The organism is Candidatus Njordibacter sp. Uisw_039, assembly GCF_047730075.1.
Taxonomy (GTDB): Bacteria; Pseudomonadota; Gammaproteobacteria; order Pseudomonadales; family Balneatricaceae; genus Njordibacter.
The window spans coordinates 1,015,001-1,072,671 of sequence record NZ_CP159831.1 but is presented as its reverse complement, the minus strand read 5'-3'; the positions used below and the strand labels follow the sequence as shown (position 1 = coordinate 1,072,671).

Genomic DNA, 57,671 nt, shown 5'->3' with positions numbered 1-57,671 from the left:
TTACCGTGCTCACTAGCGCTTAACCTCTACATTAGTTTCCACCACGTCACTCTCCGTAATCGGCTGAGGTTCGCTATAGCCCCGCCAACGACTAGTTCTCAGTTCACCTTCACGATTAAGTACAGGATATGCAATGGCGGTAAAATGTGAGTGAAGGCGTTTAATGTCACGCATCAAATCAGTAAATAAAGAGTGGGCCACAGGGTTAGCCTTATCAGCCTGCATGGTCCGGTGTTGCTGTCCATCTAAATACTTTTGATGATTGGTATTAAACTCATGTTTGGCCTGTATAAGCCCACGAGCGCTGCTCACGTCTTCACTCATCATTACTTGAAAAGACATAGGCATCACCTTGAAGATAGTCTTCATGCTGGCGTCTAGTGCTTCGTTTTCGTATTCAGTAAAATCAATGTGTAAGCTGTTTTTCTTTTTCAGCAACAAGGTCATACTACGTTCTAAGGTATCACCAGCATGTTCTATATTCGTTATAAATAGTAGTAAATCTTGGCAGCGGTGACGTTCGTCTTCAGTTAAATCCTGACCCCCTAACTCCAACAAGTAGGCATTAATTTGTTGGTGGAAATCATCAATAATATCATCACTTTGATGGATTTTTTTCTCCAGCGCATCATAACGTTCAGTCATACCTAAGTGCACCTCACGCAACATGTCTTCTAACAGTTCACCCATGGTGAGAGTGTCTCGCACGACGTTTGCTAGGGCCGCAGAGGGCGCAGTATCTTGCACATCTTTAAGGTATTTAGGGCTTGGCAAAGGCGCTAAAGTTTCTCGCGGCAGGCGCGTATCAATCCAACCTGCCAACTTACTCACAATTAACATACCAAAGGCTGCTACAGTGACATTGAATAAACAATGCATTAATACCACCTGCCAAGCCGGGTCCACGCTCACATAATTAAGCACAGTGTGGACTTCGGTCACCCATGGCGAAAACGCCATGGCGCCTATAGTGCGTAAAATTAAGTTGCCTAAGGGTGCCACCCGTTTGGCGTTACTAGACTTGCGAGACAAGTAAACCGGAATACCAGCACTACCGATATTTACACCTAAAATGAGCAACAGGCCAGATTCAACACCAATCACTCCTGCCCCCACAAGGCCAGCCAATAGCAGCACCATGACTAGGCTCGAATGTAACAAGAAGGTAAGTAAAGCAGCAAATAATATAGCTAGCCAAGGCTCCGCGACAAGGCTCCGCAGCATTTCGCTGAAGAGTTCAGAACCTTCCAAAGGCACGGCCTGTTGCCGCAATAAGCCTAATGCCAGCAGCATTAGTCCTAAACCCATGAGCGCTTCGCCGATGCCGTGTTGGCGTTTATCTTTGGCGCGTAATTCCATAAATACACCAATAGCCACTAACAAAGGGCTAAGGGCGCTAAGATCGAAGGAAAGAATGAGAGCAACTAAGGTGGTACCAACATCGGCACCTAACAACAGAGCCAATCCAGCTTCACCTTGCACTCCTAGGGACGCAGCAAGCAAGGCAGACGCTGTACTACTTTGAAGAATAAGAGTGAGCAATACGCCCAGGCCTAGGGCCGACCATACGCCAGCAAAACGGTCACGAATAAAATAAGTGAGGCGGCCACCAAAGGCTCGTTTCATTCCCTGCTGCACGCGTTTTAAGCCCCAAATAAGCAAGGCTACCCCGCCTGCTAAACCGATGAGCAGTTGGGTAATACTGGTGTCTGATACAGGGTCGATATGCGCCTCTTAATAACTTCAATCTTATCCTTGGCGGGGTTGCATTTTAAGTAGCTAGAATGCCACACTGCAAACCACACTATACAATAACACAAGTATTCAAAAATACTAATGATATGGACCTTAGAGTCATGAAAAATAAAGTTATTTTGCTCATTTTAGACGGCCTAGGATATTCTTATGCTCGTAAGCTCATGGGTAACTTAGAAGGTTGGTTAGATTCAGGTGAAGCTAACCTGTGGAAGGGCCAATCTGTCCTGCCCTCTGTGTCCGGCCCTTGCTATGCCAGTATTCACACAGGGCTCACACCACAAGACCATGGCGTCACTAGTAACTACCACCAAGGCAAATTAGAAGATGCCGACATTTTTAGCGCGGTAAAAGCCGCAGGTGGAACCACCGCAGCAGTGGCCCATTCATTTTTTTCAGACTATTTTCAAGCCAGTCCGTTTGAGCCTCTACGAGACATGGAGGTGGACGATGTTAACCGCCCCATTCAACACGCACGATTTTACACCATGGCTGGGGAGAACAAAGCCCTGACTGCCACGCCTTCAGACATCGATCTATTCTGGCAAATGAGCTTACTCATTCAACGTCACCGGCCAGATTACTTTTTATTCCACTCCAGCACCCTAGATAGTTTAGGCCATCGTTATGGCTTCGATTCAATCGAAATAGACAAAAACTGTTACACTATAGATGCTGCCCTTGGAGACTTTATCCCCCGCTGGCAGGAACAAGGATATGACGTAATAGTAACCGCGGACCACGGCCAAAGTGCACGAGGCCACCACGGCGGCACAGAAGCCATCATGCGTGACATTCCCATTTATTACTTTGCCAACCCTACTAATCCCATTCAAGGGCCAGCACAAGATCATGTTATTGCTCAAACAGCCCTTGCGCCTAGCATTTTGCAACGCATGGGCATTGCTATACCCGAGTCGATGCAAACCACCCCCGTTTGGATATAACAAAAAAAAGGCCCCATCATGGAAGACCACTATTACGACTACATCGTTATCGGCGCAGGTTCTGCTGGTTGTGTATTGGCTAACCGTTTAAGTGCAGACCTGAATTGCGAAGTGCTATTGCTAGAAGCTGGTCCACGTGATTTCAATCCGTTAATTCGCATGCCAGCAGGAATTACATTTTTGCTCAACCATAAAAAACTCAATTGGCGTTATCAATCCGCACCACAAGAAGCCATGAATCAGCGACAAATCCCTATACCAAGGGGAAAAACATTAGGCGGTTCCAGTGCCATTAACGCTATGGTCCATATACGAGGCCAGAGAGAAGATTACGATGAATGGCGTGCTCTTGGTAATGTGGGTTGGGGTTATGACGATATCTTACCCTTTTTCCGCCAGTCCGAGACAAACTCAGGTGCTCACATTGACCCAGGCTACCATGGCAGCCATGGCCCTTTAACCATAAGTGACAGGTCTTATACCCACCCTTTAAGCGACCAATTTGTTGAATCTGCAGTAGCGATGGGCATGGCTCATAACCAAGACTTTAATGGCCAACAGCAAGCCGGCGCTGGACGCTATCAAGTTACTCAAAAAGAGGCAAGACGATGCAGTGCCGCGGCGGCTTATTTACACCCTATTGCCGATCGCCCAAACCTAAAAATCATCACTGGAGCCCATGTTAGGCGCATTATTATTAAAGATGGCAAGGCCCTGGGAGTAAGCTATCAGGTAGATAATAAAGTAAGCCATGCTTTTGCTAGTCAAGAAGTAATTCTGAGCGCGGGTGCAATCGGTTCTCCTCAGTTACTTATGCTTTCTGGCATAGGCCCTGCGGATGAACTATCGAAGCACAAGATCGAAATGCACGTAAACTTGCCAGGCGTGGGCAAGAATTTACAAGACCATCTCAACGTTTCTGTATTGGCGCGCACCAAAGAAGCCAATAGTCTATATGGCCTAGACAAAGGTATTGGGGCGCTAACCAGCAGCATACGTTATTTTTGGAATAAATCGGGACCAGGCGTTACTAACGCCGCCGAAAGTGGTGCCTTTGCAAGCTCCAAATTCAGCCCTAACCGACCCGATGTTCAACTCCATTTTATACCCTTAATGATATTTCCCAAACCCGTGCCCGAGTTAAAAGAGCACGGCATCACTATTCATGCTTGCAACTTACGGCCTACAGACGTAGGGCAGATCACTTTGGCTAGTGCCAGTCCTAAAGATTCACCTATCATTGATCAGCGCTTTCTGCAGACCCAAGGCAATATTGATCGTATGCGTGAAGGTATTGATATATGCCGCGAAATACTTGCCAGTGGGCCCTTTGCAGACCTCATGAGCAATGAATACTCCCCCGGAAGTGAAGTGTTTTCTAATGCCCAAATCTGCGACTTTATAAAAGCTACGGCAGAAACCGAATACCATCCTGTGGGCACCTGCTCTATGGGTCAAGGTGAATTAGCCGTGGTGGACGCGGCCTTGAGAGTATATGGCATTAAAGGTTTGCGTGTAGCCGACGCATCCATTATGCCTAAGATTATTAGTGGTAACACTAATGCAACATGCGTCATGATTGGGGAGAAAGCGGCAGCAATGATCATTGCCGATGCTAGTAGTTAAATATAACTCATATCATAGTAACCCGCCGACCTGACAGCGTTGATATGCTGCCTAACAGGCTGGCTTGATGGTATAAATCTGTGTCAGTCAGTTGGGCTAAATTGTTCTGTAGTAACCGTGCCCTGGGATTTATCACTATATCGTGCACCATGCACTGTGTGCTGGTTGATTAAGTCATTAAGCTTGCTGATAATTTCTGCATCCAACACTAGCTCATTAGCACCAATGTTTTCTTCTAGATGTGCCAAGTCTTTAGTACCTGGGATGGCGATGATATTATCACCCTGAGCCAATACCCAGGCCAAGGCCAGCTGTGCTGGGGTGCAACCTTGGCGCTGTGCCAATCTCACATAAGCAGGTAATAAAGACAGATTAGCAGGGTAGTTATCGGTATTAAAACGCGGCATGGAGTAGCGCAAGTCATGCTCTGCTAGCTCTGAAGTGTCGTGTAACTTGTTGGTTAAAAACCCCCGAGCTAAGGGGCTAAAAGCAACATATGCTGCACCAATTTCTTGGCTTGCTTTGAGCACTTCAATTTCGGCATTGCGCGTCCATAGAGAATATTCCGACTGAATCGCACTTATCGGGTGTTCAGCGTGAGCCCTATGCAAATCGGCTGCACATATTTCCGATACCCCCACCGCACCGATTTTGCCCTCACATTGCAAATCAGCCAGTGCACCAATACTATCCTCAATAGGCACATTAAAGTCACGCCGATGCAAATAATACAGATCGATATGGTCGGTTTGTAAACGTTGTAAGCTGGCTTCACAGGTAGCCCGTATATACTCAGGCCGACCATTGATGTTGGGTTCACTATCAGGCTTTTGACCAAAGCCACACTTACTGGCCAGAAAAAATTCGCTGCGCCGTTGGCTAATAAATTCACCAATCATGGATTCATTATGGCCATGACCGTACACCGCTGCTGTATCAAGCATGGTGTAGCCAAGGTCTAAGGCCTTATTCAAGAATATTTCACTATGCTTGCTACTGCTTTTTTCACCATAACCATGGGAAATGCTCATGCAGCCTAGGCTAACCGCTGATACGGGGCGCTTGGCAAGTAAACGTGTGTGATTTGGCATGTTATTGATTCCCGTATAAAAAAGCACTTCAAACTAACTACGTATGAGAAACCAGTGTCCTGACTTAGTCATCATTTGTAAAGCTGCTGAACTATTTTCTCACTGTTCAATAGACTTGGAACTGGAATGAAGATTAGCGAAAAATAACGAGACTCGCCCGCAACAAAACACCCATAGATTTTCTAGACACCAATCAATGCGCAACACCCATCACATTAGTCTGAGCGATCACCCGGTCATCCCCCAAGGTTTGTAATACAAACAATAAGTCACGCCAACCTTCACAATGGCTAGTGCGAAACTTCAATAAATCTGTAGCATTAGGGTCTAGCAGCAAGAAATCTGCTTCTTTACCTCCTGCAAAGCTACCTATTTTGTCATCCATATCGAGGGCTTTTGCACCGCCTAAAGTAGCGAGGTAGAAGCTTTGTTCTGGGCTAAGGTTATTGCCTTTTAGCTGCTGCATTTTATAGCAATCTGCCAGGGTTTGGAGCATGTTAAAACTGGTGCCACCTCCTATGTCTGTGCCCATGCCTATTTTAATACCATGGTCCTGCAACCTCTGCATGGGAAATAAACCAGAGCCAATAAACATATTAGAGGTTGGGCAGTGGGCAACAGCAGAGTCTGTTTCTGCTAAACGTTCACATTCGCTATCACATAAATGAATGCTGTGGGCAAACACACTTCGTTTGCCTAGTAAGCCAGCTTGGTCGTAAACGTCTAAGTAATTTTTTGCCTTTGGGAACAGTGCTTTTACCCACTCAATTTCATCCACATTTTCAGAAAGATGGGTGTGTAGATATACCCCTTCATGCTCTGCTAACAAACGCCCTGCTGCTGCTAACTGTTCATCGGTAGAGGTTGGTGCAAACCTTGGTGTAACTGCATATTGTAGGCGACCTACACCATGCCAACGGTCTATAAGTTGCTTACTTTGGTGATAACTTGTTTGCGCTGTATCCAATACATTGTCCGGCGCGTTGCGATCCATCATGACCTTGCCAGCAATAAGGCGCATATTATGTTTTTGTGCTTCAGTAAACAATGCGTCTACAGATTCTGGATGCACAGTACAAAACACCAAAGCCGTAGTAGTGCCATTGTTTAACAATTGGTCGATAAATACCTTAGATACTGCAGCAGCTTTTGCTGGGTCCTTAAAGCCAGATTCAACAGGAAATGTGTAGCTATTTAACCACTCCAGTAATTGTGTACCATAGGCGGCGATCATTTCTGTTTGCGGATAATGAATATGGCAATCCACAAAACCTGGCACCATCAGATATTGACTGCAATCTTCTACCTTAGAAAGTTGAGTGGGACTTAATTCTTTAACAATAGACTCATAGTTACCCATTTTGTGTACTAGACCATTCTGAACCCACAGCAAGGCATCAGGCTGATAGTCAACTGCTGCCTCATCCTTATCTGGCTCCCCTAAGCAATGCAACAGCGGGCCACGAATTAGACGTTCAGACATGCTCTAGAATCTCTTTAGTAAGGTTTACAGAATCTTCTTTAGTAAGGCTTTTATGACTAGCTGCCTTAGAATGTTGATATAAGTCCATCACCTGAGCTGCAATAGCAATTGCCACTTCCATGGGTTGTTTGCCACTAATTCCAGTTTTACCCATAGGGCAATTCAAGTGCTCAATGGTCTCTTGAGAATAGTCTTTCGCGGCCAACCTTTGACAGAATTTACGCCCTTTGGTCACCGAACCAATCACTCCCAAATAGCTTGCATCGCCACGGTTGAGCACAGCTTGGGTGAGAGCCAAGTCCACCCCATGGTGATGAGTCATAATTAAGTAACAACTACCCACCAAACAATCTACCACATGATCCTGAGGGTGTTCTTCATGGACACCCACCACACCAAGGGGCAACTCTTTAGGCAACATATCGTAACGGCTATCAACCCATGTCACTTGCACTGGTAATTGCGCTAACAATGGCACCAATGCGCGGCCAACATGACCCGCACCAAAAACAACCACCGGCATTTTAGTAACACTAAATACTTCAAACATCAGGCTCACCTTACCACCACAACATTGGCCTAAGCTCGCACCAAGAGGGTAATCAATTATTTGTGTCTGGCCACCTTGGAGCAACATTTCACGGGCTTGAGCAATCGCTTTGTATTCTAGGTGACCACCGCCTATGGAGTCGAATTGCTTATCTTTGGTGACTAAAATTTTACTACCTACACCACGAGGTGATGAGCCTTGCAAAGCCACAATACTTGCCAGTACATACGCTTGATTCTGTTGTTCGCACTGCCATTGGGCCACAAGCCAAGCGTTCATAATGCAGTGCCCGCTATAGAAATTTTAGCAGCCTGAAGCGCCCACAATACTCGCTCTGGCGTGGCGGGCGTATCCAACTGAGGATTCACCTGTTCGCCACCAGCAGCCCATATAGCATCCCGTAAAGCAGACCACACAGAAATACCATGCATCAAGGGTGGTTCTCCAACAGCCTTGGAGTGATAAATAGTGGCCTCATGATTTTTACTGTCTTTTAACAAAGCCACATTAAACTGTTTAGGTGTATCTCCCACGGCTGGTATTTTGTAACTCGCGCCACCGTCAGTGTGTAGGCGACCATCTTGCCCCCATACTAATTCTTCCGTTGTCAGCCAGCCCATGCCCTGAATAAATCCACCTTCTACTTGACCTAAATCAATGGCAGGATTAATGCTTTCGCCCACATCATGCAAAATATCAACCCTAGTTACCGTATAAGTACCAGTAAAGGTATCCACCTCTACTTCACTCACAGAAGCACCACAGGAGTAGTAAAAGAATGGGCTGCCTTTAGCCTGTTTACGGTCGTAATGAATTTTTGGAGTACGGTAGTAACCTGTGGCAGACATAGAGATACGAGCCATGTAAGCCTGTTGTGTAAGTTCTGAAAACGATATTGAGTGGTTAGGCCATGAGACTTTACCATCTCTAAACTCCACCTTTTGACCTTCAACTTGGTAAGTTTCTACAATATGATCAATTAACCGCCGTTTAATCATAAGGGCCGCATTACGCGCTGCTTGGCCATTAAGGTCGGTGCCGCTTGAAGCCGCTGTAGGAGAGGTGTTGGGCACCTTATCAGTGCGGGTAGAAGTGACCTCAATATATTCTAAAGGCAGCCCTAGTTCAGTTGCAACAATCTGTGCGATCTTAGTATGTAAACCCTGCCCCATTTCCGTACCACCATGGTTCACTTGTACTGTACCATCAGTATAGATATGCATTAGCGCACCCGCTTGGTTAAGAAACATGGCGGTAAAGGAAATACCAAATTTCACAGGTGTTAAGGCTAAGCCTTTAATGTAACGCCCACCACTTTTTAAGGCCTCTTGATTGGAGCTTCGAATTTCTTCTCTACGAGCCCAATAGTCACTAGATTCGACCAGTTCATCAATAATACGCTCTAGGTCTATACCCACTACTGTTTGATGGTAAGGCGTGGTGTTGCGCTCATTTTGGCTGTATAAATTGGTTTGTCTTATTAACAAAGGGTCTTTGCCAAGGCTGCGAGCAATGTCATCCAGCATTTGTTCAGCTAGCATCATGCCTTGTGGCCCACCAAATCCTCGGAATGCTGTGTTTGAAACTGTATTTTGAAACCAACGATGGCCTGTAATCGTTGCCGCTGGCAAGTAATAGGCATTATCTGTGTGGAACATGGCTCGATCAACAATAGCATCAGACAAATCTGGGCTGCAACCACACAAGCCATTGAGTTCTGCATTGACTGCAGTAATACGCCCCTGTTGATCAAACCCCACCTGCGCTTGGTTTACAAAAGGATGACGCTTACCGGTAAGGGTCATATCATCACTTCGTGCAAGGCGAAGCTTTACAGCTTTTTGGTTGCGCACGGCTAACAAGGCTGCAAGGCAAGCCCACTGTGCAGCTTGAGTTTCTTTACCGCCAAAACCACCACCCATACGGCGCATATCTACCACAACCTTGTGCATAGGCAAGGCCAGTACTTCGGCCACCAGCTTTTGTACTTCACTCGGATGCTGGCTAGAACTGTGTACCAATACACCACCATTGTCTTGGGGAATAGCGAGAGACACCTGCCCTTCTAGGTAAAAGTGTTCTTGGCCACCTACATGCTGATTTATGCTGAGGGTATTGACGGATTCGGTTAATGCTGTAGCACTGTCGCCCTTTACTAAGCTGTGACTCGGGCGAACTTTTTTGCCACTTGTCTGGGCTTGCTCCAGGGTTAACAAAGGTGGCGTGGCCTCTATATCGTTCTGGCCTAACAGTGCAGCTCTGCGGGCAGCGTCGCGGCTAGTTGCAGCAACAGCAAATATAGGCTGACCAAAGTAGCTTATGTGCTCTTCTACCAATAAAGGGTCTCCACCAAAGACTGGGCCAATGTCTGCATGGCCTGGGATGTCTTCTGCAGTGATGACATCAACCACGCCATCTGCAGCGGCAACAGCAGTTAAGTCCTGACGCTTTAGTAGGCCACATGCCACATTTGCCATCCCTACATAAGCGTGCAAACACCCTTCTGGCGCTGCAATGTCGTCGATGTATAGTGCTTTACCTGTCAGATGTAGTTGGGCACTTTCATGAGGCGTAGGTTTGCCCATTACACTAGTATTAGGATGAACAGTACTTGTTGATTTTAGGCTGTTGATGTCAGGAAGTTTTCTCATCGCATGGCCTCCTTTAAAAAGCCTTGAACGAGGTTGGCTGTCACCTGCTGACGATAGGCAGCGCTGGCTCTCATATCATCAATGGGCTGGTAGTCTTGGGCAAGCCATAATGGAACTTGAGCAACCAGTTGATGTGTTAGGGCTTGGCCTAACAATTGGCGTTGGGTCTCACTAGCCATTTTAGGAATGGCTGCCATACCACCACAGGCAATATTGATCTGGGTAATTGTACCTTGCTCCATAGTCACACTCATGGCAACACAGGTGGCAGAAATATCATCTTCTGCGCGTTTACTGACTTTTTCCACCCAAACACGTTGACCGCTCGATGGCAATGGCAATATGACACTGTGAATAAATTCACCTGTATTTAAGGCTGTTTGTTTGTATCCTAAGTTAAACTCTTTCAGTGCAATAGTGCGCTGATTTAAACCACGCTGAAGGATCAGTTGGGCATCCATTACTAGTAATAACGGAGGAATGTCGGCAATGGGAGAACTGTTGGCAACGTTACCTACCAAGGTGCCACGATTGCGTACTTGGCGTGAAGCAAAACGACCTAACAAATCACTCATAGCTGGTAAGTTCTTCTGACAAAAAGTTTCTACCTCACTAAGGCTTACACCTGCACCTATATGAATTTGCTTATCTCGTTCTTCCATCAACTGGAGTTCTGCCACGCCAGTTAAATCTATCAGGCGATCAATAGACTTAAGGCCGTGGGTAATGTCTAAAGCTAAGTCCGTAGACCCCGCTACCAAACGCGCTTCTGGAGATGCCTCATAGGCCAAAGCTAATTCAGTAAGGTTAGACGGCACTGCATAAGCCTCAGCAGACACTTGATGGGGTTTGGACGCCATGCTTTGCAACTGAGCTAGGCAGTGGCCATAGCCACCCACCTGATCAAACAAAGGATCCGTTGCTCGATCCATCGGTGCTAATAGATCAGCAGCCAAAAGGATAGGATGATAACCAGTACAGCGACATAAATTACCCGATAGTGCCAGTTCAACACCATGACGGTGCTTTGCAAAAGCCTCAGGCGTAGCTAATGCATCTGCTGGCGTATTGAGCCACCAAACCACAAGAGACATCACAAATCCTGGGGTACAAAAACCACACTGACTCGAGTGGCAGTCCAACATAGCTTTCTGTACCGGATGTAATCTAGGGCCCTGCAAAGTATCTAAGGTGATCACATGGCAGCCATGGAGGCTACCCAATAAAGCAATACAGGCGTTCACACTGGTGTAGGCAATCGCACCTTGCGCTAATTGGCCGACGATAACCGTGCAGGCACCGCAGTCTCCAACGGCACAGCCTTCTTTAGTGGCCGTTAAGTGTTGAGATTCTCTTAACCACTGCAATAAGGTAGTGTCTGCTGCTGGATCTACTATCTCAATAACAGTTTGATTTAATAACAGGTGCATTTACGGTACTCTAGTTCGTTAGAGTAACATCTTCTCAATACTTGTCTATTTAGTCAACTTTTCATTTAACCTAACATTACGTATAATACGCATTATCGCTCTAGTAATTAATGGCACACCCCATGACCACAAATATCTCAAGAGGACCATATAAGCCTGGACGCATTAGGGAACAAAGCCGGGACTTAATTTTGCAAGCCGCCGAAGCGGAATTTGCGTGTCATGGTTTTCGTGGTGCAACCATGCAACGCATCGCTGAGTCTGCCCAAGTACCTAAGGCCAACATCCATTATTACTTTTCTAACAAACTGGGCCTTTATGGTGCAGTTTTGGAAAACACTCTCAACCTTTGGGATACCGTATTTAACGAGCTTTCTAGTCATGATGAACCGGCCGATGTACTAAGCCGATATATCGATGCAAAAATAGATTTTTCCCGCACCCACCCTACGGCGTCGCGCCTGTTTGCTAAAGAAATGATTAGTGGAGCGCCCCACTTGAGCGCATATCTGCAGCAGGATTACCGCCTGTGGTTTAAGCAACGCATGAGTATTTTTGAAAGCTGGATAGCTCAAGGAAAAATGGATGACTTAGATCCTGCCCATGTGATTTTTATGATTTGGGCCAGCACCCAATATTATGCTGACTTTGAACCACAAATTCTCATTGCTACACAGACACAGCATTTAACAGAGCCAGCATTTGTAGCAGCAGCTGACTCTATTAAACACATCATACTCAAAGGCTGCGGCATCTGTTAAAAGCGCAATGACAATTAAGTGCTCCTGGATGGATCAAACATCCTCGCCACTCTCAAGGAATTGTTGGTCAATACCCACTTGTGGCTTTTCATGCAGTACTCGTTCAAACGACTGTAAACGCTTGTATACCGAGAGCAGCTCAACAATAGTTGGCCAAGAATTAATTAAGTACTGGAATGAATTGCTAACCTGTCCGAAAGCGGTGAGAATTTGCTGCAAGATACCAAAGGTAATGGTGCCTGCAACTATGGTTGGAATGAGGATGATATAGGCAAACAAATTATCCGCCTGCAAATAAAAACTTCTCGCTACATTAAAGTACATGTAATGAAAATATAACCGGAAGTAATTTTTACGCACATTACTGAACAACTCATTTAGAGTTAAGGGCTGTGCACGGTCTTCATGGTCTTCACCGTAGACCAACTCTTTGCGATAAGCCGCTTCCACTCTTTGATTACGAAACTCTAAACCAGGTAACTTTATGCCAACAAAGGCCATCAGAAAGGTACCGAAAATAGACCAAAAAATAGCTGCATAAAATAGAGGAGAAGCGATACTGCCAATAATAGGCAATTCAGTAACATATTGAGATAACGACCAAAGGACGGGTAAGAAAGCGATCAGAGTCATAAAGGCGTCAACTAACGATACCCCCAAACCTTCCATAATGCCTGCAAAACGCATGGTATCCTCCTGTACCCTTTGTGCAGCACCCTCAACCTGCCTTAATTGAGTCCATTTAGAGGCGTAAAACTCGTTCATAGCCATACGCCAGCGGAAAATATAGTGGCTAACGAAGAAACGGGTCATTACAAACACAATGACAGCCAAAAAAGCAATTTCACCAAAGATGATAATCAGGTCGTACAACTCTTTGGCTGTTACACTACCTGGCTCTGCAAGAGCTTCTTGAATACTATCAAAAAAGGGCCGCCGCCAAGTGTTAATTGCTACTGACACCTGCACCGAAAAATAGGTACTAAACAGTATGAGGGCTGTGCCAAAAATAGACCATAATTGCCATTCATGGGGTGCAACACGCATCCACACTATACCGAACAGCATTAGGGTAGTGAAAAAGTAAAGGTAAAACCAGATAAAATCAGTGCTAATAAAATGGCCCAAACCAAGCACCGGTTCAGCATCTTCACCAGGCAATTCAAAACCTAACAAGGTTCCTAACTTATCTCCCCAGCCATACCAAACACCAATACATAAACTTGCCCAGACGACGAGTGTTATAAAAAACCATCGAGGATTAGGAAAAAAAGATTGAAACATAGGGACCGCCTATAAAACGTTTTAAATTAAATACATGTGCTCAACGTAAGGTTAGACAATTGTGGACATAATATCTACCTATACTGAAGCTTGACATCTTATTAGCTCAGTGGAAGACTGCATGTCATGTTTTTTGTGTGCCATAATACAAACAGCAGGTTTATTGACTGTGGAAGCATAGGTTAGGAAGTTGTTATTATGAAATTTTCTTTGCTGCTCCACATAGAGCGATAAAGGCCTACGCCATACCCAAAAGAAAAAGTTTCTCCAGTTATTTATAGACAAAGTTATGCCTAACTTTCAGTTATGACTGGCTTTAATTAGGAATAAATCATGCATTTTGAAGTACGTAAAGTCGTTACTAGCATCGAAGAAATTCGCATTGAAGGCGGTAAATCAACCTCTACACCTGTTAAAATGGTGGGCGTGGCGTATATCATTAAAAACCCATGGGCAGGCCAAGGTTTTGTAGAAAACCTCCGCCCAAAAATCACTGCCGGGTGCTCTGAACTAGGTGAAGAAATGGTAGCTGCAATGCTATCTCACTTCCCTAGCGGTGACGCTATTGAGGCCTACGGTAAAGCTGCCGTGATTGGCTTAAACGGCGAAATTGAACATGCCTCTGCCATCATTCACACTTTACGTTTTGGCAACCACTATCGAGATGCCGTTAACGCAAAAAGCTTTTTAAGCTTCACCAACAAACGTGGGCCAGCTGGAACATCCATTCAAATCCCTATGATGCATAAAGACGACGCTGGCTTTCGCTCCCACTACATTACTTTAGAAATGCACATTGAAGATGCTCCATCAGCTGATGAAATCATCGTTGTACTCGGTGGCTCAGATGGCGGCCGCGCGCACCCTCGCATCGGCAACCGCTATATGGATATGGAAGAAATTGCAGCAGAAAAAGCCACAGCAGAAGCCCAAGCCTAGTGGGCGCCCATTACCAAGCATAAGATAAGCCATAACCCAGCAAAAGTCCTATGGTCTTTATCCATGACATAGGTTTAGATTTAAGCCCATGGCTGATTCATTGGTCATGTACTCAATGAAAAAAATCTCACACTTCAGTTAATATACTACTTTAAACGGGGCATTAAAAAAATTTAAATATTCTGAACGTTTTAATATAAAATACAGCACATACGACCCATTGCCACTACTAATAATAGGATCCACATCATGCAACTAACCAATCCCGCACTATTTCGTCAGCAAGCTTATATTAATGGTGTTTGGTTAGATGCCGATTCAAGCGCTACTATTAAGGTAACTAACCCTGCCAATGGAGAAATCGTCGGTAGCATCCCGGATATGACTGCTGTCGAAACCGCTCGAGCAATCGAAGCAGCACGAGTAGCTATGATTAGTTGGCGTAAACAAACAGCCAAACAACGAGCGGTTATCCTGCGCCGCTGGTTCGACCTCATGATGGCCAATCAAGATGATCTTGCTAAAATCATGACCTTAGAGCAAGGTAAACCTTTAACTGAAGCCAAAGGCGAAATTGCTTACGCTGCCAGTTTTATTGACTGGTTTGCCGAAGAAGGCAAACGTACTTATGGCGATGTTATCCCTACTCATAAGGCTGATGCTCGGATCATTGTCACTAAGGAGCCTATTGGTGTAGTTGCAGCCATTACGCCATGGAACTTTCCATCTGCCATGATTACCCGCAAGTGTGGCCCAGCATTGGCTGCAGGATGTGGTTTTGTAGTACGCCCAGCAGCAGAGACTCCTTTTTCTGCCTTGGCTCTAGCCGTATTAGCAGAAGAAGCTGGTATTCCGGCTGGCGTATTTAATGTCATTACTGGTCAATCTCGCCCCATTGGTGCAGAACTAACCAGCAACCCCACTGTCCGCAAACTCACCTTCACTGGCTCCACTCCTGTGGGCAAGTTGTTAATGCAGCAATGTGCACCAACCCTAAAGAAAGTGTCTTTAGAGCTAGGTGGTAATGCTCCGTTTATCGTGTTTGACGATGCTGACCTTGACGCGGCTGTAACGGGCGCCATCGCAGGTAAATATCGTAATGCAGGCCAAACCTGCGTCTGCGTTAACCGCTTTATTGTACAAGAGGGCGTGTACGATGCCTTTATTGCTAAGTTCGCCGAGAAAGTAGCCCAACTTCAAGTAGGTAACGGCATGGACGAAGGTGTGACACAAGGCCCTATGATTAATCAGGGCGCCATTGATAAAGTAAAAGACCACATAGCAGATGCCTTAAGTAAAGGTGGCAACCTTATATGTGGCGGTACAAGCCATTCCTTGGGTGGTAGCTTCTTTACGCCTACTATTATTGGTAATGCCACCACAGACATGAAAGTCGCCACAGAAGAAACATTTGGGCCTTTAGCACCTATCTTTAAGTTTAAGGATGAAGCCCAAGCTATTGCTATGGCCAACGACACCGAATTCGGTTTAGCGGCCTATTTCTATACCCGTGATATAGGCCGTGTATGGCGTGTTGGCGAAGGTTTGGAGTATGGTATTGTAGGAATTAATGAAGGTATCATTTCCACCGAAGTGGCGCCTTTTGGTGGCGTAAAAGAATCAGGCATAGGCCGAGAAGGTTCACATTATGGCATTGAAGACTTCCTAGAAATCAAATATATGTTGATGGGCGGTTTGTAATCACCCCCATGCTATTGACTAAGGATTAACTGATGTCAGACTCAAACATGGATATAGCAAACCATTTTACATGGGCCCTGCAGGAACTTGTCACTGAGTACTGCTGGGATAGTATTTGGAGCCATGATAGTGATGGTGATGCAGCTAGGCCAACCGGCGTTGCCCATGTTCAAGCCCTTGGAACCATTGCCCTGCAGCAGATAAGATAACCTTGATATGAATTATTGTAGCCACTGTGGCTCTAGTGAATTACATAAAAAGCTACCCATAGGGGATACTCATACGCGTTTAGTATGCGTCCAGTGTAACCATGTGCACTACCACAATCCGACTATTATTTGCGGTTGTATTATCGAACAAAATGACAAAATCGCCTTGTGCTTGCGTGCTATTGAGCCTCAAAAGAACACCTGGACTATTGCTGCGGGATATCTAGAAATGGGTGAAAGCACAGAGCTTGCAGCCCAGAGGGAAACCCTGGAAGAAACGGGCATGGAGGTAAAAATACTAGGGCTTTACTCAGTATTTAATGTCCAGCACATGCATCAGGTGCATATTATTTATCGGGCTCAGTTTGTTCAACAAACCCATGAAATGGGACCAGAGTCCCTAGCTGTGGAGTGGTTCACCGAACATACATTGCCTTTAGAACAACTGGCCTATCCGGCTATAAAGACCATGCTCCTGCGCCATGCCAAAGAAAGGAAGGACGGACATTTTAGTTTATATCAAGGAGATGCCAATTCTGGCCGTCTGATTGGATTACGCCAAAACTAAATTAATTACCCTGTTTGCTTGCAAATTTAGCAATGGCCTTCATTATTAACCCTAATAAAAACCAACAGCACCGAGGCTGGGCTCATTGGTGCTATTAAAGCCTGTGGCGATTTGCTCGCCGAGCATGTGCCATCTACCCATGATCAAGACGAACTCCCTAATCACCTTGTCATCTTATAAGCTTATCAGCTAAACAAACTGAACCACACTCGTGTGTGGGTCTCGGCTTTGTTTAGCCTGGTGTAATTGCTCTAAGTAATCGGCCCAGTGCTGTTGCTGATTAATGCTAAGGTCATACAGGTAATTCCACGTGTACAAACCAGTGTCATGGCCATCATCAAATTTGAGTTGAACGGCATAGTGACCCACTCCCTCTATGCCTACAAGCTTAACTTTGCTCTTGCCCACCTGAAGCACCGCTTGATCTGGACTATGGCCCCGCACTTCTGCACTGGGTGATGAAATGCGCAGATATTCTGCAGTTAGGGTGTAGGTAACTTCCCCTGCACTTTCTGCATAGCTAAGTTCTAGAGTGTTGCTACTTTTATGAAGTTTAATCTTAGTCGGGTTCACAGGACGGATCTCGGTTAGCGTTTACGGCGAATTAAGTCGCGAATTATAAAACGGTTGGGATCTAAACCCCAAGCCACACATTGTGCCACAGGCAGGCTTTGTTTTGCCATCTGGCAGGCTAATATCTCGGCACTTAAAGGAGCACTAATGAAGCCCTTGGAGCCATGGCCAGCATTAATATAAAGCCCTGTTAAATAAGGCATGCCGTCAGCAAATTTATAATTAGCATCTTGGCGTAATTTAGCAAACCGATCTAATATCTGAGATTCATCAGCCAACTGCCCCACCATGGGCAAATAATCCGGTGTTACAGCTCTAAACCCCACCCTGCCACCTGTGATAGAGTTTAGCCCAAGCCCCTTATTTTTGGGTAAAACGTCACTTAAACGACCCAAATTATCAGTGTGGTCTTGGACCAACAACTCCGCATCAACAGATTGTAAATTATAGCTAGCTCCTACTGCAAATACGCCTTGCTGGGCTGGTGTCACATAGCCTTCGCCACACACCACCAGCGCTGGGCTTTGTTCTGCTTCTACATAGCTTACTTGGCCACGAATGGACTTTAACGGTATAGCTTGTTTAGATAATAAGTCTTTAGCACCATTGGCGTTGGCAAGCACTACAGCATCAAATTCGTACTGGCCTGTATGGTCACCGTTTAGGTTAAGTTGCCAGCCTTGATTGAGGGTTTGTTGCATAACTTGTACGTTGGTATTAAGCCACAAATTTGCGCCACTTTGTGTGTACAAAGACTCACACCAATCTACCGGTGATACCCACCCGCTGTTGGGAAAATATAACCCCCCTGCACTAAGGGGTTGTAGGGCCAGTTTTTCTGCTTCGGTTTGATCTAACCATTGCAACCAAGACGAAGGGTATTGGCGCTTTATCACTGCCTGCATTTGAGCCACTTGTTTGGTGCTAGTGGCTAACTGTAATAAACCACAAGCTTGCCAATACTTAGAACTTACAATGCGTTTTAGCAACGCCATGCTGTGTTGAAGACCCTGTTGGTGAAACTGCCCCGCTATGGTGGCATTGTCTGGCAGTTTGGCATACAGCATACCCAGTCGATTACCTGAAGCACCACTGGCTAGCAATGGGCCTTGTTCTATGAGGGTCACATCAAAACCGCGCTGAGATAAGCTGTACGCAGTCGCTACACCACTAATACCAGCACCAATAATAGCCACCTTGCTATTTTGACTGATACCCAGATACGGACGCTGCCATGGCGGTATATAAATCGGATCCGGGCCAAGCTCTTCGCCACCAAGGTAAACATCAAACTCACCCTTAATTTGTGCTAAGGCTTGCCCAGACTCAGCTTGTACAATAATTAGCTTTACATTCCCAAAATCAAGCTGATGGAACCCTTTAATAGCTTCTGGGTATTGGCCTTGAAGTTGTAGGCTTAAAACTTTTAATTGAGGCCAATTTTGGTGTAACTGCTTAAGGTCCTCTAGGTTCAGAGGTTGCTCACAAATAGCAAGGTAGCTAAGTTGTGAAATTTGGTTTTGGTATTCCTTAGCTTGCAGCCAAAGTTTCCACGTGATTAGAAAATCTAAGCCAGCGCCAAAATCTTTATCTAATACTTGAACCGTGGCCTTTGCAGCACTCGAATCCGCATCGCTTGGTGTTAGAGTGCTTGGTAATAATGTGTGAGTGGTTGGAAATAAGTGTGAATCTAAAAAAACAGTTTTAAGTTCTTTAAACCGTTGGTCTACTTGAGTGGAAGTTTTGTGAAACTTGGCGCTTAAAGCAGCCGCAACCGTAGGTGTTGCAGCCAAACTTTGAGGATCAGAAAATGCTTTCTTGCGGTGGCTGGTTTGCATACCTCAATATTATTTATTGAGGTGATAAGCTTCATAAAGGTGAATCGACTCAGACGGCCAATCACGATACATACCTTTAGTTTTAGTAGGTAACTGCGCAATAAGGTCAACAATCTCCATACCTTTGATCACCTTCCCAAACACCGCATAGCCCGCACTGGCGGCACTTTTATCTAAGAATGGGTTATCTTGGTGATTAATAAAAAACTGAGCTGTGGCGCTATCAGGGTCGCTAGTGCGGGCCATCGCTACGGTGCCTCGCAGATTAGACAAGCCATTGTCGGCCTCATTAACAATGGGGCTTATTGTACCCGCTTTGGTTTTTTCGTTAGCACCAAAACCACCACCCTGAACCATGAATCCTGGGATAACCCGGTGAAAAATAGTCGCACTGTAATAACCAACATCCACGTAATATAAAAAATTCTTTACACTTATGGGAGCAGCTTGTGAATCCAATTCTATAATAATACTACCGTGGGTCGTTTCTAACTCAATCTTAGGGTTTTCTGCCCATAAGTTAAAACTTAGACTTAGGGCGAATATAGCCGTTAATAGTTGCTTCATAGGTTTATCCTTGTGCCGGAAAGGCTTGTTTAAACGGCTTAACCGTCACTTGAGCGTATACACCTGCAGCAACATAGGGATCCTCTGCGGCCCATGCTTGTGCAGTTGCAAGATCAGCAAATTCGGCCACCACCAAACTGCCTGTAAAACCTTCTTCAGAGGCGTGGGGGTGAGGGCCAGCTAGCGTTAACCGATGCTGTGCATCTAATGCCTTGAGCCGCTCTACATGCGCTGGCCGTGCTTCCAACCGTGCAGCTAAACTATCCTCTACATCTTGAGAAATAATGGCAAATAGCATAATTAATCCTCTGTTTCGCTGTCTTTAGGCATAAAACGAGACATGTAAACGCCTTGGGCTAGAATAAATACAAAAGTAAGGCCAAGCATGCCGAACAGTTTAAAATCGACCCAAGTAGATTCACTGTAATTAAACGCCACATATAAGTTAATGCTGCCCATGGCAGCAAAAAACACCACCCAAGCTAAATTAAGTTGACGCCAAATGTGGGTAGGCAGTTGTACACCTTTTTCCATCAACCGCTGTACCACGGGTTTTTTGCCAATAAATTGACTGCCTAAGAAACCCAAACCAAATAGCCAATTAACGATGGTAGGTTTCCACTTAATGAATTGTCCATCTTGCAGAGCCACTGTAAGGCCACCCAACACTACCACCAATACTAAGGTGATCAACTGCATTTTTTCTATTTTCTTTGTAGCCCACCAGGTGTAAGCCATTTGTAACATGGTTGCAGGAATCAGTACGGCTGTGGCAAGGATCAAATCACCCGTCATTTTATAAACAATAAAAAAGATGACGATCGGTAAAAAGTCGACAAGTAGTTTCATCAATAGGGGTTCTCTTTTTCACTCAGACTTTGTGACTGATTAGCCAAAGTGCATAGAATGTTAGGTTAATTAAGCTTGGACATTGTACCATGCAGTAATACGGACTTCTCATTTTCTATGCCTTATGACCATACATACATTTAACTGTATTGACGCCCACACCTGCGGCAACCCTGTTCGCTTAGTCACCAAAGGAGGACCTCAACTCAATGGCAACAGCATGAGCGAAAAACGGCAAGATTTTTTGCAACACCACGACTGGGTGCGGACCTCATTAATGTTTGAGCCACGCGGCCACGCCATGATGTCTGGTTCTATACTCTACCCACCAAACAATCCAGAGCACGATGGTGCTATTTTATTCATAGAAACCAGTGGCTGTTTGCCCATGTGTGGTCATGGCACTATAGGTACCGTTACTACTGCTTTGCAGGAAGGCCTGTGGACACCAAAAATTGAAGGACAACTGACCTTAGAAGTGCCAGCAGGAGTAATTCGTATTGAATATCAACAAGACGTAGATGGCTTAATAGACTCCGTACGTATCTTCAACGTGGCGAGTTATTTGGTCCACGAAGGCCTTGTGGTAGAGTGCCCAGAATTAGGCGAGCTAAAGATAGATGTGGCTTACGGTGGCAATTACTACGCCATCATCGAACCTCAAACAAACTTTCCAGGGTTAGAGCAGTTTTCCGCTGCCCAAGTGCTGCGCTACAGCCCATTAGTAAGGGAAGCCATAAATAAGGTAGCCACCTGTGTGCACCCAGAAGATCCAAGTGTCAATGGCATTAGTCATGTTATGTGGACTGGAAAACCTCACAAACAAGATTCTAGTGCCGCCAACGCAGTGTTTTATGGCAGTGGTGCCATAGACCGATCACCTTGCGGCACCGGCACCAGCGCGCGCATGGCGCAACTGCATACCAAGGGTTTATTGCAAGATGGACAAGAGTTTGTCCATGAAAGCATTATCGGCAGCCAATTTATTGGCCGTGTGGAATCAACTACACAAGTTGGCCCCTATCCTGCCATTATGCCAAGTGTTCAAGGCTGGGCTCAAGTCACAGGTTATAACACTATCATTGTCGATCCTAGGGACCCATATGCCCACGGATTTGAGGTTAATTAGGAAGTAACGTCATGGATTTAGCAACATTAGAAAAAAAATACCCTATTAGCACAGAGATTAGAGTGAAATGGGGTGAAATGGATGCCTACCAACACCTTAATAACACCGTTTTTATCCGCTACATTGAAGATGGCCGCATTGACCTGTTTGAAAAGTTGGACATGAGCAGTAACATGAAAAACTTAAGTATTGCAGCCATATTGGCCTCTATCCAATGTGACTACCTGGCACCAGTTACCTACCCTGATACCATTATTGTATTCAGCACAGCCACTCAAACAGGTGCTAAGAAGATCGAGCTAGAGCACAAATTATGGAGTACCAAACAAAACTGTTTAGTAGCAAAGAGTACTGGTGTAGGCGTTTATTATAATTTCAAAATGTCTAAAAGCTGTAATATTCCAGACTCTGTTGTCACCAAGTTGGCTGCTCTAAAGGACGTCTAAAAAATGGCGATATCACTGCACAATTACAACATTATAAGGGTTAACGACAAGGGCAATATCGTTAATTGCACCATAATTAAAATGTGTAAGGATTACGCCCTCATTAAGTTAGAAGGCAAAACGTTTAGAGTACCCTACGGCATAATGGATGAGGTGGTTGGGCATGAATTACTCATGCCCGAGTAAGCCCCGTAAATTAACTTCGATGCTAGTAATAAGACATTACAATATCATCTCACTGATTTTCCTGCTCTCCATAAGGGTCCTGTGTTCTCTTAGATAAGTATACAAACCTGATCCTATAATGATCACTGACCCGATAAGAGTGAGCATATCAACGCTCTCGTTGAAAATGAATACGCCAACCAACAAAGAGAATATCAGCCTTGAATACCTAAAAGACGCCACAACAGAAGCATTTCCCACACGCATTGCCGAGACGATAGCGTAATAGCCTGAAATGCTAAAAACGATAGTACAGCCTAAATAAACTAATTCTTTGTCTGCGATGGGAGCAATATCTTGAGGGCTAACGAGTAATATTATTGTCCCAGCGATAACGATAGACGAAAAAGCCTGAAAAGAAATTATTGAAGATTCAACATTAAAGGGAATAACTCGAGTCACCAAATCTCTAACAGCCACGCCCAAAACAGCGACGAGCACCCACAACACTGATGGATTAAACCCACCAAATCCCGGCCTTATTATCAGTAAAACACCAATAAAGCCAACAAAAACAGCCAGCCATCGGCGCCATCCAACACGTTCACCTAAGAATAGAGCAGCTCCCATAGTGATTGTTAAAGGCGTTATTTGAAACACCGCCGCAACTGTTGATATAGGGACAAGCGATAGTGACGTGACAAATGCCACGGCAGCAATAGCTTCTGCAAACATCCTAGTCAGTGTTGCTCGCGTCCATAGGTTAGATGACAATAAGCTGTGCCCACTTGTGAGGGCCACGATTGCAAAAAACACAGAACTGCACAAGCCAATAGTAATTAGAATTTGACCAATAGAGATAGTGCTAGAAAGCTGCTTGATGAACGCATCTTCTATCGTAAACCCCGCCATCGCGGCGAGCATTAACAATATCCCTTTTCGGTTATTTATGCTGCTATTCAAAGTTAGTGACACCAATCATTAATCGACCTGTAATGTAAACTAAAGTAGCTGCGGAAGGAACATATCAATTAAGAATTAACATCACCTTATGCTTGTGCTTGTTTAAACGCAGGTTACAACCATACCGTTATTGCTTTAGTCGATACCCAGTCTTAAAGATCCAAGCGATCAATGCCAAACAAATACCCATAAACAACATCACCATAAGTAAGCTAACACCTACGCTGACATCAGAAATCTCATAGAAACTCCAACGGAAACCACTAATTAAATACACCACGGGGTTAAACATAGTAACGGTTTGCCAGGCGCTCGGCAGCATATCTATGGAGTAAAATGCTCCGCCTAAAAACACCATTGGGGTAACTACCAAGAGAGGAATTAATTGTAACTTTTCAAAGCCATCAGCCCAAATACCTATGAGAAAGCCAAATAGGCTAAAGGTAATGGTAGTGAGAATTAAGAAGGCTAACATCCAAAATGGATGGGCGATTTGAATCGGCACAAAAAAACCTGCTGTAGCAAGAGTAATTAGACCAATTAATAGCGATTTAGTAGCCGCAGCACCCACATAACCCACAGTCGCTTCCCAGAAGGACATAGGTGAAGAAAGCACTTCATAAATGGTGCCTGAGAAACGTGGAAAGTAGATACCAAAAGAGGCGTTAGACAGACTTTGGGTCATGATGGATAGCATGATCAAACCAGGCACAATAAAAGCACCGTAGCTAATGCCGCCAACAGACTCTATGCGTGACCCAATAGCACCGCCAAACACCACAAAATAAAGCACCGTTGAAAGCACCGGTGAGACCACACTTTGAGTAATAGTGCGCTTTGTACGGGACATTTCAAAAGTATAGATGGCCCACATGCCTCTTACATTCATGCTGCGTCCTCCACTAGGTCAACAAATATTTCTTCCAGGCTACTTTTTTGTGTATGTATGTCTTTCACGCCTAAGCCTGCACTGGAGACAGACTGTAAAAGACCTGCAATATCCACTTCTGGTGCATCTTTGTCGTAGTGGTAAACAATACTTAGACTGTCTTCAGCAAGGCAAAAGCCTTGTTCTGCTAGCACAGTCGGCATGGCATCAAGGCATTCCATCAATTCAACTTTAAGTTGTTTTTGGCCCATTCGAGACATCAATAATTGTTTATCTTCAACCAATAACAACTTACCGCCGCTAATCACACCAATACGGTCGGCAATAGCTTCTGCTTCTTCAATGTAATGGGTGGTCAATACAATGGTGACGCCTTGATTGCGTAACTCATCTACCATGCGCCACATGTCTTGTCGCAGGGTTACGTCTACACCCGCAGTGGGTTCATCTAAAAACAACACCTGAGGTTCATGAACAAGCGCCTTAGCGATTAATAAACGACGTTTCATGCCTCCAGACAAAGTCATAATACGGTCGTCTTTTTTATCCCATAGGGACAGGTCTTTCAAAACCTTTTCAACCACCTGTGGATTCCTGGGCAAGCCAAATAAACCACGAGAGAATGTGAGATTATTCCAAGGTGTTTCAAAGGCATCAGTAGTGAGTTCTTGAGGTACTAAACCAATAAGGCTGCGGGTTTGACGATAGTTCTTAATAATATCAAAACCACCCACAGTAACACTGCCTGAGGTTGGGTTAACAATGCCACAAATGGTGGATATGAGAGTCGTTTTACCGGCGCCATTTGGGCCAAGTAAAGCAAGAATTTCACCTTTTTTAACGCTCAGGTTTATGTTATCTAAGGCCACAAAGCCACTGGCATATCGTTTGCCTAAATTAGTGATTTCAATCATTTTTAATATCCTATAAGGATGTGATTTAGTAAGTTTTAATATACTCATTTTTACTGATTTTAGCCAATAAAAAACCGGCTACAAGAGCCGGTTTTTTAGTAAGCATGGTTAGCTTGGGGGATGATTACATCATGCCGCCCATACCACCCATACCACCCATATCTGGCATGCCACCAGGTGCACCAGCATCGTCTGCAGGTGCGTCGGCAATCATACACTCTGTAGTAAGCATCATGCCCGCAACAGAAGCTGCAGCTTGAAGCGCAGTACGAGTTACTTTGGCTGGATCTAGGATCCCCATATCGATCATGTCACCGTAGTCGCCCGTGCTAGCGTTGTAACCATAGTTACCAGAACCCGACTTAACCTTGTCTACAACAACAGAGGCTTCGTCACCTGAGTTGGTAGCGATTTGACGCATAGGAGATTCCATCGCCCTAAGGGCAACTTTAATGCCTACAGTTTGATCAGGATTAGCACCTTCAAGGCCTTCAATGCCTTGTAGAGCACGAATTAGAGCAACACCGCCTCCTGGAACTACGCCCTCTTCAACGGCAGCACGGGTTGAGTGCAATGCGTCTTCTACACGTGCTTTCTTCTCTTTCATTTCTACTTCAGTAGCAGCACCAACCTTGATTACGGCAACGCCGCCTGCAAGCTTAGCCACACGCTCTTGTAGCTTCTCACGATCGTAGTCTGAAGATGTGTCAGCAATTTGCGCACGGATCGCATTAACACGACCTTCGATAGTAGCTGCTTCGCCTACACCATCAATGATGATGGTGTTTTCTTTAGACATAGTCACACGCTTCGCTTGGCCTAACTGCTCTAGAGTAGCAGTTTCTAGAGACAAACCAATTTCTTCAGAAATCACAGTACCACCGGTAAGGATAGCGATGTCTTCTAACATGGCCTTACGACGATCGCCAAAGCCAGGTGCCTTAACAGCACATACTTTAACGATACCGCGCATGTTGTTCACTACCAACGTTGCAAGGGCTTCGCCTTCAACGTCCTCAGCAACGATCAACAATGGACGACTTGACTTAGCAACAGCTTCCAAGATTGGGAGCAAGTCACGGATGTTAGAGATCTTCTTGTCTACCATGAGTAGGAAAGGCATTTCCAACTCGGCAGTCATGTTATCTTGGTTGTTTACAAAGTAAGGAGACAAGTAACCACGGTCAAACTGCATGCCTTCAACAACATCTAGTTCGTCCTGTAGAGAAGTGCCTTCTTCTACAGTGATAACGCCTTCTTTGCCTACTTTTTCCATCGCTTCAGCGATGATCGTACCAACAGTGCTATCAGAGTTAGCAGAAATAGTGCCTACTTGAGCAATAGCATTGGTGTCTGCACATGGCGTAGCCATGGCTTCAATTTGAGCAACTACGGCCGCAGACGCTTTGTCGATGCCGCGCTTAAGGTCCATTGGGTTCATGCCTGCTGCAACAGCCTTAAGCCCTTCGTTTAGGATCGATTGAGCCAAAACAGTGGCAGTTGTTGTGCCGTCACCAGCCACATCGTTCGCTTGGGAAGCAACTTCCTTCACCATTTGTGCGCCCATGTTTTCAAACTTGTCTGCTAGTTCAATTTCTTTAGCTACAGACACACCATCTTTAGTGATAGTCGGTGAGCCAAAGGCTTTGTCTAACACAACGTTACGGCCTTTAGGGCCCAAGGTTACTTTTACAGCGTCGGCTAGAACGTTTACGCCGTTTATCATACGGCTACGAGCCGAATCACCAAATCTTACTTCTTTAGCTGCCATGTCAAAAATTCCTGTATCAAAAATGGTTTAAATTAAGCTTCAAGGACGCCGTAGATTTCGCTTTCGCTAACGATAAGCACTTCTTCACCATCGATCTTAGCGGTGCTGTTACCAGCATAAGGACCAAACAGTACCGTGTCGCCAACCTTAACGCTCATTGCTTGCTGTTCACCATTGGTAGTAATACGGCCAGGGCCTACTGCCAATACTTCACCTTGGTTTGGCTTTTCTGCAGCACTACCAGGCAGCACGATGCCACCAGCACTAGTTGCTTCTTCTTCCTGACGACGAATTACAACGCGATCGTGTAAAGGACGGATGCTCATTACGCTTGCACTCCTAAAGTGTATGTCTCCAGCTAAGCTGGAATTGTTGTTAATATCGAACTCTTAGATATGGGGTGAAGTGCGCTTTTCAATAGCAAACCCAAAATAAAGTCTAGATAACTAAACTTTATTCAATTTTATCCCGTGGCTGAGCATCTTTAGGTGCTTCAAAGTCCCCATCTATTATACTTTCGTCGCTGTTAAAGCCACCCTGGCCAAAACCTTGAGGGCCAAAACTGCCAGCGGCACCATTCGCACTAGAGAAGGCTTTAAACCGACCCATCAAACGCGACGCAAAAAATTGCCGAGTAAAGGGCACTAACAACAAAAAACCAATGGCATCCGTAATAAACCCTGGAGTCAATAGTAGGGCACCACCAACAGCTAGCAGGATACCTTCTAACATTTCTTTAGCAGGAATCTGGCCCGACTGTATACGCCAAGTGGCTCGGCTTAGGGTCGCCAAACCCTGGTGACGTAATAAATTGATGCCAATAAAAGCCGTGAGCAACACCAAGGCAATGGTCCATAAAGCACCAATTTGTTGGCCCACTTGTATAAGCACGACCATTTCTACGATAGGTACGGCGATAAATAGGGCAAAAAGAAAACGCATAATGATGTAATCTTAGTTAAGTTAACTGTGCTTCTTATATGCGGCCATACTAGAAAAATGAAAGACCCCCAAAAACAACATAAAGAACAACAATTATTAGGGCGCCAACAGCTATACCAAACCATTGCTGCCATCCCCCGCGGCAAAGTAGCAAGTTACGGTCAGCTCGCCGCCCTTGCCGGACACACAGGCGCTGCACGCTGGGTGGGTTGGTGTCTGCGACATTTACCTAGGGATTCAAGTTTACCTTGGCACCGAGTCATCACCGCCAGCGGCAAACTGGCCTTCCCACTGGCCACGGCAGGTTATTTGCGACAGTGTGAAAAGCTTGAACAAGAGGGTGTACCGTTAAAAAACCACAAAGTGTCTATGAAACTGTATCAGTGGCAACCATAAGGCTAGAGTCTATGCAAACGCAGCAGTACAAACACAAGCCCTACTTAATTGAAGACGAATCAGGCCAGCAATTACGTGGGTAACACTCCTGTAAAGTCTCGCCCAGCAAACCTATTTGCCTTAGCCTGCCTACTGTTACTGGGCTGCGTATGGGGCAGCACCATCATCATCACCAAACACGTGGTTTCTACCGGTCACCAACCCTTAGGTTTAATCTTTTGGCAACTGATATGGGGGGCGGTGTTGCTCAGCGTCATTGCTCGTTTGCAGGGGACTCCCCTACCCATGAGCTGGACCCACATCCGCTTTTACACAATTGTTGCTGTGGTTGGCACTATTATTCCAAATACCTTCACCTACATTGCAGCTCCGCACATCCCAGCAGGGTTATTAGCCATAAGCCTCACCACAGTGCCTATGTTTACACTTATTGTCGCTTTACTGATTCAAAGTGAACGCTTCAACGGCATACGTATGCTGGGTATTTTGCTAGGTGCCATAGCTATCGCATTAATCATCGGTCCAGAAGCAGATTTTAGCCGCCAAGGTATTGGCCTATTTATGCTATTAGCCCTTGTTGCGCCACTATTTTATGGTGTTGAGGGTAATTACCTTGCCCTTAAAACCCCACCTCACACAGACGCTCTGACCACTGTGCGCGGCGCTTCTATCATTGGCCTAGTCATCTGCACTCCCATTACTTTGGCTACCAACTCATGGGTGGATTTAAGTCAAACTTGGACGTCTGTTGAATGGGCTATTTTGGCAAACAGCGTATTACACGTGATCACCTACGCTGGCTACATTTGGTTGGTGGGCCGAACTGGTGCAGTATTTGCTAGCCAGGTAGCTTATATTGTTACCTTATCAGGCGTTTTTCTGGGCATGATGATACTAGGAGAACGTCATACCCCGCTAATATGGCTAGCCCTCGGTTGCATGCTTATTGGTTTACTACTGGTTCAACCTAAAAACACACATAACAACAGGTAATTCAGCAGTTTAGTATTTGAATCGCACTCCATTTATCAAGTAAAATAGAACTCATTTAAAAATTGGAGGCCTTTGCACAATACAGATGCAAAAGTCTCCGAAGCTCCGGATTTACGTTTCGGCTCGCTAAGGAACCTGTCATGACTCAAGATCAGTCCCCAATAGTTGTTTGTGCCCTTTATAAATTTGTCACCCTAGAAAAATTTCAAGACCTGCGCCAACCCTTACTTAAAGTCATGGAGTACAACAATATTCGTGGCACCTTGTTGCTTGCGTCAGAAGGCATCAACGGCACCGTAGCCGGCAACCGTAAAGGCATTGATAGGCTGATGGCTTGGTTTGAGAAGGATGGGCGCCTTGGCAACATCGTCACTAAAGAGTCCTTTGAAGCCAGCAATCCGTTTTATCGCACTAAAGTGAAATTGAAGAAAGAAATCGTCACCATGGGGATTGAAGGCATCGATCCTAAGCAGGTGGTAGGTACTTATATTAAACCTAAGGACTGGAACGCCCTTATTTCTGATCCAGACGTAGTGTTGGTAGACACACGCAATGACTACGAAGTAAAGGTGGGCACCTTTGAAGGTGCATTAAACCCAAACACCACTAATTTTCGTGAGTTTCCACAGTATGTGAGTGACAACCTAGATCCTAAAGCCAACAAAAAAGTCGCCATGTTCTGCACTGGTGGTATACGTTGTGAAAAGTCTACAGCCTACTTAAAAGAACAAGGCTTTGACGAGGTGTATCACTTGCAAGGCGGTATCTTAAAATACCTTGAAGAGGTGCCAGAAGAAGATACCATGTGGCAAGGTGAGTGTTTTGTATTTGACAACCGCGTCACAGTTAACCACCAGCTGGAAAAAGGCCAATACGATCAATGCCACGCTTGTCGTTTACCTATTACTAAAGAAGAACAAACTAGCGACAAATTCTTAGAAGGTATTAGCTGCCCATACTGTTTTGACAAACACACCCCAGATCAGCGTCAACGTTATCAAGAACGTCAGCGCCAAATGCAACTGGCCCAAGAACGTGGCGAAGCCCACATAGGTGCTGATGCCATCGATACAATCGCGCAACGGCGCCAGGCTAAAGCACAAGAAAAACAAGATCAACGGGATAAATAACTACTCGCTACATGAGCCTCGTTTGCAAAAATTTCGTGCAGCGCTTTAATTTAATAGGTAATGCATTCATCACCTGGACGAAAAGGATCATAAATGGGTAAATCTTTAAGCAGCTAATAGTCTAAGACGGCTTACCGGCCGCTCATCAATAACAATATGAATAGCAGCAGTCACTAACGCAATGGCTGCAGCTGCCCACCAAACATTATTATAACTGCCTGTTGTATCATACAAATAACCACCCAACCAAACCCCTAGAAATGAACCTAGCTGATGGTTTAAAAAGACAATGCCATACAGGGTACCCATGTACTTTAATCCAAACATTTGTGCCACTAGACCAGAAGTAGGAGGCACAGTAGCAAGCCATAAGAATCCAGTCATAATAGAAAACAGGTACACAGAGGTGGTGGTGATGGGTGTTAGCATAAAGGCCGCAATGGCCACGGCACGTAATAAATAGATAATACCTAACAGATTTTTCTTGGAATACTTGCCAGACAAAGAACCGAATAACAAACAACCAAAGATGTTGAAAAAACCGATTAATGACAAACTAATAACGGCAACTTGGGCATCAAAACCATTGTCAGACAAGTAGGCAGGCATGTGCACAGTGATAAATGCTAATTGGAAACCACAGACAAAAAAGCCAGCGATAAGCAACCAATAGTGCACATGTCCACTGGCCTCTTTAAGTGCGTCAGACAAGGTTTGATCTTGCTCTGAACTAACGACCACAGACTGTTGGCCATCATTGCGAAAGGGCCTCGACAACAACAGCATACATAATGAGCCACCTGCTAAAATCATTAGTGTGGTTTGCCAGCCATAGGCAGAAATGAATTCTTGCGCTACCGGAATCACCAGTAATTGGCCGAAAGAGCCTGCAGCAGTGCCCAAGCCTAGGGCCAATCCTCGATTTTCTTCACTCACCATTCGGGCTAAAGCGGGCAAGACAACACCTAAACCTGTACCCGCAATACCCATGCCCACTAAAATTCCAGCGCCTATGTGTAGGCCCCAAAAGCTGTCAGCTGTCGCTGTAACATAAAGACCTAATGCATAAGCAATTGAGCCCACATAAATCGTTTTAGCAGTGCCAAAACGATCGGCTACAGCCCCTGCGATGGGCTGAAACAAACCCCAACAGAGGTTTTGTAGCGCCAAAGAAAATGCAAAAATCTCACGCCCATAACCAAACTCACTGGATATTGGGGTCATAAAGAAGCCAAATGATGCGCGCATACCAAAGTTAATCGCGAGCAGTACGCATGCACAAACGACAGCAAAGCTAAGTAATTTTACAGTTTTAGACATTGATATATGATTCCATTTTGCAGCGGGAGCTCTAGCCAGTGGCTCTGAGGATAATCATTAATCCCTAAAGTTGTTAAACTGCAGCGGCAAATCAAATTCACCTTCTCGCAGGCTCGCAATAGCTTCTTGCAAATCATCACGTTTTTTTCCCGTCACCCTTACCTGGTCACCCTGAACTTGGCTCTGTACTTTTAGTTTTTTCTCTTTTAAGAACTTCACTACTTTCTTAGCCAGCTCTTTATCTAAACCGGTGCGCATCAATACTACCTGACGGCTTTTCATATTAGTGGTTTCTGGGTCTTTCACTTCTAAACAACGAATATCTACACCACGTTTGATTAGTTTTTCGTGCAAGATGGGCAACATCTGCTGCAATTGGAACTCCACATCGGCATGCATGGTGACGAGATCCTCGCCTTGCTCAAACCGTGCATTAGTTCCTTTAAAGTCGTAACGCGTGGTCACTTCACGGTTAGCTTGGTCTAGGGCATTAGACACCTCATGGCTATCGAGTTCGGAAACCACATCAAATGATGGCATTAGTAAATTCCTTTGTTAAAATACTGGACAAAACTTAATGGTAATATTGTAACCCATGACTCGTCTTTCATCCTACCCTTGGCACATTTGTGGTGTCGGTGCTATTGGCAGCCTTTGGGCCAGCGCTTTGACCACACACGGATCAACCGTAACTTTGCTATTAAAAGGCAAGACCCAACTGGCACAATACCAAGCCGCAGGGGGTGTAAATGTGTTGTCGGACGATGTCCATACTTGTATTCACCCTAAGGCATTTATCCCTCACAGCCCACCCACTGAAAAAATTAAACACCTGTTAGTTTGCTGCAAGTCCTACGCCACCTTGGATGCCATATTGCCATGGCGTCAACACTTGGCCCATGACGCCCAAATTATGCTGCTACAAAACGGCATGGGTAGCGCCCAAGAGTTACAACGAGCATTGCCAAAAGCTAATATATATTGTGCAACCAGTACTGACGGTGCGTGGCGCAAAGGCCCTTTTGATGTAGTACGGGCTGGTCATGGTGAAACGTTTATAGGAATTTTTAGCGACCACTTACTTGACGCTGAAATACCGGCATCTATACAAAGCTTACTTCAGGCAAGCCAAGACAGTGATGACCACAAGCATAAACCACCTGCACCAATACTTAACATCTCATGGCATACAGACATCCGTACACCTATGTGGCACAAGTTAGCAGTCAATAGTGTAATTAATGCCCTAACCGCCATCTATCAATGCCCTAATGGTGAGCTAATTAACCATCCCCAAGGTTGGCCGCGGTTGCAGCAACTATGTATAGAAACCCAAGATGTTATGGCCCGAGTAGGCATAGTGCCCTTAGGCCAAGGGTTGCTAAACACAGCTTTACGCATTTTGCAGAAAACAGCCCTCAATAAGTCGTCCATGCTGCAAGACTGCCAAGCAGGCAGCCCAACAGAAATTGAGGCGATCAATGGCTACATTATTGAGCAAGGTGCTCTGTATCATTTGCCTTGTGCAGGCCATAAACAGGTTTGCGAAGATTTACGGCGCATATGTGCAAGTTAAATCTTGCCACTATATAGGCAACTCCCCGTATAATAGTCCTTTATTCGTTATTAATGGCTAGCTCACTATGTTGGTTGTTCGCCCTATTGGTCCACAGGATCAAGACGCTTTGTATCAAATTGCCGTAGATTCAGGTGTAGGTTTTACGTCCTTACCCATTAATCGCGATGTTTTAAATGACAAAATTGCTCGCTCCGTTGCCTCTTTTGCCAAACAAATTACCCAACCGTTTGACGAAGGGTATTTATTTGTTCTGGAAGATACAGAAACCGGTGAGGTGATAGGCACCACGGCGGTGGAAGCCAGCGTTGGCACTCGCGCGCCTTTCTACCATTATCACCGCCAGACCGTGGTTCATGCGTCGCCTACCCTAGACGTGCACAATAAAATGGAAGTGCTCACTTTGTGCAACCATTACACAGGCTGTGCCGAAGTGTGTACCTTATTCTTACAAGAAGCACACCGCAAAGGCACCAATGGCCGCCTTTTATCTAAGAGTCGTTTTTTGTTTATGGCTCAGTTTGCCGAACGATTTGGCAGTAAAGTCATTGCGGAAATGCGTGGTGTTAATGATGCCAACGGTAACTCTCCCTTTTGGCATTGGTTAGGCACACACTTTTTCTCTATGGAATTTAAGCAGGCAGACTACCTCGTCGGTTTAGGCAACAAAGTATTTATTGCTGAACTTATGCCTAAATACCCCCTTTATGTAAACCTACTTAGCCCTGAGGCCCAAGCGGTAATTAGCCATGTACACGAAAAAACCCGCCCAGCTCTTCGTTTACTAGAAAAAGAAGGCTTTCAGCATATCGGTTACGTGGATATTTTTGACGCAGGCCCTACGGTAGAAGCTCAGCTTAAAGACGTAAGTTCTGTTAAAAACAGCGCTGTATTCAATGCTAAAATAGCTCAGCCTAACGATGATGCAGAATTATTTTTGATTAGTAATACCGAACTAGACAACTTTCGCAGCAGCATTGTAGCCGTATCGTTTGATGAAAGCGGTAATGCTATCATTAGCCATGAAACTGCTCGAGGCCTTCAACTCCAAGATCAGGATCTCTGTCGATTGATAGCCGTAGAGGCTTATTACAAAACCTTACAACGTCTGTAACTCCTATAAGGGAACATTTATGACTGCTTATATCAAATCTGGTGGCGAACTGGTTGTCGACGCCTTAGAAGCCCACGGAGTTAAACAACTATTTTGTGTACCTGGTGAAAGCTACCTAGAAGTACTCGATGCTTTACACGATAGCCCCATTAACGTCACTAGCGCTCGCCAAGAAGGTGGTGCTGCCATGATGGCAGAAGCATGGGGCAAGCTCCACGGCACCCCTGGCATTTGTTTTGTCACCCGTGGGCCCGGTGCTACCAACGCCAGCGCCGGAATCCACGTGGCACAGCAAGATTCAACACCGATGATTTTATTTATTGGCCAGATAAATAGCAAACTACGTCACCGAGAAGCTTTTCAAGAAGTGGATTATGGCCAATATTTAGGCTCGATGGCTAAATGGGTTGCGGAAATAGACTCCACAGACCGCATCACCGAAATGGTAAGCCGTGCTTGGACTGTGGCCACCAGTGGCCGCCCAGGCCCCGTAGTATTGGTATTGCCAGAAGATACCTTATCTGGCACAGCCACAAGCTCCGAAATCAAGCCTTTTAATACTTTAGAGACCTACCCTAGCCAAGCTAATTTGCAACAAATGGCTAATATGATCGAACAAGCCAATAATCCTATCGTAGTATTGGGTGGTAGCCGTTGGTGCGCAGATTCAGTGGCTAAAGTAGAAGCCTTTGCGGAACAGTTTAGGGTGCCAGTAGCTTGCTCATTCCGTCGCCAAATGTTGTTTAACCATAATCACCCCCACTACGCTGGTGATGTTGGTTTAGGCATTAATCCTAAATTAAAATCTGCCATCACCGATGCTGATTTAGTCATCTTAATGGGTGGTCGTTTCTCAGAAGTACCGTCGCAAAATTATCAACTGTTAGGCGTACAAGGTGCTCAACAACAGCTCATTCATATCCATGCTTGCGCAGAAGAACTGGGCCGAGTATATCGCCCAGACTTAGCCATTCACGCCAGCCCTAAAGCCTTCGCGCAAGGCCTTTCTCAACTAACAGTTGCACATAAAATCAGTCAGCATCGTTTAGAACATGTGGCGCAGTGCCATAGCAACTATCAGTTCTGGTCTAGCTTGCCTACTAAGGCACACCCTGGCGACGTGCAAATGCCTGCTATCATGTCGCATCTTGCTGCAACCTTGCCCTCCAATTCAATTATGACCAACGGTGCCGGCAACTATGCCACGTGGATTCACCGTTTTTGGAAGTTCTCTCAATACGGCACCCAGCTTGCGCCAACGAGTGGCTCTATGGGCTATGGCTTACCCGCAGCTGTCGCAGCAAAAATAGCTTTCCCAGGCAAAACCGTAGTGGCTTTCGCTGGAGACGGTTGTTTCCAAATGACCATGCAAGAATTTGGCACCGCAGTACAAGAAAAGGCTGCCGTTATTGTGTTGGTTATCGACAATGGTATGTATGGCACTATCCGCATGCACCAAGAACTTCATTTCCCCAGTCGTGTGAGCGCTACAGATTTAGTCAATCCAGACTTTTGTGCGCTGGCCAAAGCTTATGACGCTTTTGCTACTCGGGTGACTAAGAGCGAGCAATTTCCTCAAGCTTTGAGTGCAGCAATAGCTGCCAAAAAACCAGCCCTTATCCACATTAAACTGGACCCACAGGCCCTAACGCCAAACCAGACCCTCAACCAAATACGTGACAGCGCATCAGGTTTATAAATTATGAGTATGACCGTTTAGTCCCTACTAAAGTCGAATACAGACTAATATCTACAAAACAACTCGGCTATGATGCTCTCAATGACAACAATTATTTGGAGCCTCTTATGGCCGAACTATCTTTAAGCCGCTCAAAGCGCATCATCAACTTAACCCTTGCTAAAGGTAAGGAACTTGGATTAAACCCTTTATCTGTAATAGTGTTGGACTCGGGTGGCCATGTAAAAGCATTTGAACGCCAAGATGGTGCATCACCAGGCCGCTTTGCCGTTGCCCAAGCCAAGGCTTATGGTGTAGTAATGCTGGGCATGCCAGGTAGCGCTCAAATGGCTAGAGCCGAAGCTCAGCCTTATTTCATCGTGACTGCTAATGCTGCCTTAGACGGCAAGATGATTCCCGTACCGGGTGGCGTGTTGATCCAAAACGGACGTGGCCAAACCCTGGGTGCACTCGGTGTAACGGGAGATAGTTCAGACAATGATTTGCTCGCTGCAGTTGCAGGTATCGAAAGTGTAGGCCTAGTGGCCAAAGGATAAATATGCCATGATGGGCGCTTATATTTCCCTTTAAAGCACCCTAATGACCCAACTCCTTCACGCCTCCAAAAGCCAGATGCAAAGCTGGCGTCGTCATCTGCATCAGTACCCAGAAACTGAATTTTCGGTGTTTGATACGGCCGCCTTTGTGGTACAAAAGCTCACTGAGTTTGGCCTTGTTGTGCATCAAGGTATTGGCCAAATAGGCATCGTTGGTCAGTTATCCAAGGGATCCTCCAACAAAGCCATTGGATTAAGAGCCGACATGGATGCATTAGCTATCCAAGAGCTTAACGAGTTTTCCCACAAGTCCTTAAATGACGGGCGCATGCACGCCTGTGGTCACGATGGTCATACCAGCATGTTGTTAGGTGCAGCACAAGAGTTAGCAGCACATGGCGATTTTGAAGGCACAGTTTACTTTATATTCCAACCCGATGAGGAACACGGTTCAGGTGCCCAAGCCATGATAGATGATGGCTTGTTCGAACGTTTCCCCATGCAGGCTGTTTATGGCCTCCATAACATGCCCGGCATGGCGGCTGGCCACATGGCCATGAATTCTGGTGGGGTGATGGCAAGTGAAGATAACTTTAAGATTGTAATTAAAGGCCGGGGCGGTCACGCCTCACAACCTCACCACCACATTGATCCTTTAGTCATCGGCGCAGAAATTCTACTAGGGTTACAAACGATCGTATCCCGCAGCATAAACCCAGAACAGCAAGCCGTGGTCTCGGCTACCGAGTTTGTCACCGATGGTGCCATCAATGTTATTCCAAGTACAGTCACGATCACTGGCGATTGCCGCAGTTTCTCTGAGGAAGTGCAAAGTTTAATCGAAGCCCGCATGGGGCGACTAGTAGCTGGTATCTGCCAGGCCCATGGTGCCGAGCATGAATACACCTACGACCGCGTATTCTGGGCTACCATTAACACTGAAAAAGAAACCCAAGCCGCAGGCAAAGCAGCGCTCTCTTTGTTAGGTGGCAAGTTAGTCGATTTAGCCTGTCGCCCTAAGACCATCTCTGAAGACTTTTCTAGCATGTTGCGCGTTAAAGACGGCTGCTACGCTTTTTTGGGTAATGGCAAAGACAGTGTAGGTGGCTGTATGTTACACAACCCCCACTATGATTTTAATGATGACATTCTGGAAACTGGGGCCGCTTATTGGGTGACTTTAGTACGGCAGGAGTTAGGTGCAACAACCAGCTTGCTAGACTAACAAACAAGTATTGATTAAAGTATGTGTAATTGTTCACCTTAAGTTTTTACAGCTAATACGATAACCATCTATATGAACCGTAGAATGCCACCATTAAACGCTCTTAAAGCGTTTGAAGCAGCTGCCCGCCATTTAAGCTTCACTGCAGCTTCGGCCGAACTAAATGTAACTCAGGCGGCCATTAGTCACCAAGTAAGGACGCTAGAGAATTACATTGGCCTAAACCTTTTTAATCGTGCTCATCAACGTCTTTCACTAACCAATGCTGGCAAATCCTACTTACCTATGTTGACCAAGTCCTTCGACTTGATAGGCCTAGGTTACAAGGAAATCATCACCGATAAAAAATCTACCCACCTGAACATTAAAGCACCTTCATCATTTTCTGTGCAATGGTTACTGCCAAGAATAACTGCCTACCAGCAGCAACACCCGGATATTGATGTGAATTTATCCGCTCAAGATAACGACATTAGTTTTTTCCCGGATGCGTTTGATATTGAAATCCAGTATTTATTGGAGCCCAGCCTCAAGAGTCACAGCACATTACTCTTTGCAGAGGAAATATTTCCAGTCTGCAGTCCAGAACTACTCACTGGTCCAGAACCTTTACTACAACCATCAGACTTAGCCAAATATAAACTACTACATATCAACTTTTACCCAGAAGATTGGGCTACGTGGTTAGCCCACGCCGGAGTTAGCAATGTTAATTCCGAACTAGGCCATCGCTTTGACCAATCCATGCTCACCTTAAAATCTGCTATCCATGGTTCTGGCGTTGCCCTAGCCAGGTCCCCTATTGTCAATCAAAAGTTAGCCAACGGCTCACTGGTAGAACCTTTCAACATCCGTTTACCAAGCCAAGGTGGCTACTGGCTCACTATTAAATCTGACCTCACTACTTGCACCCATGTAGCTGACTTTAAGGACTGGTTGTTACAAGAATGTGATGCAGATAAAAGCAACGGCACTGGCCATCCAAACTAACGCGGTTGCGTATTGCGGTCTATAGGAAGGCGCTGAGTTGGGCCATCTTTATGGAAAAGCCAACCCGTCAAACTGCGGTCTTCATTACGCATGTGCCAGTTGAGCATCTTTTGCGCATAACCTAGCATAACTTCAGTATAATCAGGGTTTTCTGCTAGATTGTTGAGTTCATCTGGGTCATTTCGAAGGTCAAACAACAGCGCAGGTAACTGATTAAAGTGCACGTACTTATAATCATAGTCACGAATCACTGCCAAAGAGCACTCGTCTAAAGACAGCCCAAAACGTTGTTCTGGCTTGCCTTGCAATATGTCACGAAAGTCATATTCCCAATGCACACAAGTGCGCCACGCAAAGTCAGCGTTGGATTCAAGGAACGGCCTTAGACTGTAGCCATCACATTGCACCGGCGGCGTGGCCCCTAAAAGATCTAATATGGTGGGCATCAAGTCAATATTTTCACTAAATTGTGATACCCGTTTACCACGACTGTCATCCCATTCTGAACCCGGCGCACGAACAATCAAAGGAATATGATAAGACTGGTCAAAAAAGCCTAATTTACTTAATAGATAATGGTCGCCCAGTTGCTCTCCATGATCAGAGCTAAATACAATTAAAGTACTTTCCAGTAAGTTACGCGCGGTTAAAAAATCCAATAAACGCCCCATTTGTGCGTCAACCTCAGTCATCATGCCGTAGTAAGTGGCTTTAAGTTGCTGCAGGTCTTCGTCGTTAATAGTGGGCAAGAGAGACTCACCATGATGTGGTTTTTGCGCTAACCTTTCATCAATTTCAAACTTCACATAGGGGTGTTGAGCCTGTTCCTGAGCCAGACTGGAGTGCCGCACAGGTGCTTCTGTCTCCACAGATTGATACATACTATGATAAGGCTCGGGCACTAAAAATGGCGGATGAGGACGCAACCAAGAAAGGTGTATAAACCATGGGTCATCCTCTTTCACATCTATATATTGCATTACTTTTTCATTGAGAAAAGCAGTTTCTGTGTGTTCGGCAGAGTAAGGTGCGGCAAGGTAACCTACTCCCCGTTTATCTTCCTTGTGTTGATCATCAAACTGACGGTAAATCTCCCTACATTGAGCATCTTCGGGGGTCGCGTAGCCTTTATCTGCTAACCATTGGACCCAAGCAAGTGGCTCGTCAAACAATCCTTGTCCTAAACTGTACCCTGGCAGTACCGCTTCATAGCTTTTACGCCGGGGGTCATTGTCAGCTAAGTCACGTGGGTCAAGGGCCGTATCAGTGTAGCCAAATAAAACTGGGTCGAAACCACATTGTCGTGCTTCCTGGGCAATATTGGTAAACCGCCGATCCAAAGGTGTACCATTATCGCAGACCCGATGGTTTTTCAAGTACATACCCGTATGAATGGATGCACGAGACGGACCACAAGGCGCAGATTGGGCGTAATGTTGAGAGAACAACACCCCGGATGCCGCTAATTTGTCTAAGTTAGGTGTTTTAACCACTGGGTGGCCCAAAGCTGAGAGACAACTTCCGCGCCATTGATCAGCGGTAATAAACAATACATTTTTAATCATGCCTAGCTTCACTCCAGACTAATAATCGCTAAGGACGCAAAATATAAACCACAATTTGTCATTGCGTAATCAAACATTAATAATACCCATGATGAAATATACTAATAGGGGCGCTATTAGGACGTTAAAACCACCCTCTAGGAGGCCTGTTCACCACATATTACCTATTCTAATTTGAATCATAAGATATTTACGTTTGACCCTTCAAGAAAAAAAATAGACCCTATTAGAAATTTAATAATGATGCCCAATCAATTGACTAGCTATAATGATAAACCTTTTCTTGACCACTATTGAAGACGCTCTGCACCAATCTAGAGCAACCATTAAACGCTATTATCGTCAGCGCATTATAGTTGAGTCTAAAGCTGACGCCAGCCCAGTTACCGAAGCAGACCGCACAGTAGAAAGCCAGATTCGCCAAATCATAAGCCAACGTCACCCCGAGCACGGAATTATAGGTGAAGAACATGGTTCTAACCAAAGCTTAGCCGATTACAAGTGGGTCATTGATCCCATTGATGGTACTAAAAGCTTCATCTCGGGCATGCCAACCTTCGGCACTTTAATAGCTCTCACATACCATGAGAGGCCTAAGCTGGGGGTGATTGACATGCCTATTCTTGATGAACGTTGGATTGGCACTATAGGAGAAAAAACCACTCTCAATGGAGAGACCTGTAGCGTGTCAACCGTCACACAGTTGGCACAAGCCACTCTCTATTGTACTGAGCCTGACATGTTTAATGCAGCCCAGTTGGATAAGTTTGAAAAATTGAGCCGTTTGGTTTACCTACGTCGTTTTGGCGGTGACTGTTACTGCTATGGTTTGCTAGCTTCTGGACAAATCGATTTGGTAGTGGAGGGTTCCCTACACTACTACGACATCATGGCGCTAATACCTGTGGTAGAGGGCGCTGGAGGCATTATTACCGATTGGGAAGGCAAGGAGTTGGCAGATGGCTGGGGTGGCCTAGTTGTGGCTGCAGCGACGCCTGAACTACATCAAGCTGCCCTAGATCTGCTTAATTCTTATTAATTGTCACCGCAGGCCCCTTTAAGCCTGTATATGATTCGCTACATCAATTCTTGCCAGCGATGGCATGCCACATCATGTTCCTCACCTATTTTTTCTAGTTGAGGCTCATCGCGCCGGCAAATATCAATGGCGTGGGGGCAACGTGTTTGAAATTTACATCCCGGTGGTGGATTAGTAGGTGATGGGATTTCACCTTCTAATTTTTGTGCCAAGTTCTTTGCATCAGGATCAAGGGAAGGAATTGCAGACAGCAAAGCCTTGGTATAAGGATGAGAAGGATTGTTGAACAATTCACGAGTGGGTGCTGTTTCTACTAACCGGCCAAAATACATCACTGCAACGTGATCACAAATATGTGCAACAACACTTAGGTCATGGCTAATGAATAAAAATGTCAGTCCCATCTCTTGCTGAATTTCTTTCAACAAATTGAGTACATCCGCTTGGATGGAAACATCAAGTGCTGCAACACTTTCATCAGCGACTACAAATTTAGGCTCAGACACCAACGCACGTGCGATGGAGATACGTTGTCGTTGACCACCCGAAAAGGCATGGGGAAAGCGGCGCAAGTGTTCAAGATTCAAGCGACATTTAGTGGCAATTTCTCGAACTCTTCTGTCTGTTTCTTCTCTTGATGAAGTAAGCTTCATAATCTCAAGAGGCTCAGCAATAATATCCCTGACAGTCATACGTGGGCTCAAAGCTGCATAGGGGTCTTGGAAAATTAATTGTGATCTAGCCCGGTAATCCTTGAGCTCTTTCGCGTCCATATTAGACAGGCTATAGTTAACCTCACCATCATTAAAATTAACAATGCCGCTGGTGATGGGTGCGGCCTTTAGCATGGCCCTACCTAAGGTTGTTTTACCTGAACCTGATTCGCCAACCAAACCAAAAAAACTTCCCTTCGTGATATTTAGTGTGACGTTCTCAACCGCCCGCACAACTGGCTTAGGGCCAAATAGCTTACCTCCGTTAATAGGGTAGTGAACAGACACATCGGTAGCAGAAATTAACGTATCTCGCTTCATTTTCAAGTTCCTTTCTGGTCTTGCTGATAGATGTGACAAGCCACCATATGGTCATGGGAGATGGGAGTGAACTCTGGAATAGTGACACTGCACTGGGGACCCAAAAAACGACTACAGCGAGTATTAAAAACACAGCCATTTGGACGTTCCAAAGGCGATGGTATATCCCCTGGAATAGGTGTTAATGGAGAATCTAAATCATCTAACCTAGGCAAGGCCTGGATTAAGCCCTGAGTATATGGGTGGGATGGATTACCAATAACCTGACGAACGGGGCCTTTTTCGACCACTCGGCCAAGGTACATGACCGCAACCGTATCCGCAGTTTGGGCAATGACACCCAAGTCGTGGGTAATAAACACAATACCCATACCAAAATCTTTCACTAGATCCTTCATTAAATCTATAACTTGCGCTTGAATGGTTACATCCAAGGCCGTTGTCGGTTCGTCCGCAATGAGTAACTTAGGATTTGTAGATAGCGCCATCGCAATCATTGCCCTTTGACGCATACCGCCAGACAGTTCGAACGCATATTGCTTAAATCGGGTGCTGGCATCCGAAATACCAACTCTATTGAGCATTTCTATAGAGACTTCTTGAGCCTTAATGGCACTCATGCTGGTGTGGATCAATAGCTGTTCCACCATTTGAGCACCGATAGTAATAGCTGGCGCAAAACTGGCCATGGGCTCTTGAAAAATCATGGAGATAGCTCCACCGCGCACAACTTGCAACTCTTTGGCTGTCCTCAAAGACATTATATCCACCGGCCCATCAGCCAGATTTAAGGTAATTTTAGTGTTTTGCCCATATATTGCATTACTCGCATTGAGCTTCATCAAGGCCTTAGCAGTCACTGATTTTCCAGAACCACTTTCACCCACCAAACCCATGATCTCACCAGCTTCTAGGCTAAATGACACATCATCAACAGCAGTTATACGGCCTTCATCAGTATCGAAATCAAGGGTCAGGTTTTCTACATCAAGTAAACGGCTCATTTGTTAGTATCCGCATAAGGATCGGCAGCATCACGTAAACCATCACCTACGAAAACGAACGCTAGCACCAAAACAATAAAAAATATGACTGGGATAAAATACCACTGATAGTTTAATAAAACATCAGCACTGGTCACGTTTTGCAACATGACTCCTAACGAGTTCACAGGATCTTTCAGACCCAGACCAATGAAACTAAGTGCTGTTTCAGACAAAATCATGTAGGGAAAGGAAATCACTAAATCGACGATAATATAGCTAGTGAAGCTGGGCAACAGATGTCGCCGGATTACATGACTTGGGGAGGCTCCACACAGCTGTGCTGCCAAAACGTATTCTTGGTTTCGTTCACTTAACAAGTGCGTGCGGATGCGTCGTGCCAATGTCGTCCAACCAATCAGCCCAAGCACAAGCGAGATAAAGAAAAATCTTTCCTCTGAACTCCATGTGTCAGGGATAAATGCGGCCAATGCCATAAACAAGGGAATATTGGGGATAGTCCTTACTGTATCCGTTATCATTTGCAGAACGGAATCTATTTTTCCTCCGTAATACCCAGAAACTCCACCAATAACTAAAGCCAAGAAGAATGCAATAAAAACACCAATCGTGCCCACCGCCATCGAGGTGTTAACCGCCGTTAGAGTCCGAGAGAAAATATCCTTGCCTGTCGAGTCGGTGCCAAAGATATGGATCTGCCCCTTATCAACACCATACAGGTGTCGGTCAAAGTTGATCCCAAGGAACTTATACTCCATACCCTTACTGAAGAAGGTCACATAGCGACGGTCCTCTAGTCCAGTTTTCTCTTCACTTACCCAGCGGAAGTTGGTTTTGAAGGAGCGAGTTCGCTCGTAGGTATAAACAAACGGCCGGATAGAGCAGCCATTATCATCACAAAAAGAGGGCACTTGGGGTGCGCCGTTTAGGTAATCCTTATCACGTCCTGCAATAGTGGCGTCATAAGGCGTCAAAAAAGGTGAAAATATACCAGAAAGTATCAGGATGATGAGCACCCATCCACCCGCCAAAGCAGATTTATTACGTTTAAATCTTTGCCAGATCAGCTGCCCTTGAGATGCGGTGAAATAGGCTTCTTTGAGCTTTTGATTTGTGGACGGGGCTGTATTTGTAATATCGGTCATGTCCATTATCCTACAATACTGCGGCGAATACGCGGATCAGTCAGCGCAAGAATGATGTCGGTCACAAAGTTGAGCGCCACAATACTGGCCGTCAGCATAAAAATGATAGCCCCAGCAAGTTGTTGGTCGTTTGAGCGAGCCAACGCCTCAATCAGCAGAGAACCAGCCTCAGTCAGGGTTAGAATGAGGGCAACAATGGGCAGCTCGTTAAATATGCGGTTAAGATCAAATCCTACCGAGTTGATAATAGGACTAAGCGCATGTCGCGCTGGATAGCGCATTAATAATCGGCTACCAGAGACGCCTCGTGCTGCTGCTGCAGTCACATAAAGCTTACCAATTTCGTCTGACATTAATGCCCGCACGGTTTGAATTGCAAATGCCGTTGCCGACCAGCCAAGGATAAAGATGGGAAGCCAGGCATGGCCTAAAAAGTCCATCACACGATCCGTAGACCAGGCCGCATCACGGTATTCCTTCGAAAATAGCCCCGTCAAACTGTCACCAAAGTAAACAGTAGAAAACAACATAATCATCAAGGCCAACAAAAAGTTAGGCAATGCCAAACCCAAGTAGCTAACCAGGCGTAAAGAGTTATTCAAAACCGCATTTTTAGACGTTGCGGCAATGATACCGACAGGAATCGCAATGATGTAAGCAAGCAGGAGAGCAGATAAGCAAAGGCCAAGACTCAGCCAAAATTTTTGCCCCAAAAGTTGTGCGATATCGACGCGGAGGATGCAGCTGTTACCGTATTCGCCTTGAAAGGCATTGATAATCCATGAGCCCCAGCGTTGAACATAGGGTTGGTCTAGGCCTAAGCGGACACGCTCTATCTGGATGTCTTCCGGTGTAATCACGGATCCTTGAGAGTTCTTAAATGCCACATACCGTTCGGCACAATCGCCTGGAACAAGTTCCATCAGAGTGAAGACTATAAATGACACCATCACTAAGGTGAGGATCGCTAGCATAGCTCTGATGGCGAAAAATTTGGAGAATTGCAACATGTTGGATTGTATCCCCGGAGAATTCGTTCGAGCTTTTTAGCTCGTTTATAAATAAGCCGCGGGCAGTCGAGGCTGCCCGCGGGGGTGTTATTTCAGAGTAACCGGGCTACTCGTCTAACCACCACTGTGTCGCACGGTACGGATAGGTCCGGTAGTACGCATAGGACTGAGTTTTAAAATCAGCAAAGTTCTTCAGCTTGTTGCTGTGATAGATTGGTGCAACTGCTTTCACAGTACCAATGAACAGCAGGTTATCAACAACCGTATCAACCAGAGCTTCACCAATTTTATTAGACTCGTCAGAGCCAGCAATTGCAGACTGGAAGGCATCAATACCCGCCATTGAGTCATAGACCCACTGAGGTGGTTTCACACCTGAAGCACCATCTGTATCAACATACTGTCCCCACAACATGCCTGATGTGTGGTTAAAGTAGTTATCGAACGGTGGCTGGAATAGCTCCGAAATACCGAGGATAACAGCAAGTGGCTGACCCTTTGCGTAATAGGTAACATCAAGGCTGTTCGAAGACGCAGCAGAACGATACTCATCCGTTGTCACTTCTTTAACCGTGTTGTTGATACCCACATCACGCCAGTTTTGACCCGCAACCTCAACCAGCTTGAGAGATCCACCCTGCGTAGCAATTTGCATATTCAGCACTAGCGTATCACCGTTTGGCAATTCACGCATTCCGTCACCGTCTACGTCAACCATACCAATTTCATCCAGCAGGGCATTAGCCATATCCGGATCGAACTGTGCGTATGATTGCTCAGTTTCTGCACTTATGAAACTAGGTGAAGGCGCGAATGCAGTATACTGCTGAGGAGCACCAAGACCGAAGTAAACCACTTCATTGATCTCTGCACGGTTCATTGCAACTGACATCGCCTGACGGAAACGTATATCACCAAACACTTTACGTTTTTCCATATCTTCCGACGTCACATTGAACGAGAAGGTACTCATGGCAATCTCAGGTCTTAGGTCAACTGTGAAATTACCTTTTTCCTGATTTTCAAGAAGCAGCGGCGCATAATCTAGGTTCAATGACTGAGCCTTATAGTCAACTTCGGAGTTAACTAGCTTCAGAAGACGAACTTCGCGCTCACCCACAAACAACTCGTCCTGCTCGTTGATGTAAGGCAACTGATTGCCTGCAGTATCAACTTGGAAGAAGTAAGGGTTGGCAACTAAGTGACGTCCTTCCGTGTTTTCCCGGGTGATAATATGGCTTTCCAGAGTCGGAACTGTATCCGCAGGCAGACCAGCAACTAGATCAGGGTGGGCCAACATTGGTGTCGGAGTATCCATCCAATCAGAGTTACCATAGTAACCTTTGATTGCAGCATAGCCGTTTTCAAAGCCGTAGGACTGCGCAAGCGCATCCGCACCAGAATTTATGTCCGGATGGAACTGACCAAGGAAATGCTTAGGCTGGAAGCCCTGCGCATAGTGGTTGGCGAAATGTGATAGTAGACCCGGTTTTGGGCTTGGAAGGTTGAACTGAATTGTTGTCGGGTTAACCACGACAAGATCCATAACTTCACCACCAACAAGAACGTAATCCTTTGGTTTTTCACGAACGTTACTGTCCGTAGCGATGTTGTCATACCAGAACTTCACATCTTCGGCAGTGAACGGTGCGCCGTCAGACCACTTATGACCATCGCGCAAGAAGAACGTCAACTGTGTGAAATCGTTGTTCCATTCCCAACCTTTGGCAATCATCGGAACGATGGTTGTCAAATCGTCAGAATACCGCACGAGGTTGACGTGACGGGTTGACATAAAGTCAGATGTGCCTGATTCTGTCGCGTTCGACAGCGCATCTAGCGTTCCACCGTATGAACCGATGGAATCGTAAGGAGCTACTACCAATGGCTCTGAAGGTAAGCGCTGAGATAGTGAAGGTAATGATTTATTACCCCTAATACGGGCATTGAGTGCAGCTGCTTGAGGGTTGCCGTTAAAGGACATGGTACAGCTGCCGATGGACTCAAATTCAGCTAATTCATATTGCTGTGGAAAAGCACCTTGGCCAACACCCATGGGGTCAGCTACTGTGACAGGCGGACAACTGGCCGCAGTTGCAGCACCACTCACTACTAAAGCGAGCAAGGTAGCTGCGGGATAAATGAAAGTCTTCATGGTTATTCCTCTACTGTTATTTTTATAAAAGCATTGAACCAAGTTAGGTTCGGCATTAATAGGCCCAGATGCGCCAAAATCATTGTGCCAGAACAATATGACAGCAATATGTCAAAGTAGCAATGAGGGATTGTTAACAATCTATCAAAGTAGCAATACTGTTAATATAGTGCTGACATGCCTGCTTACTTGATACCTTTTAAGCGCAACCTGCGCCTCTGGTAAGGTCGCCAGTAATCTTTCGTACAGCCCATAACTTAATTGAACGAATACAAAACTGCAATTGGAAATTAATAATATCAGTCATTAATTAAACTAATCATCATTCCAATACATCGAGGTTTCAACTGCCTCGATAAATCTATCTATGTCACTGGGCCATACATCCCCTATGGTACCAATGCGAAAACAGTCCGCTTGTGACACCTTGCCTGGGTAAATTACAAAGCCCTTCCCCTTTAGCACTTCATAGAAAGTATTAAAGTTATAGTTAGGGTGTTGAGGATTATGAAAGGAGGTAATGATAGATGATTGTAGTTGGGCATCCAGCAAAGGTTCAAAGCCCAAGCGCTGCATACCGTCCACTAGAGTGCGTTGGTTTTCGCCATAGCGCTGCTGCCTGGCCACTACACCCCCTTCTCCATCGAGTTCCTTTAGGGCTTCGGCAAAGGCACGCACGACATGGGTAGGTGACGTGAAGCGCCACTTGCCCACATTATCTTCCATGCACCGCCATTGGTCATATAAATCAAGGCTAACAGAACGTGACAGACCTGCTATGGAATTCATGCTTGAATGTTTAGCCAGGATAAAACCAAAACCAGGCACACCCTGAATACACTTGTTAGCGCTACTTATCAAAAAATCAATATGTAACTCTGCCATGTCAATGACCATACCGCCAAAGCTACTCATAGCATCAACAATGTAAACTTTATCATATTCCTGAGCAATTTCTCCAATGGCTTTAAGCGGATTAAGCATGCCCGTTGTGGTTTCACAGTGCACCATAGCAACATGAGTAATTTGTGCATCTTCCTGCAGCACCTTAGCCAACGCTTGTGGATCAACGGCGGCCAACTCTCCACTATCAATGACTAACGTACTAATGCCCAGCTTATTGGCAATTTGAGCGATTCTACGGCCGTATTCACCATTGACCAGAACCACTAATTTTCCACTCGCCGGTATCACTGAGCCAATCGTAGCTTCCACACTAAAGGTGCCACTGCCCTGCATTAGGGTTGCAGTATAACCGGGCTGATCCGTGGCAAGATTGACCAACTGGTTACGTATTTGCTGAACTATTTGATTGTAATCTTTGTCCCAAGTGCACCAATCCCGCAACATTTGTTGCTTCACCCTGTGGGTAGTAGAAAGTGGACCCGGGGTTAACAACAAATATGGGTTTTCGATCTTATTGAGGTCTGCAACCTGCATAAATATACTCCCAACTAGGCCCTTTAATGACCTAGGACTTTGATCACCAAGGCAACGAATAGGTTTTCAGGTTGGTGTAGCTCTTCATAGCTTCAATTACACCTTCTTTGTAGCCCATACCCGAATCTTTAATACCACCAAAAGGTGACATTTCTATCCGATAGCCCGGCACCTCCCAAATATTCACAGTACCTGTATCAAGCTCTTCGATAAAGCGTTGAATGTAGTCCCAACGATTGGTACAGACGCCATCTGATAGGCCAAACGCCGTTGAATTGGCCACGGCAATGGCCTCATCAATGTCTTTAACTCGAATCACAGGTATGGGTGGCCCAAAGGTTTCTTCTTGCACTAACTCACAGGTGTAGGGCACATTATCCAACACCGTAGGCGAGTAAAGAGCGCCTTGCCGGTCATTGCCATAAAGCAAATCTGCACCTTGGTCTATGGCATCAAGAACTCTTTTTTGAAACAACTTAGCCGAGTCTTCACTAATAACTGTGCCCAAGTCTGTATCCGGATCCATGGGGTCACCGTATTTAATTTTGCGGGCTTTTTGTACCAATAATGACACAAATTCATCAGCTACTGAGTCAATGCAAATAATACGTTTAACTGCGGTGCAGCGCTGGCCTGAGTTTTTAGTCGCTCCAGCTACGGCAAGTTCTGCAGCTTTATCCAAGTCTGCGTCCTCCATAACAATCAAGGGCGAATTACCACCTAATTCAAGCACATGTCGCTTATATCCTGCAGTTCGTGCGATGTATTTACCCACAGGCACACCACCCGTAAACGTAATCAGCTCTATGTGTTGGTTGGTGATCATTTCGTCACCAATGTCTTCTGGCAAACCAGTGACCATAGATAACATTTCCACAGGCAGACCAGCTTCATAGAGAATATCAGCCAATAACAATGGCGTTAAAGGGGTAAGTTCCGTCGGTTTACAAACCACACAATTATTGGTTGCAATAGCTGGCGCAATCTTATGAGCCACCATATTGAGTGGATGATTAAATGGTGTAATTGCAGAAATTACCCTCAAAGGCTGACGTAATGTGAATATTTTTCGTTGTTTACCATGGGGAGTCAGATCACATGAAAAGACTTGGCTGTCGTCCTGAATACACATCTGCCCGGCGAGCATAAACACATCATAAGCCCGCCCTACTTCATACAAAGAGTCCTTTTTACAAAGTCCAGTTTCAAGTGTAATGAGGTCAGAAATTTCGTCTTTTCTGGCATCAAGTGCCACAGCAGTACGAAATAATATTTGTTGCCGTTCATAGCGTGTCAATTCAGACTTGTAGGCTGCACCTATAGCAAACGCTTCAGCCACCTGGGCTCTACTGGCCCTAGGGACCGTTCCAATAACCTGATTTGTGTATGGGTAATGCACATCTAACGTTTTACCCGTATCACCAGGCACTTTGCGACCTGCAATCCGCATGAGTTCTTGACGCACTTCTGGTAAGGCTCGGTTAATCATATTCATTCTCTTTGGCTCCTAGCCGTGCACATGGTTAAGCACGACATCATAGATATCAAAATTACGTAGGTGTCTGTTAATATCGATGCCAGTAACAGTTTGGCTAACAATCAGAGGCACACATTGTTCTGAGATGCCTCCATGAGATCGCAAAGGAACGTCTAGGCCAGACAGGTCATGACGCTCTGAAGTTGTACCTAGCACCTTATTTTTGCTACTAACAACAATTAAGTCTCCCATTCGGTCGGTGGGCAAACCAAACTTTTCACACCCTGCAGCATTATCAAAGGCGCCTTCAATGCCCTCCATAGACTCCAAGTGACCCAATACTTTAGCCCTATGGTCCTGCTTAACATAAACCGTAGCAAAGGACCCTAAAGCACCATGATGCACCACATAAGGATCGGTAATTGGCAATATCACCCTAGCTTCATTAACGCCTAACATAGCATCTAATTCTGTTTGCAAATAGATCACATCTGGATCCCCATCGGCGTCATGTTTCACGTTCATGCCGTGGTCAGCAGTGAGGGCGATACGAGCACCAAGGGCTTCTAATTGAGCAAAATAACCATCCATCATGGCATAGAACGCATTGGCACCATCGCTACCTGGCGCAAATTTATGCTGTATATAATCAGTGGTCGACAAATACATAATGTCGGGCCGCATGGTGTCCATTAGCTTCACGCCAGCAGCAAAAATAAATTCAGACAGGTCTGCACTATAGACCGATGGCACCTCTTTACCCACAAGATCAACCACCCCTTCAATACCATGTTCAGAAAGCGTAGCCATGTCTGCTTTTTCTGATGAAAAACAAACACCTGTACCATCACCAAAGGTTAGACCGTGACCTAACATTCTACGTAGCTTATCTTTAGCTGTGACAATAACCACTTTAGCACCAGCTTGCTGAAAAGCGCTAAACAAAGTCCCTACCCGCAGTAACTGCGGATCGTTCATCATTACTTCACGGTCATTCTCTACATCGTAATAAAAGTTACCACAGATGCCATGCACTACTGGTGCAACACCCGTAGCAATTGACATATTATTGGGGTTGGTAAAGCTTGGCACAACACAATCACAACGCAAGTCTGATCCCTGACCATTAATGATTTTTTCAGCCCAAGGCATCACACCAGCCTTGACCGCTGCTTCAATATACGCAGGCTCCGAACCATCAATACAAACCGCCACCACAGGCCTATCAGGCCATTTATAAACACGTCCATTTACTTGAATTTCTTGTTTAGCTGTCATGAACCCTTCTCAATTAAATTATCTGGCAGAAATATAAGCTGTTTATTAACAAAAGTAAGAAACAACCCTTTGGCTATTCCAAACAGTCTAAAAGATAGGCAATATAAAGAACAAATCGATATTTTGTATAATATATATAGGTAATATCTATTAATTATTCACATTTAAAGGCCTTTCATGCAGTTGCGACCCAAGGCAGCTTCACCAAAGCCGCGGCCAGTCTGCACTTGACCCAACCCACCCTGTCAGATCATGTCAGAGGCTTAGAAGAGCGTTACGCCGTTAAATTATTTAAACGCCATGGTCGGGGTGTTATTCTAACTGCCATGGGGCGTGCACTATTGGAATTGACTCGGCGGCAATATGTGCTGGGAATAGAAGTAGAGCAATTACTGTCTAGCTCTCAAGGTATGCTCAACGGGCAGTTGCGTATTGCAGCTGACAGTCCTTTTCTGATCATGCCCTTGGTGAAGGATTTTTCAAGTCAACATCCAGGCATAAAACTAGGTATGAATTTTGGCAATACTCAGTGGGTCATTGAACAGTTACTCGAAGGCCAGGTCGACATAGGTATCATGCCCGAGCGCATCCGGGATGATCGTCTAATATCCATACCTTTTCGCCAAGATGAAATTATTTTTTTTGTTGGCAAAGGTCACCCATGGGCACAACGCCGAAATGTCTCACTTACAGAAATTGAAGGTCAACGACTTATTATTCGTGAAACCGGTTCTTATACCCGCTCCTTGTTCGAGCAAGAATTACGCCGTCGCCAAATTAATAGCCAACAGGTACTGGAAATTGGCAGCAGCGAAGGCCTCCGTGAAGCAGTGGCTTTAGGGCTAGGTGTAGGCATTATACAAGCAGGCGAATTAACCTCGGACAATCGTATACAGCCAGTGCTCATACGCGATACTAAACTAAAAGTAATAGAGCACTTGGCGTGTTTAAAAGAGGCCCAATTGGTGCCTGTTATCAAAGCATTTATTGATAAAATAACGCCTCTATAACGGCTTATATTATTACAGCTTAGTTATACTTTGGCTTTGCTTGGGTTATACCCCAGCTACACCTTGCCACCCAAAGTTAAAGTCACTTGATCGGCAGCAGCCTTAACCTTAAGCCCTATAACGACCACCTGTAACGGATCAAACCGAACACTAGGACCCGATACAGACATGCCACCTACAAGATCACCTTGGGCATTACGTATTGCTGCGCCGACACAGCTCATACCTTCATAGCGCTCTTCTTGATCATAAGACCAGCCCCTATTAGCGGTAACTTTAAGATCAGCATAAAGTTCTGTGGGTGTAGACAATGTCTTTGATGTATATTGAGGCAGACCTGCGCTTTGTAATAGGGCCTCTAACTTACGCCTTGGCATTTGGGCTAACAACGCCTTACCAATACCAGAGGAATGCATTAAAGCCCGCGTACCCGCACTAAAAAAAGCCCGAATTGGATTAGTGGTCTCTACCTGCGCCACAAACACCACTTCTGCGTTATCTATTACCGCCAAATTTGCAGTCTCACCCGTAGTTTCCATCAGGTCGCGCAATGGCTCCCGCGCTGCTTCTAAAAAGTTAGTGCGAGACAAATAGGCGCTACCTACCCGAAATGCTTCAATGCCCACTTGCCATAACTGAGTATTCTCATCAAAATCTACAAAGTCATGTTGCTGCAGTGTCATCAGTAAGCGGTGAGCACTGGAGGCCGGCATGCCTACCTGCACCGCCAGGTCACTTAAACTCACTGCATTATGCTGCGCCAAGGCTTGTAGTAACAATATCCCTCTGTCTAAGGCTTGTACCGTTGATGCATTAGCTTCTGATGGCGCCGATCTTGGCCTACCACGACCTCGTTTAACTTCAATCATATTAGTCTCCTATTAAATGGCACAGTTCATAGCTTGGCAGCGCCAACAGTCCACGACAATCCAGGTGTAAAAAAACACAAAAAATAAGTTAAATTTATTTTTCCAATGTTAATATAATATAGAAAATGAAATAATATATCTGCTTATTTTACAATTAGTTAATTATTTTAAAGCCTAAGTGGATTTATTTTCCAATAAAATTGTTTAATATAATTTTAACAGCCAAACTAAGGTCCTAATATAAGTAAAACAAAGGACATCATCATGCAGCATCAAAATCCAATATTCATCCCCGGCCCAACTAATACACCTGATGTTATAAAAGCCGCTATGAACGTCAGTAACTTTGACCACCGTGCACCAGACTTTGCAGATGACTACATCCCACTACTTAATGACCTTAAAAAAGTCTTTAAAACAGAAACGGGTCAAGTCCTGCTCTTTTCTGCCACAGGTACTGGCGGTTGGGAAGGCGCTATAAGTAACACCTTATGTGCTGGTGACAAGGTTCTCATCGCTCGTTATGGCATGTTCAGCCAACGCTGGATCGATCTTTGCCAACGCTTCGGCCTAGATGTTGAAGTTGTAGAATGTGAATGGGGCACAGGCGCGCCAGTTGAAGAGTTCGCCCATAGATTACGAGCTGACAAAAAAGGTCACATTAAGGCCGTACTGGTGACTCACAACGAAACGGCTACCGCCGTAAAAAGTGATGTCCATGGCGTACGTAAAGCCATTGATAATGCTAGCCATAGTGCTTTGTTAATGGTGGATGCTGTGAGCTCTCTAGCTAGCATGGACTTTCAAATGGATGCCTGGGGAGTAGACATTGCGATTACAGGCGCCCAAAAAGGCTTCATGTTGAATACTGGCCTTGCTATTGTTGGCGTGAGCCCTAAAGCCATGGCTGCTACAGCAACTGCAACATTGCCTCGCTGCTTCTTTGATTTTAACGACATGGCTAATGCCAATAAGATTGGTAGTTACCCCTACACACCGCCTGTACAGCTGTTTAATGGCTTAAGGGCCAGTGTAAGCCTATTATTGAACGAAGGCATGAGCAATGTGTATGCGCGCCATCACCGTATTGCAGAAGGAGTAAGAGCTGCTGTAAAAGCATGGGGTCTTGAGTTATGTGCGCATAGCCCAGAGCTTTATTCCGATACAGTGACAGCAATCATGGTACCTGAGGGTAAAGACGCCAATTTGATCACGCAACATGCCTATAAGGCGTATGGCGTATCTTTTGGAGGCGGCTTAGGTGAAATGGCTGGCAAACTATTTCGTATAGGCCATTTAGGCGCAATGACCGATGTAATGGTTTTGTCTGGCATCGCCACTGCTGAGATGGTAATGGTAGACCTAGGCTATAATATTAACTTAGGGTCAGGAGTTGCCGCCGCACAAAGTGTTTACCGACGCGGAGTTTGATGATTAACCTGAGGCATATTAATCTGCTTGTTATTTTAATTAGTTTTAACTAATATTGCGCATTAGATACAACTTATGGGATGAGTAATGGCTTACACTGAAAAATTCCAAACCATGGCAGATCATGCAATGGCTCGCGTTGACGCAGTAGAACCTAGTCAGGTTGATGGACTAGTCGCCGGTGGAGCCATTTTGCTCGATATCCGTGACAAAGAAGAACACGATAAGGCTAACATTGAAGGTTCTATTAACCTCAGCCGGGGTAAGCTAGAAATGGATATTGAGGGCATGATTCCAGACTTAAATAGCACCATTATTTGTTATTGCAACGCTAATAACCGAGGTGCTCTATCTGCAGCTGCCTTGCGAGACATGGGCTACGATAACGCCATGTTTATTAGCGGTGGAAGAATGGCATATCGCGCTTTAACAAAGGAATCATAAGTCTATGTGGGATCAACCTTAAGCGATTAAAGACTATATCTATGGCACAGAGCCGAATGAGTTCTTGCATGCCGACACTTTCCTGCGCCCAATAAAAAACCCCTAGCTTTTTGGGCTAGAGGCTCTTTAGTACTGAATAGGATGCTTGGCGATGGCCCAGTCAGGGCCTCAGGCCCTGCCGTTCGAGTGGCGCAAAGCGGTGCTTTGCCAACTGCGCCAGTCTCACCCTACTATCACATGATTTGTGGCAGCGTAGCTGCCCTGTCTTTATCCATGTGAGAGTAACTCATCGCTTTCCTGCGCCCAATAAAAAACCCCTAGCTTTTTGGACTAGAGGCTCTTTAGTACTGAATAGGAAGCTTGGCGATGGCCCGGTCAGGGCCTCAGGCCCTGCCGTTCGAGTGGCGCAAAGCGGTGCTTTGCCAACTGCGCCAGTCTCACCCTACTATCACATGATTTGTGGCAGCGTAGCTGCCCTGTCTTTATCCATGTGAGAGTAACTCATCGCTTTCCTGCGCCCAATAAAAAACCCCTAGCTTTTTGGACTAGAGGCTCTTTAGTACTGAATGGGAAGCTTGGCGATGACCTACTCTCACATGGGGAAACCCCACACTACCATCGGCGCTAAGACGTTTCACTTCTGAGTTCGGAATGGGGTCAGGTGGTTCCATCTCGCTATGGTCGCCAAGCAAAAAAGGGTGAATGAAGATCGTTAAATCACCATCCATGAATTTGTGATATTGAGTTTAGGCACTACACTGATGCGCTTATCGAGGGCTTACCCGTCGTATTATCGTAAACTTAATGGCTTGTACTGGGTACTTATGTACCAGCTTGTACAACGCTTTTGGCGTTATATGGTCAAGCCTCACGAGCAATTAGTATTGGTTAGCTCAACACGTTACCGCGCTTACACACCCAACCTATCAACGTCCTAGTCTTGAACGGCTCTTTAGGGAGTTAAACTCCTGTGAGATCTCATCTTGAAGGGGGCTTCCCGCTTAGATGCTTTCAGCGGTTATCCTGTCCGAACGTAGCTACCCGGCAATGCCACTGGCGTGACAACCGGAACACCAGAGGTTCGTTCACTCCGGTCCTCTCGTACTAGGAGCAACTCTTCTCAAATCTCAAACGTCCACGGCAGATAGGGACCGAACTGTCTCACGACGTTCTAAACCCAGCTCGCGTACCACTTTAAATGGCGAACAGCCATACCCTTGGGACCGGCTTCAGCCCCAGGATGTGATGAGCCGACATCGAGGTGCCAAACACCGCCGTCGATGTGAACTCTTGGGCGGTATCAGCCTGTTATCCCCGGAGTACCTTTTATCCGTTGAGCGATGGCCCTTCCATTCAGAACCACCGGATCACTATGACCTACTTTCGTATCTGCTCGACGTGTCTGTCTCGCAGTTAAGCATGCTTATGCCATTGCACTAACCTCATGATTTCCGACCATGATTAGCATACCTTCGTGCTCCTCCGTTACTCTTTGGGAGGAGACCGCCCCAGTCAAACTACCCACCACACAGTGTCCTCGATCCGGATTACGGACCTGAGTTAGAACCTCAAACATACCAGGGTGGTATTTCAAGTTTGGCTCCACGATGACTAGCGTCACCGCTTCAAAGCCTCCCACCTATCCTACACAAATAGGTTCAAAGTTCACTGTGAAGCTATAGTAAAGGTTCACGGGGTCTTTCCGTCTAGCCGCGGATACACTGCATCTTAACAGCGATTTCAATTTCAC

Annotated in this window: 54 protein-coding genes and 2 rRNA genes (2 of these 56 running past the window's edge); 23 read left to right on the top strand and 33 right to left on the bottom strand. The window is 45.5% G+C overall.

The features are described 5' to 3' along the window. Positions 1 to 13 carry the beginning of an HAD family hydrolase gene (locus ABXT70_RS05040; protein WP_443642081.1) on the bottom strand. Its footprint begins 713 nt before the window's first position, so 13 of the gene's 726 nt are visible here — the first part of the coding sequence; it begins with the start codon at positions 11 to 13; the stop codon falls past the left edge of the window. Continuing rightward, entirely contained in the window at positions 13 to 1,662 is a 1,650-nt protein-coding gene (locus ABXT70_RS05035; protein ID WP_443642080.1) for a Na/Pi cotransporter family protein, read from the bottom strand. The genes ABXT70_RS05040 and ABXT70_RS05035 overlap by 1 nt, the downstream gene beginning before the upstream one ends. A gap of 194 nt (positions 1,663 to 1,856) precedes the next feature. Here ABXT70_RS05035 and ABXT70_RS05030 point away from each other — a divergent pair, with 194 nt between their 5' ends. Both ABXT70_RS05030 and ABXT70_RS05025 read left to right on the top strand, forming a co-directional pair. Next, positions 1,857 to 2,702: an alkaline phosphatase family protein gene (locus ABXT70_RS05030; RefSeq protein ID WP_443642079.1), complete on the top strand. Its 846-nt coding sequence runs from the start codon at positions 1,857 to 1,859 to the stop codon at positions 2,700 to 2,702. Between the two features lie 18 nt (positions 2,703 to 2,720). Further along, positions 2,721 to 4,328: a GMC family oxidoreductase gene (locus ABXT70_RS05025; RefSeq protein WP_443642078.1), complete on the top strand. Its 1,608-nt coding sequence runs from the start codon at positions 2,721 to 2,723 to the stop codon at positions 4,326 to 4,328. 83 nt (positions 4,329 to 4,411) lie between these two features. On the opposite strand, the gene ABXT70_RS05020 is transcribed toward ABXT70_RS05025, so the two are convergent. The 5 genes from ABXT70_RS05020 to xdhA all read right to left on the bottom strand — a co-directional run bounded on the left by ABXT70_RS05020 (position 4,412) and on the right by xdhA (position 11,533). Then, the gene (locus tag ABXT70_RS05020; protein WP_443642077.1) at positions 4,412 to 5,419 is read right to left on the bottom strand and encodes an aldo/keto reductase; all 1,008 of its coding nucleotides are present in this window, start codon (positions 5,417 to 5,419) and stop codon (positions 4,412 to 4,414) included. A gap of 193 nt (positions 5,420 to 5,612) precedes the next feature. Beyond that, positions 5,613 to 6,902, bottom strand: coding sequence for a guanine deaminase (guaD, locus tag ABXT70_RS05015; RefSeq protein ID WP_443642076.1), 1,290 nt, complete (start codon positions 6,900 to 6,902; stop codon positions 5,613 to 5,615). Beyond that, positions 6,895 to 7,731 (bottom strand): xanthine dehydrogenase accessory protein XdhC, encoded by an 837-nt coding sequence (xdhC, locus tag ABXT70_RS05010; RefSeq protein ID WP_443642075.1) that lies wholly within the window; start codon positions 7,729 to 7,731, stop codon positions 6,895 to 6,897. The genes guaD and xdhC overlap by 8 nt, the downstream gene beginning before the upstream one ends. Continuing rightward, positions 7,728 to 10,103, bottom strand: coding sequence for a xanthine dehydrogenase molybdopterin binding subunit (gene xdhB / locus ABXT70_RS05005; protein WP_443642074.1), 2,376 nt, complete (start codon positions 10,101 to 10,103; stop codon positions 7,728 to 7,730). Before xdhB ends, xdhC begins: the two co-directional genes overlap by 4 nt. Continuing rightward, on the bottom strand, positions 10,100 to 11,533 hold the full coding sequence (gene xdhA, locus ABXT70_RS05000) for a xanthine dehydrogenase small subunit (protein ID WP_443642073.1): 1,434 nt from the start codon (positions 11,531 to 11,533) through the stop codon (positions 10,100 to 10,102). The genes xdhB and xdhA overlap by 4 nt, the downstream gene beginning before the upstream one ends. A gap of 122 nt (positions 11,534 to 11,655) precedes the next feature. Here xdhA and ABXT70_RS04995 point away from each other — a divergent pair, with 122 nt between their 5' ends. Continuing rightward, positions 11,656 to 12,294 (top strand): TetR/AcrR family transcriptional regulator, encoded by a 639-nt coding sequence (locus tag ABXT70_RS04995; protein WP_443642072.1) that lies wholly within the window; start codon positions 11,656 to 11,658, stop codon positions 12,292 to 12,294. Between the two features lie 33 nt (positions 12,295 to 12,327). Here ABXT70_RS04995 and sbmA read toward each other — a convergent pair whose 3' ends face one another. After that, on the bottom strand, positions 12,328 to 13,578 hold the full coding sequence (sbmA, locus tag ABXT70_RS04990; protein ID WP_443642071.1) for a peptide antibiotic transporter SbmA: 1,251 nt from the start codon (positions 13,576 to 13,578) through the stop codon (positions 12,328 to 12,330). Positions 13,579 to 13,911: 333 nt separating this feature from the next. Between sbmA and ABXT70_RS04985 the strand changes: the two genes are divergently transcribed. The 4 genes from ABXT70_RS04985 (at position 13,912) to ABXT70_RS04970 (ending at position 16,995) form a co-directional block, all read left to right on the top strand. Next, a complete protein-coding gene (locus tag ABXT70_RS04985; protein ID WP_443642070.1) occupies positions 13,912 to 14,517 on the top strand; it encodes an amino acid synthesis family protein in 606 nt (201 codons plus the stop codon). 249 nt (positions 14,518 to 14,766) lie between these two features. After that, positions 14,767 to 16,218 (top strand): NAD-dependent succinate-semialdehyde dehydrogenase, encoded by a 1,452-nt coding sequence (locus tag ABXT70_RS04980; protein WP_443642069.1) that lies wholly within the window; start codon positions 14,767 to 14,769, stop codon positions 16,216 to 16,218. Between the two features lie 32 nt (positions 16,219 to 16,250). Beyond that, a complete protein-coding gene (locus tag ABXT70_RS04975) occupies positions 16,251 to 16,427 on the top strand; it encodes a hypothetical protein (protein ID WP_443642068.1) in 177 nt (58 codons plus the stop codon). A 7-nt stretch (positions 16,428 to 16,434) separates the two neighbouring features. After that, the gene (locus ABXT70_RS04970) at positions 16,435 to 16,995 is read left to right on the top strand and encodes an NUDIX hydrolase (protein WP_443642067.1); all 561 of its coding nucleotides are present in this window, start codon (positions 16,435 to 16,437) and stop codon (positions 16,993 to 16,995) included. 189 nt (positions 16,996 to 17,184) lie between these two features. Here the strand turns inward: ABXT70_RS04970 and ABXT70_RS04965 are convergent, their stop codons facing one another. Genes ABXT70_RS04965 through ABXT70_RS04945 form a run of 5 tightly spaced genes read right to left on the bottom strand, consistent with a single transcriptional unit; the run spans position 17,185 to position 20,822 of the window. Next, on the bottom strand, positions 17,185 to 17,568 hold the full coding sequence (locus tag ABXT70_RS04965) for a gamma-butyrobetaine hydroxylase-like domain-containing protein (RefSeq protein WP_443642066.1): 384 nt from the start codon (positions 17,566 to 17,568) through the stop codon (positions 17,185 to 17,187). A gap of 14 nt (positions 17,569 to 17,582) precedes the next feature. Continuing rightward, positions 17,583 to 19,406 carry an FAD-dependent 5-carboxymethylaminomethyl-2-thiouridine(34) oxidoreductase MnmC gene (gene mnmC, locus ABXT70_RS04960; protein WP_443642065.1) on the bottom strand — a complete coding sequence of 608 codons (1,824 nt, stop codon included), beginning with the start codon at positions 19,404 to 19,406 and terminating at the stop codon, positions 17,583 to 17,585. Positions 19,407 to 19,415: 9 nt separating this feature from the next. Next, complete coding sequence (locus ABXT70_RS04955; protein WP_443642064.1) at positions 19,416 to 19,973, bottom strand: peptidylprolyl isomerase; 558 nt, start codon at positions 19,971 to 19,973, stop codon at positions 19,416 to 19,418. Between the two features lie 4 nt (positions 19,974 to 19,977). Further along, the gene (locus tag ABXT70_RS04950; protein WP_443642063.1) at positions 19,978 to 20,271 is read right to left on the bottom strand and encodes a YciI family protein; all 294 of its coding nucleotides are present in this window, start codon (positions 20,269 to 20,271) and stop codon (positions 19,978 to 19,980) included. A 2-nt stretch (positions 20,272 to 20,273) separates the two neighbouring features. Then, entirely contained in the window at positions 20,274 to 20,822 is a 549-nt protein-coding gene (locus tag ABXT70_RS04945) for a septation protein A (RefSeq protein ID WP_443642062.1), read from the bottom strand. A 124-nt stretch (positions 20,823 to 20,946) separates the two neighbouring features. On the opposite strand from ABXT70_RS04945, the gene ABXT70_RS04940 reads away from it, so the two are divergent. Genes ABXT70_RS04940 through ABXT70_RS04930 form a run of 3 tightly spaced genes read left to right on the top strand, consistent with a single transcriptional unit; the run spans position 20,947 to position 22,583 of the window. Next, positions 20,947 to 21,951, top strand: coding sequence for a 4-hydroxyproline epimerase (locus ABXT70_RS04940; protein ID WP_443642061.1), 1,005 nt, complete (start codon positions 20,947 to 20,949; stop codon positions 21,949 to 21,951). 11 nt (positions 21,952 to 21,962) lie between these two features. Further along, positions 21,963 to 22,397 carry an acyl-CoA thioesterase gene (locus ABXT70_RS04935; RefSeq protein ID WP_443642060.1) on the top strand — a complete coding sequence of 145 codons (435 nt, stop codon included), beginning with the start codon at positions 21,963 to 21,965 and terminating at the stop codon, positions 22,395 to 22,397. Between the two features lie 3 nt (positions 22,398 to 22,400). Further along, a complete protein-coding gene (locus tag ABXT70_RS04930; protein WP_443642059.1) occupies positions 22,401 to 22,583 on the top strand; it encodes a hypothetical protein in 183 nt (60 codons plus the stop codon). A 36-nt stretch (positions 22,584 to 22,619) separates the two neighbouring features. On the opposite strand, the gene ABXT70_RS04925 is transcribed toward ABXT70_RS04930, so the two are convergent. The 6 genes from ABXT70_RS04925 to ABXT70_RS04900 form a co-directional block, all read right to left on the bottom strand. Continuing rightward, positions 22,620 to 23,537, bottom strand: coding sequence for a DMT family transporter (locus ABXT70_RS04925; protein ID WP_443642058.1), 918 nt, complete (start codon positions 23,535 to 23,537; stop codon positions 22,620 to 22,622). 115 nt (positions 23,538 to 23,652) lie between these two features. After that, the gene (locus ABXT70_RS04920; protein WP_443642057.1) at positions 23,653 to 24,414 is read right to left on the bottom strand and encodes an ABC transporter permease; all 762 of its coding nucleotides are present in this window, start codon (positions 24,412 to 24,414) and stop codon (positions 23,653 to 23,655) included. After that, the gene (locus ABXT70_RS04915; protein ID WP_443642056.1) at positions 24,411 to 25,328 is read right to left on the bottom strand and encodes an ABC transporter ATP-binding protein; all 918 of its coding nucleotides are present in this window, start codon (positions 25,326 to 25,328) and stop codon (positions 24,411 to 24,413) included. Before ABXT70_RS04915 ends, ABXT70_RS04920 begins: the two co-directional genes overlap by 4 nt. Before the next feature lie 124 nt (positions 25,329 to 25,452). Further along, positions 25,453 to 27,099, bottom strand: coding sequence for a chaperonin GroEL (gene groL / locus ABXT70_RS04910; protein WP_443642055.1), 1,647 nt, complete (start codon positions 27,097 to 27,099; stop codon positions 25,453 to 25,455). Positions 27,100 to 27,131: 32 nt separating this feature from the next. Beyond that, entirely contained in the window at positions 27,132 to 27,425 is a 294-nt protein-coding gene (locus tag ABXT70_RS04905) for a co-chaperone GroES (protein WP_443642054.1), read from the bottom strand. Between the two features lie 127 nt (positions 27,426 to 27,552). Continuing rightward, entirely contained in the window at positions 27,553 to 28,041 is a 489-nt protein-coding gene (locus ABXT70_RS04900) for an FxsA family protein (RefSeq protein ID WP_443642053.1), read from the bottom strand. 57 nt (positions 28,042 to 28,098) lie between these two features. Here ABXT70_RS04900 and ABXT70_RS04895 point away from each other — a divergent pair, with 57 nt between their 5' ends. The 3 genes from ABXT70_RS04895 to trhO all read left to right on the top strand — a co-directional run bounded on the left by ABXT70_RS04895 (position 28,099) and on the right by trhO (position 30,560). Then, the gene (locus ABXT70_RS04895; protein WP_443642052.1) at positions 28,099 to 28,437 is read left to right on the top strand and encodes an MGMT family protein; all 339 of its coding nucleotides are present in this window, start codon (positions 28,099 to 28,101) and stop codon (positions 28,435 to 28,437) included. Positions 28,438 to 28,512: 75 nt separating this feature from the next. Next, positions 28,513 to 29,430 carry a DMT family transporter gene (locus tag ABXT70_RS04890; RefSeq protein WP_443642051.1) on the top strand — a complete coding sequence of 306 codons (918 nt, stop codon included), beginning with the start codon at positions 28,513 to 28,515 and terminating at the stop codon, positions 29,428 to 29,430. Between the two features lie 140 nt (positions 29,431 to 29,570). Beyond that, on the top strand, positions 29,571 to 30,560 hold the full coding sequence (gene trhO / locus ABXT70_RS04885) for an oxygen-dependent tRNA uridine(34) hydroxylase TrhO (RefSeq protein WP_443642050.1): 990 nt from the start codon (positions 29,571 to 29,573) through the stop codon (positions 30,558 to 30,560). A 105-nt stretch (positions 30,561 to 30,665) separates the two neighbouring features. Here trhO and ABXT70_RS04880 read toward each other — a convergent pair whose 3' ends face one another. Together ABXT70_RS04880 and ABXT70_RS04875 are read right to left on the bottom strand one after the other, a co-directional pair. Then, complete coding sequence (locus tag ABXT70_RS04880; protein ID WP_443642049.1) at positions 30,666 to 31,880, bottom strand: MFS transporter; 1,215 nt, start codon at positions 31,878 to 31,880, stop codon at positions 30,666 to 30,668. Between the two features lie 57 nt (positions 31,881 to 31,937). Continuing rightward, complete coding sequence (locus tag ABXT70_RS04875; RefSeq protein WP_443642048.1) at positions 31,938 to 32,420, bottom strand: YajQ family cyclic di-GMP-binding protein; 483 nt, start codon at positions 32,418 to 32,420, stop codon at positions 31,938 to 31,940. A 55-nt stretch (positions 32,421 to 32,475) separates the two neighbouring features. Here ABXT70_RS04875 and ABXT70_RS04870 point away from each other — a divergent pair, with 55 nt between their 5' ends. The 6 genes from ABXT70_RS04870 (at position 32,476) to gcvA (ending at position 39,020) form a co-directional block, all read left to right on the top strand. Beyond that, a complete protein-coding gene (locus ABXT70_RS04870) occupies positions 32,476 to 33,456 on the top strand; it encodes a ketopantoate reductase family protein (protein WP_443642047.1) in 981 nt (326 codons plus the stop codon). 67 nt (positions 33,457 to 33,523) lie between these two features. Beyond that, the gene (gene astA, locus ABXT70_RS04865; RefSeq protein ID WP_443642046.1) at positions 33,524 to 34,570 is read left to right on the top strand and encodes an arginine N-succinyltransferase; all 1,047 of its coding nucleotides are present in this window, start codon (positions 33,524 to 33,526) and stop codon (positions 34,568 to 34,570) included. 19 nt (positions 34,571 to 34,589) lie between these two features. Then, positions 34,590 to 36,269: a thiamine pyrophosphate-binding protein gene (locus tag ABXT70_RS04860; protein WP_443642045.1), complete on the top strand. Its 1,680-nt coding sequence runs from the start codon at positions 34,590 to 34,592 to the stop codon at positions 36,267 to 36,269. A 107-nt stretch (positions 36,270 to 36,376) separates the two neighbouring features. Further along, positions 36,377 to 36,805: a GlcG/HbpS family heme-binding protein gene (locus ABXT70_RS04855; RefSeq protein ID WP_443642044.1), complete on the top strand. Its 429-nt coding sequence runs from the start codon at positions 36,377 to 36,379 to the stop codon at positions 36,803 to 36,805. A 43-nt stretch (positions 36,806 to 36,848) separates the two neighbouring features. Further along, positions 36,849 to 38,030 carry a M20 aminoacylase family protein gene (locus tag ABXT70_RS04850; protein WP_443642043.1) on the top strand — a complete coding sequence of 394 codons (1,182 nt, stop codon included), beginning with the start codon at positions 36,849 to 36,851 and terminating at the stop codon, positions 38,028 to 38,030. An 84-nt stretch (positions 38,031 to 38,114) separates the two neighbouring features. Then, positions 38,115 to 39,020 carry a transcriptional regulator GcvA gene (gene gcvA, locus ABXT70_RS04845; RefSeq protein ID WP_443642042.1) on the top strand — a complete coding sequence of 302 codons (906 nt, stop codon included), beginning with the start codon at positions 38,115 to 38,117 and terminating at the stop codon, positions 39,018 to 39,020. Here the strand turns inward: gcvA and ABXT70_RS04840 are convergent. Then, positions 39,017 to 40,585, bottom strand: coding sequence for an alkaline phosphatase family protein (locus ABXT70_RS04840; RefSeq protein ID WP_443642041.1), 1,569 nt, complete (start codon positions 40,583 to 40,585; stop codon positions 39,017 to 39,019). The genes gcvA and ABXT70_RS04840 overlap by 4 nt on opposite strands. A 283-nt stretch (positions 40,586 to 40,868) precedes the next feature. Between ABXT70_RS04840 and hisN the strand changes: the two genes are divergently transcribed. Continuing rightward, positions 40,869 to 41,624: a histidinol-phosphatase gene (hisN, locus tag ABXT70_RS04835; RefSeq protein ID WP_443642040.1), complete on the top strand. Its 756-nt coding sequence runs from the start codon at positions 40,869 to 40,871 to the stop codon at positions 41,622 to 41,624. A 38-nt stretch (positions 41,625 to 41,662) separates the two neighbouring features. Here the strand turns inward: hisN and ABXT70_RS04830 are convergent, their stop codons facing one another. The 8 genes from ABXT70_RS04830 to phnA form a co-directional block, all read right to left on the bottom strand. Further along, positions 41,663 to 42,658, bottom strand: coding sequence for an ABC transporter ATP-binding protein (locus ABXT70_RS04830; protein ID WP_443642039.1), 996 nt, complete (start codon positions 42,656 to 42,658; stop codon positions 41,663 to 41,665). Positions 42,659 to 42,660: 2 nt separating this feature from the next. Beyond that, a complete protein-coding gene (locus tag ABXT70_RS04825; protein ID WP_443642038.1) occupies positions 42,661 to 43,662 on the bottom strand; it encodes an ABC transporter ATP-binding protein in 1,002 nt (333 codons plus the stop codon). Beyond that, complete coding sequence (locus tag ABXT70_RS04820; protein ID WP_443642037.1) at positions 43,659 to 44,807, bottom strand: ABC transporter permease; 1,149 nt, start codon at positions 44,805 to 44,807, stop codon at positions 43,659 to 43,661. The genes ABXT70_RS04825 and ABXT70_RS04820 overlap by 4 nt, the downstream gene beginning before the upstream one ends. Positions 44,808 to 44,812: 5 nt before the next feature. Next, positions 44,813 to 45,817 carry an ABC transporter permease gene (locus tag ABXT70_RS04815; RefSeq protein ID WP_443642036.1) on the bottom strand — a complete coding sequence of 335 codons (1,005 nt, stop codon included), beginning with the start codon at positions 45,815 to 45,817 and terminating at the stop codon, positions 44,813 to 44,815. 106 nt (positions 45,818 to 45,923) lie between these two features. Further along, positions 45,924 to 47,972: an ABC transporter substrate-binding protein gene (locus ABXT70_RS04810; protein WP_443642035.1), complete on the bottom strand. Its 2,049-nt coding sequence runs from the start codon at positions 47,970 to 47,972 to the stop codon at positions 45,924 to 45,926. Between the two features lie 315 nt (positions 47,973 to 48,287). Further along, positions 48,288 to 49,412 carry a 2-aminoethylphosphonate--pyruvate transaminase gene (phnW, locus tag ABXT70_RS04805; protein ID WP_443642034.1) on the bottom strand — a complete coding sequence of 375 codons (1,125 nt, stop codon included), beginning with the start codon at positions 49,410 to 49,412 and terminating at the stop codon, positions 48,288 to 48,290. Between the two features lie 43 nt (positions 49,413 to 49,455). Next, positions 49,456 to 50,907 (bottom strand): phosphonoacetaldehyde dehydrogenase, encoded by a 1,452-nt coding sequence (gene phnY, locus ABXT70_RS04800; RefSeq protein ID WP_443642033.1) that lies wholly within the window; start codon positions 50,905 to 50,907, stop codon positions 49,456 to 49,458. Positions 50,908 to 50,919: 12 nt separating this feature from the next. Continuing rightward, positions 50,920 to 52,167: a phosphonoacetate hydrolase gene (gene phnA, locus ABXT70_RS04795; RefSeq protein WP_443642032.1), complete on the bottom strand. Its 1,248-nt coding sequence runs from the start codon at positions 52,165 to 52,167 to the stop codon at positions 50,920 to 50,922. A gap of 143 nt (positions 52,168 to 52,310) precedes the next feature. Between phnA and ABXT70_RS04790 the strand changes: the two genes are divergently transcribed. Continuing rightward, the gene (locus ABXT70_RS04790; RefSeq protein WP_443642480.1) at positions 52,311 to 53,177 is read left to right on the top strand and encodes a LysR substrate-binding domain-containing protein; all 867 of its coding nucleotides are present in this window, start codon (positions 52,311 to 52,313) and stop codon (positions 53,175 to 53,177) included. Positions 53,178 to 53,233: 56 nt separating this feature from the next. Here ABXT70_RS04790 and ABXT70_RS04785 read toward each other — a convergent pair whose 3' ends face one another. Then, on the bottom strand, positions 53,234 to 54,046 hold the full coding sequence (locus ABXT70_RS04785; RefSeq protein ID WP_443642031.1) for an IclR family transcriptional regulator: 813 nt from the start codon (positions 54,044 to 54,046) through the stop codon (positions 53,234 to 53,236). Between the two features lie 264 nt (positions 54,047 to 54,310). Here ABXT70_RS04785 and bhcA point away from each other — a divergent pair, with 264 nt between their 5' ends. Further along, positions 54,311 to 55,477: an L-aspartate--glyoxylate aminotransferase BhcA gene (gene bhcA / locus ABXT70_RS04780; RefSeq protein WP_443642030.1), complete on the top strand. Its 1,167-nt coding sequence runs from the start codon at positions 54,311 to 54,313 to the stop codon at positions 55,475 to 55,477. Between the two features lie 87 nt (positions 55,478 to 55,564). Further along, the gene (locus tag ABXT70_RS04775; RefSeq protein WP_443642029.1) at positions 55,565 to 55,921 is read left to right on the top strand and encodes a rhodanese-like domain-containing protein; all 357 of its coding nucleotides are present in this window, start codon (positions 55,565 to 55,567) and stop codon (positions 55,919 to 55,921) included. Positions 55,922 to 56,494: 573 nt separating this feature from the next. Here the strand turns inward: ABXT70_RS04775 and rrf are convergent. Next, positions 56,495 to 56,610 (bottom strand): 5S ribosomal RNA (rrf, locus tag ABXT70_RS04770). Between the two features lie 168 nt (positions 56,611 to 56,778). Further along, a 23S ribosomal RNA gene (locus ABXT70_RS04765) occupies positions 56,779 to 57,671 on the bottom strand (it continues 1,996 nt past the right edge of the window).

Bases quoted from the DNA above. Each gene is read 5' to 3' on its own strand.
- ABXT70_RS05030 (WP_443642079.1), top strand. From the start codon at position 1,857: ATGAAAAATAAAGTTATTTTGCTCATTTTAGACGGCCTAGGATATTCT.
- ABXT70_RS05025 (WP_443642078.1), top strand. From the start codon at position 2,721: ATGGAAGACCACTATTACGACTACATCGTTATCGGCGCAGGTTCTGCT.
- ABXT70_RS05020 (WP_443642077.1), bottom strand. From the start codon at position 5,419: ATGCCAAATCACACACGTTTACTTGCCAAGCGCCCCGTATCAGCGGTT.
- guaD (WP_443642076.1), bottom strand. From the start codon at position 6,902: ATGTCTGAACGTCTAATTCGTGGCCCGCTGTTGCATTGCTTAGGGGAG.
- xdhC (WP_443642075.1), bottom strand. From the start codon at position 7,731: ATGAACGCTTGGCTTGTGGCCCAATGGCAGTGCGAACAACAGAATCAA.
- xdhB (WP_443642074.1), bottom strand. From the start codon at position 10,103: ATGAGAAAACTTCCTGACATCAACAGCCTAAAATCAACAAGTACTGTT.
- xdhA (WP_443642073.1), bottom strand. From the start codon at position 11,533: ATGCACCTGTTATTAAATCAAACTGTTATTGAGATAGTAGATCCAGCA.
- ABXT70_RS04995 (WP_443642072.1), top strand. From the start codon at position 11,656: ATGACCACAAATATCTCAAGAGGACCATATAAGCCTGGACGCATTAGG.
- sbmA (WP_443642071.1), bottom strand. From the start codon at position 13,578: ATGTTTCAATCTTTTTTTCCTAATCCTCGATGGTTTTTTATAACACTC.
- ABXT70_RS04985 (WP_443642070.1), top strand. From the start codon at position 13,912: ATGCATTTTGAAGTACGTAAAGTCGTTACTAGCATCGAAGAAATTCGC.
- ABXT70_RS04980 (WP_443642069.1), top strand. From the start codon at position 14,767: ATGCAACTAACCAATCCCGCACTATTTCGTCAGCAAGCTTATATTAAT.
- ABXT70_RS04975 (WP_443642068.1), top strand. From the start codon at position 16,251: ATGTCAGACTCAAACATGGATATAGCAAACCATTTTACATGGGCCCTG.
- ABXT70_RS04970 (WP_443642067.1), top strand. From the start codon at position 16,435: ATGAATTATTGTAGCCACTGTGGCTCTAGTGAATTACATAAAAAGCTA.
- mnmC (WP_443642065.1), bottom strand. From the start codon at position 19,406: ATGCAAACCAGCCACCGCAAGAAAGCATTTTCTGATCCTCAAAGTTTG.
- ABXT70_RS04955 (WP_443642064.1), bottom strand. From the start codon at position 19,973: ATGAAGCAACTATTAACGGCTATATTCGCCCTAAGTCTAAGTTTTAAC.
- ABXT70_RS04950 (WP_443642063.1), bottom strand. From the start codon at position 20,271: ATGCTATTTGCCATTATTTCTCAAGATGTAGAGGATAGTTTAGCTGCA.
- ABXT70_RS04945 (WP_443642062.1), bottom strand. From the start codon at position 20,822: ATGAAACTACTTGTCGACTTTTTACCGATCGTCATCTTTTTTATTGTT.
- ABXT70_RS04940 (WP_443642061.1), top strand. From the start codon at position 20,947: ATGACCATACATACATTTAACTGTATTGACGCCCACACCTGCGGCAAC.
- ABXT70_RS04935 (WP_443642060.1), top strand. From the start codon at position 21,963: ATGGATTTAGCAACATTAGAAAAAAAATACCCTATTAGCACAGAGATT.
- ABXT70_RS04930 (WP_443642059.1), top strand. From the start codon at position 22,401: ATGGCGATATCACTGCACAATTACAACATTATAAGGGTTAACGACAAG.
- ABXT70_RS04920 (WP_443642057.1), bottom strand. From the start codon at position 24,414: ATGAATGTAAGAGGCATGTGGGCCATCTATACTTTTGAAATGTCCCGT.
- ABXT70_RS04915 (WP_443642056.1), bottom strand. From the start codon at position 25,328: ATGATTGAAATCACTAATTTAGGCAAACGATATGCCAGTGGCTTTGTG.
- groL (WP_443642055.1), bottom strand. From the start codon at position 27,099: ATGGCAGCTAAAGAAGTAAGATTTGGTGATTCGGCTCGTAGCCGTATG.
- ABXT70_RS04905 (WP_443642054.1), bottom strand. From the start codon at position 27,425: ATGAGCATCCGTCCTTTACACGATCGCGTTGTAATTCGTCGTCAGGAA.
- ABXT70_RS04900 (WP_443642053.1), bottom strand. From the start codon at position 28,041: ATGCGTTTTCTTTTTGCCCTATTTATCGCCGTACCTATCGTAGAAATG.
- ABXT70_RS04895 (WP_443642052.1), top strand. From the start codon at position 28,099: ATGAAAGACCCCCAAAAACAACATAAAGAACAACAATTATTAGGGCGC.
- trhO (WP_443642050.1), top strand. From the start codon at position 29,571: ATGACTCAAGATCAGTCCCCAATAGTTGTTTGTGCCCTTTATAAATTT.
- ABXT70_RS04880 (WP_443642049.1), bottom strand. From the start codon at position 31,880: ATGTCTAAAACTGTAAAATTACTTAGCTTTGCTGTCGTTTGTGCATGC.
- ABXT70_RS04875 (WP_443642048.1), bottom strand. From the start codon at position 32,420: ATGCCATCATTTGATGTGGTTTCCGAACTCGATAGCCATGAGGTGTCT.
- ABXT70_RS04870 (WP_443642047.1), top strand. From the start codon at position 32,476: ATGACTCGTCTTTCATCCTACCCTTGGCACATTTGTGGTGTCGGTGCT.
- astA (WP_443642046.1), top strand. From the start codon at position 33,524: ATGTTGGTTGTTCGCCCTATTGGTCCACAGGATCAAGACGCTTTGTAT.
- ABXT70_RS04860 (WP_443642045.1), top strand. From the start codon at position 34,590: ATGACTGCTTATATCAAATCTGGTGGCGAACTGGTTGTCGACGCCTTA.
- ABXT70_RS04855 (WP_443642044.1), top strand. From the start codon at position 36,377: ATGGCCGAACTATCTTTAAGCCGCTCAAAGCGCATCATCAACTTAACC.
- ABXT70_RS04850 (WP_443642043.1), top strand. From the start codon at position 36,849: ATGACCCAACTCCTTCACGCCTCCAAAAGCCAGATGCAAAGCTGGCGT.
- gcvA (WP_443642042.1), top strand. From the start codon at position 38,115: ATGCCACCATTAAACGCTCTTAAAGCGTTTGAAGCAGCTGCCCGCCAT.
- ABXT70_RS04840 (WP_443642041.1), bottom strand. From the start codon at position 40,585: ATGATTAAAAATGTATTGTTTATTACCGCTGATCAATGGCGCGGAAGT.
- ABXT70_RS04830 (WP_443642039.1), bottom strand. From the start codon at position 42,658: ATGAAGCGAGATACGTTAATTTCTGCTACCGATGTGTCTGTTCACTAC.
- ABXT70_RS04825 (WP_443642038.1), bottom strand. From the start codon at position 43,662: ATGAGCCGTTTACTTGATGTAGAAAACCTGACCCTTGATTTCGATACT.
- ABXT70_RS04820 (WP_443642037.1), bottom strand. From the start codon at position 44,807: ATGACCGATATTACAAATACAGCCCCGTCCACAAATCAAAAGCTCAAA.
- ABXT70_RS04815 (WP_443642036.1), bottom strand. From the start codon at position 45,817: ATGTTGCAATTCTCCAAATTTTTCGCCATCAGAGCTATGCTAGCGATC.
- ABXT70_RS04810 (WP_443642035.1), bottom strand. From the start codon at position 47,972: ATGAAGACTTTCATTTATCCCGCAGCTACCTTGCTCGCTTTAGTAGTG.
- phnW (WP_443642034.1), bottom strand. From the start codon at position 49,412: ATGCAGGTTGCAGACCTCAATAAGATCGAAAACCCATATTTGTTGTTA.
- phnY (WP_443642033.1), bottom strand. From the start codon at position 50,907: ATGAATATGATTAACCGAGCCTTACCAGAAGTGCGTCAAGAACTCATG.
- phnA (WP_443642032.1), bottom strand. From the start codon at position 52,167: ATGACAGCTAAACAAGAAATTCAAGTAAATGGACGTGTTTATAAATGG.
- ABXT70_RS04785 (WP_443642031.1), bottom strand. From the start codon at position 54,046: ATGATTGAAGTTAAACGAGGTCGTGGTAGGCCAAGATCGGCGCCATCA.
- bhcA (WP_443642030.1), top strand. From the start codon at position 54,311: ATGCAGCATCAAAATCCAATATTCATCCCCGGCCCAACTAATACACCT.
- ABXT70_RS04775 (WP_443642029.1), top strand. From the start codon at position 55,565: ATGGCTTACACTGAAAAATTCCAAACCATGGCAGATCATGCAATGGCT.